Annotated in this window: 58 protein-coding genes, 1 tRNA gene and 1 riboswitch; of the genes, 19 read left to right on the top strand and 40 right to left on the bottom strand. The window is 48.0% G+C overall.

Annotation, left to right across the window (positions count from 1 at the left end; all coding sequences use genetic code 11):
- Positions 1-139: 139 nt before the first annotated feature.
- From Q7Q81_RS06805 to Q7Q81_RS06715, 19 genes are all read right to left on the bottom strand, one after another.
- Positions 140-215: transfer RNA gene (locus tag Q7Q81_RS06805), tRNA-Thr, on the bottom strand.
- Positions 216-227: 12 nt separating this feature from the next.
- Positions 228-653 (bottom strand): helix-turn-helix domain-containing protein, encoded by a 426-nt coding sequence (locus Q7Q81_RS06800; protein ID WP_009146428.1) that lies wholly within the window; start codon positions 651-653, stop codon positions 228-230.
- 98 nt (positions 654-751) lie between these two features.
- A complete protein-coding gene (gene larA / locus Q7Q81_RS06795; protein ID WP_304274704.1) occupies positions 752-2,023 on the bottom strand; it encodes a nickel-dependent lactate racemase in 1,272 nt (423 codons plus the stop codon).
- Positions 2,024-2,096: 73 nt separating this feature from the next.
- Positions 2,097-2,969, bottom strand: coding sequence for a DMT family transporter (locus Q7Q81_RS06790; protein ID WP_304274701.1), 873 nt, complete (start codon positions 2,967-2,969; stop codon positions 2,097-2,099).
- A 138-nt stretch (positions 2,970-3,107) separates the two neighbouring features.
- Entirely contained in the window at positions 3,108-4,847 is a 1,740-nt protein-coding gene (locus Q7Q81_RS06785; protein WP_304274699.1) for a Na(+)/H(+) antiporter subunit D, read from the bottom strand.
- Positions 4,840-5,082: a hypothetical protein gene (locus tag Q7Q81_RS06780; RefSeq protein WP_304274697.1), complete on the bottom strand. Its 243-nt coding sequence runs from the start codon at positions 5,080-5,082 to the stop codon at positions 4,840-4,842. The genes Q7Q81_RS06785 and Q7Q81_RS06780 overlap by 8 nt, the downstream gene beginning before the upstream one ends.
- On the bottom strand, positions 5,082-6,587 hold the full coding sequence (locus Q7Q81_RS06775) for a monovalent cation/H+ antiporter subunit D family protein (protein WP_304242407.1): 1,506 nt from the start codon (positions 6,585-6,587) through the stop codon (positions 5,082-5,084). Before Q7Q81_RS06775 ends, Q7Q81_RS06780 begins: the two co-directional genes overlap by 1 nt.
- Positions 6,584-8,077, bottom strand: a complete 1,494-nt coding sequence (locus Q7Q81_RS06770; RefSeq protein WP_293388420.1) for a monovalent cation/H+ antiporter subunit D family protein — start codon at positions 8,075-8,077, stop codon at positions 6,584-6,586. Before Q7Q81_RS06770 ends, Q7Q81_RS06775 begins: the two co-directional genes overlap by 4 nt.
- On the bottom strand, positions 8,074-8,448 hold the full coding sequence (locus Q7Q81_RS06765) for a sodium:proton antiporter (protein WP_009146421.1): 375 nt from the start codon (positions 8,446-8,448) through the stop codon (positions 8,074-8,076). Before Q7Q81_RS06765 ends, Q7Q81_RS06770 begins: the two co-directional genes overlap by 4 nt.
- Complete coding sequence (locus Q7Q81_RS06760; protein ID WP_021720124.1) at positions 8,432-8,884, bottom strand: MnhB domain-containing protein; 453 nt, start codon at positions 8,882-8,884, stop codon at positions 8,432-8,434. The genes Q7Q81_RS06765 and Q7Q81_RS06760 overlap by 17 nt, the downstream gene beginning before the upstream one ends.
- Positions 8,881-9,207: a hydrogen gas-evolving membrane-bound hydrogenase subunit E gene (gene mbhE, locus Q7Q81_RS06755; protein ID WP_304274692.1), complete on the bottom strand. Its 327-nt coding sequence runs from the start codon at positions 9,205-9,207 to the stop codon at positions 8,881-8,883. Before mbhE ends, Q7Q81_RS06760 begins: the two co-directional genes overlap by 4 nt.
- Positions 9,207-9,449, bottom strand: a complete 243-nt coding sequence (locus tag Q7Q81_RS06750; protein ID WP_009146418.1) for a Na(+)/H(+) antiporter subunit B — start codon at positions 9,447-9,449, stop codon at positions 9,207-9,209. The genes mbhE and Q7Q81_RS06750 overlap by 1 nt, the downstream gene beginning before the upstream one ends.
- A gap of 1 nt (position 9,450) precedes the next feature.
- Positions 9,451-9,912: a monovalent cation/H(+) antiporter subunit G gene (gene mnhG / locus Q7Q81_RS06745; protein WP_293829228.1), complete on the bottom strand. Its 462-nt coding sequence runs from the start codon at positions 9,910-9,912 to the stop codon at positions 9,451-9,453.
- A complete protein-coding gene (locus Q7Q81_RS06740) occupies positions 9,909-10,172 on the bottom strand; it encodes a monovalent cation/H+ antiporter complex subunit F (protein ID WP_021720122.1) in 264 nt (87 codons plus the stop codon). The genes mnhG and Q7Q81_RS06740 overlap by 4 nt, the downstream gene beginning before the upstream one ends.
- A 2-nt stretch (positions 10,173-10,174) precedes the next feature.
- Positions 10,175-10,750: a Na+/H+ antiporter subunit E gene (locus Q7Q81_RS06735; protein ID WP_299824268.1), complete on the bottom strand. Its 576-nt coding sequence runs from the start codon at positions 10,748-10,750 to the stop codon at positions 10,175-10,177.
- 265 nt (positions 10,751-11,015) lie between these two features.
- Positions 11,016-11,819: a glutamate racemase gene (gene murI / locus Q7Q81_RS06730; RefSeq protein ID WP_304274689.1), complete on the bottom strand. Its 804-nt coding sequence runs from the start codon at positions 11,817-11,819 to the stop codon at positions 11,016-11,018.
- Between the two features lie 121 nt (positions 11,820-11,940).
- Complete coding sequence (locus Q7Q81_RS06725; RefSeq protein ID WP_304274686.1) at positions 11,941-12,720, bottom strand: SDR family NAD(P)-dependent oxidoreductase; 780 nt, start codon at positions 12,718-12,720, stop codon at positions 11,941-11,943.
- A complete protein-coding gene (locus Q7Q81_RS06720) occupies positions 12,713-14,275 on the bottom strand; it encodes a sensor histidine kinase (RefSeq protein WP_304274684.1) in 1,563 nt (520 codons plus the stop codon). The genes Q7Q81_RS06725 and Q7Q81_RS06720 overlap by 8 nt, the downstream gene beginning before the upstream one ends.
- Positions 14,268-14,966 (bottom strand): response regulator transcription factor, encoded by a 699-nt coding sequence (locus tag Q7Q81_RS06715; protein ID WP_304274682.1) that lies wholly within the window; start codon positions 14,964-14,966, stop codon positions 14,268-14,270. The genes Q7Q81_RS06720 and Q7Q81_RS06715 overlap by 8 nt, the downstream gene beginning before the upstream one ends.
- Positions 14,967-15,194: 228 nt before the next feature.
- Between Q7Q81_RS06715 and Q7Q81_RS06710 the strand changes: the two genes are divergently transcribed.
- Together Q7Q81_RS06710 and Q7Q81_RS06705 are read left to right on the top strand one after the other, a co-directional pair.
- Complete coding sequence (locus Q7Q81_RS06710) at positions 15,195-15,773, top strand: hypothetical protein (RefSeq protein WP_304274680.1); 579 nt, start codon at positions 15,195-15,197, stop codon at positions 15,771-15,773.
- Between the two features lie 417 nt (positions 15,774-16,190).
- Positions 16,191-16,778 carry a TetR/AcrR family transcriptional regulator gene (locus Q7Q81_RS06705; RefSeq protein ID WP_276634396.1) on the top strand — a complete coding sequence of 196 codons (588 nt, stop codon included), beginning with the start codon at positions 16,191-16,193 and terminating at the stop codon, positions 16,776-16,778.
- A gap of 84 nt (positions 16,779-16,862) precedes the next feature.
- On the opposite strand, the gene Q7Q81_RS06700 is transcribed toward Q7Q81_RS06705, so the two are convergent.
- From Q7Q81_RS06700 to Q7Q81_RS06625, 16 genes are all read right to left on the bottom strand, one after another.
- On the bottom strand, positions 16,863-17,531 hold the full coding sequence (locus Q7Q81_RS06700; RefSeq protein WP_304274678.1) for an energy-coupling factor transporter transmembrane component T: 669 nt from the start codon (positions 17,529-17,531) through the stop codon (positions 16,863-16,865).
- Positions 17,528-18,334: an energy-coupling factor ABC transporter ATP-binding protein gene (locus Q7Q81_RS06695; protein ID WP_210685395.1), complete on the bottom strand. Its 807-nt coding sequence runs from the start codon at positions 18,332-18,334 to the stop codon at positions 17,528-17,530. Before Q7Q81_RS06695 ends, Q7Q81_RS06700 begins: the two co-directional genes overlap by 4 nt.
- Entirely contained in the window at positions 18,334-19,203 is an 870-nt protein-coding gene (locus tag Q7Q81_RS06690; RefSeq protein ID WP_277247942.1) for an energy-coupling factor ABC transporter ATP-binding protein, read from the bottom strand. Before Q7Q81_RS06690 ends, Q7Q81_RS06695 begins: the two co-directional genes overlap by 1 nt.
- The gene (locus Q7Q81_RS06685) at positions 19,203-19,778 is read right to left on the bottom strand and encodes a tryptophan transporter (protein ID WP_021719140.1); all 576 of its coding nucleotides are present in this window, start codon (positions 19,776-19,778) and stop codon (positions 19,203-19,205) included. Before Q7Q81_RS06685 ends, Q7Q81_RS06690 begins: the two co-directional genes overlap by 1 nt.
- Positions 19,779-19,983: 205 nt before the next feature.
- The gene (locus Q7Q81_RS06680) at positions 19,984-20,346 is read right to left on the bottom strand and encodes a type II toxin-antitoxin system HicB family antitoxin (RefSeq protein ID WP_304274675.1); all 363 of its coding nucleotides are present in this window, start codon (positions 20,344-20,346) and stop codon (positions 19,984-19,986) included.
- On the bottom strand, positions 20,343-20,585 hold the full coding sequence (locus Q7Q81_RS06675; RefSeq protein ID WP_210685392.1) for a type II toxin-antitoxin system HicA family toxin: 243 nt from the start codon (positions 20,583-20,585) through the stop codon (positions 20,343-20,345). Before Q7Q81_RS06675 ends, Q7Q81_RS06680 begins: the two co-directional genes overlap by 4 nt.
- Before the next feature lie 179 nt (positions 20,586-20,764).
- Positions 20,765-21,397, bottom strand: a complete 633-nt coding sequence (hisIE, locus tag Q7Q81_RS06670; protein ID WP_304274672.1) for a bifunctional phosphoribosyl-AMP cyclohydrolase/phosphoribosyl-ATP diphosphatase HisIE — start codon at positions 21,395-21,397, stop codon at positions 20,765-20,767.
- Positions 21,397-22,155: an imidazole glycerol phosphate synthase subunit HisF gene (gene hisF, locus Q7Q81_RS06665; protein WP_304274670.1), complete on the bottom strand. Its 759-nt coding sequence runs from the start codon at positions 22,153-22,155 to the stop codon at positions 21,397-21,399. The genes hisIE and hisF overlap by 1 nt, the downstream gene beginning before the upstream one ends.
- Position 22,156: 1 nt before the next feature.
- The gene (gene hisA, locus Q7Q81_RS06660) at positions 22,157-22,891 is read right to left on the bottom strand and encodes a 1-(5-phosphoribosyl)-5-[(5-phosphoribosylamino)methylideneamino]imidazole-4-carboxamide isomerase (RefSeq protein ID WP_304274667.1); all 735 of its coding nucleotides are present in this window, start codon (positions 22,889-22,891) and stop codon (positions 22,157-22,159) included.
- A gap of 10 nt (positions 22,892-22,901) precedes the next feature.
- Entirely contained in the window at positions 22,902-23,507 is a 606-nt protein-coding gene (gene hisH, locus Q7Q81_RS06655) for an imidazole glycerol phosphate synthase subunit HisH (RefSeq protein ID WP_304093659.1), read from the bottom strand.
- A gap of 60 nt (positions 23,508-23,567) precedes the next feature.
- The gene (hisB, locus tag Q7Q81_RS06650) at positions 23,568-24,152 is read right to left on the bottom strand and encodes an imidazoleglycerol-phosphate dehydratase HisB (protein WP_304274664.1); all 585 of its coding nucleotides are present in this window, start codon (positions 24,150-24,152) and stop codon (positions 23,568-23,570) included.
- The gene (locus tag Q7Q81_RS06645; RefSeq protein ID WP_304274661.1) at positions 24,149-25,345 is read right to left on the bottom strand and encodes a pyridoxal phosphate-dependent aminotransferase; all 1,197 of its coding nucleotides are present in this window, start codon (positions 25,343-25,345) and stop codon (positions 24,149-24,151) included. The genes hisB and Q7Q81_RS06645 overlap by 4 nt, the downstream gene beginning before the upstream one ends.
- Before the next feature lie 11 nt (positions 25,346-25,356).
- The gene (gene hisD, locus Q7Q81_RS06640; protein WP_304274658.1) at positions 25,357-26,700 is read right to left on the bottom strand and encodes a histidinol dehydrogenase; all 1,344 of its coding nucleotides are present in this window, start codon (positions 26,698-26,700) and stop codon (positions 25,357-25,359) included.
- Position 26,701: 1 nt separating this feature from the next.
- A complete protein-coding gene (gene hisG / locus Q7Q81_RS06635) occupies positions 26,702-27,352 on the bottom strand; it encodes an ATP phosphoribosyltransferase (protein ID WP_304274655.1) in 651 nt (216 codons plus the stop codon).
- Positions 27,353-27,413: 61 nt separating this feature from the next.
- Entirely contained in the window at positions 27,414-28,583 is a 1,170-nt protein-coding gene (hisZ, locus tag Q7Q81_RS06630; protein WP_304274651.1) for an ATP phosphoribosyltransferase regulatory subunit, read from the bottom strand.
- Positions 28,576-28,881: a YerC/YecD family TrpR-related protein gene (locus Q7Q81_RS06625; protein WP_021719150.1), complete on the bottom strand. Its 306-nt coding sequence runs from the start codon at positions 28,879-28,881 to the stop codon at positions 28,576-28,578. The genes hisZ and Q7Q81_RS06625 overlap by 8 nt, the downstream gene beginning before the upstream one ends.
- Before the next feature lie 309 nt (positions 28,882-29,190).
- Positions 29,191-29,290: riboswitch (SAM riboswitch) on the top strand.
- A 190-nt stretch (positions 29,291-29,480) separates the two neighbouring features.
- Between Q7Q81_RS06625 and Q7Q81_RS06620 the strand changes: the two genes are divergently transcribed.
- The 13 genes from Q7Q81_RS06620 (at position 29,481) to Q7Q81_RS06560 (ending at position 44,937) form a co-directional block, all read left to right on the top strand.
- Positions 29,481-30,518 (top strand): methionine ABC transporter ATP-binding protein, encoded by a 1,038-nt coding sequence (locus Q7Q81_RS06620; protein WP_304075337.1) that lies wholly within the window; start codon positions 29,481-29,483, stop codon positions 30,516-30,518.
- A complete protein-coding gene (locus Q7Q81_RS06615; RefSeq protein WP_009146391.1) occupies positions 30,508-31,167 on the top strand; it encodes a methionine ABC transporter permease in 660 nt (219 codons plus the stop codon). Before Q7Q81_RS06620 ends, Q7Q81_RS06615 begins: the two co-directional genes overlap by 11 nt.
- Positions 31,168-31,281: 114 nt before the next feature.
- Positions 31,282-32,112: a MetQ/NlpA family ABC transporter substrate-binding protein gene (locus tag Q7Q81_RS06610; RefSeq protein WP_293813334.1), complete on the top strand. Its 831-nt coding sequence runs from the start codon at positions 31,282-31,284 to the stop codon at positions 32,110-32,112.
- Positions 32,113-32,275: 163 nt separating this feature from the next.
- Positions 32,276-33,052 carry an amino acid ABC transporter substrate-binding protein gene (locus tag Q7Q81_RS06605; RefSeq protein WP_304274648.1) on the top strand — a complete coding sequence of 259 codons (777 nt, stop codon included), beginning with the start codon at positions 32,276-32,278 and terminating at the stop codon, positions 33,050-33,052.
- 70 nt (positions 33,053-33,122) lie between these two features.
- Positions 33,123-33,767 (top strand): amino acid ABC transporter permease, encoded by a 645-nt coding sequence (locus Q7Q81_RS06600; RefSeq protein WP_009146388.1) that lies wholly within the window; start codon positions 33,123-33,125, stop codon positions 33,765-33,767.
- Positions 33,768-33,781: 14 nt separating this feature from the next.
- Positions 33,782-34,543 carry an amino acid ABC transporter ATP-binding protein gene (locus Q7Q81_RS06595; protein WP_304274645.1) on the top strand — a complete coding sequence of 254 codons (762 nt, stop codon included), beginning with the start codon at positions 33,782-33,784 and terminating at the stop codon, positions 34,541-34,543.
- Between the two features lie 123 nt (positions 34,544-34,666).
- On the top strand, positions 34,667-34,906 hold the full coding sequence (locus Q7Q81_RS06590) for a thioredoxin family protein (protein ID WP_021719156.1): 240 nt from the start codon (positions 34,667-34,669) through the stop codon (positions 34,904-34,906).
- Between the two features lie 221 nt (positions 34,907-35,127).
- Positions 35,128-36,735 carry a Na/Pi cotransporter family protein gene (locus Q7Q81_RS06585; protein WP_293807399.1) on the top strand — a complete coding sequence of 536 codons (1,608 nt, stop codon included), beginning with the start codon at positions 35,128-35,130 and terminating at the stop codon, positions 36,733-36,735.
- 662 nt (positions 36,736-37,397) lie between these two features.
- The gene (locus tag Q7Q81_RS06580; RefSeq protein WP_304274641.1) at positions 37,398-40,337 is read left to right on the top strand and encodes an acyl-CoA dehydratase activase-related protein; all 2,940 of its coding nucleotides are present in this window, start codon (positions 37,398-37,400) and stop codon (positions 40,335-40,337) included.
- A 13-nt stretch (positions 40,338-40,350) separates the two neighbouring features.
- Positions 40,351-41,595: a 2-hydroxyacyl-CoA dehydratase gene (locus Q7Q81_RS06575; protein WP_021719159.1), complete on the top strand. Its 1,245-nt coding sequence runs from the start codon at positions 40,351-40,353 to the stop codon at positions 41,593-41,595.
- Between the two features lie 212 nt (positions 41,596-41,807).
- Positions 41,808-42,998 carry an MFS transporter gene (locus tag Q7Q81_RS06570; protein WP_304274638.1) on the top strand — a complete coding sequence of 397 codons (1,191 nt, stop codon included), beginning with the start codon at positions 41,808-41,810 and terminating at the stop codon, positions 42,996-42,998.
- Positions 42,999-43,119: 121 nt separating this feature from the next.
- Positions 43,120-44,250, top strand: coding sequence for an SEC-C metal-binding domain-containing protein (locus Q7Q81_RS06565; RefSeq protein WP_304274635.1), 1,131 nt, complete (start codon positions 43,120-43,122; stop codon positions 44,248-44,250).
- A gap of 36 nt (positions 44,251-44,286) precedes the next feature.
- Positions 44,287-44,937 carry an exonuclease domain-containing protein gene (locus Q7Q81_RS06560; RefSeq protein WP_304274633.1) on the top strand — a complete coding sequence of 217 codons (651 nt, stop codon included), beginning with the start codon at positions 44,287-44,289 and terminating at the stop codon, positions 44,935-44,937.
- A gap of 78 nt (positions 44,938-45,015) precedes the next feature.
- Here the strand turns inward: Q7Q81_RS06560 and Q7Q81_RS06555 are convergent, their stop codons facing one another.
- The 5 genes from Q7Q81_RS06555 to Q7Q81_RS06530 all read right to left on the bottom strand — a co-directional run bounded on the left by Q7Q81_RS06555 (position 45,016) and on the right by Q7Q81_RS06530 (position 51,233).
- A complete protein-coding gene (locus tag Q7Q81_RS06555) occupies positions 45,016-46,059 on the bottom strand; it encodes a type II asparaginase (protein ID WP_304274630.1) in 1,044 nt (347 codons plus the stop codon).
- Between the two features lie 3 nt (positions 46,060-46,062).
- Positions 46,063-46,491: a C-GCAxxG-C-C family (seleno)protein gene (locus Q7Q81_RS06550; protein ID WP_210685372.1), complete on the bottom strand. Its 429-nt coding sequence runs from the start codon at positions 46,489-46,491 to the stop codon at positions 46,063-46,065.
- A 101-nt stretch (positions 46,492-46,592) separates the two neighbouring features.
- Entirely contained in the window at positions 46,593-47,090 is a 498-nt protein-coding gene (locus tag Q7Q81_RS06545) for an HD domain-containing protein (RefSeq protein ID WP_304274628.1), read from the bottom strand.
- Between the two features lie 197 nt (positions 47,091-47,287).
- Entirely contained in the window at positions 47,288-48,964 is a 1,677-nt protein-coding gene (locus Q7Q81_RS06535) for an ammonium transporter (RefSeq protein ID WP_337609117.1), read from the bottom strand.
- A gap of 181 nt (positions 48,965-49,145) precedes the next feature.
- Positions 49,146-51,233 carry a glutamine synthetase III family protein gene (locus tag Q7Q81_RS06530; RefSeq protein WP_304274625.1) on the bottom strand — a complete coding sequence of 696 codons (2,088 nt, stop codon included), beginning with the start codon at positions 51,231-51,233 and terminating at the stop codon, positions 49,146-49,148.
- A gap of 511 nt (positions 51,234-51,744) precedes the next feature.
- On the opposite strand from Q7Q81_RS06530, the gene Q7Q81_RS06525 reads away from it, so the two are divergent.
- From Q7Q81_RS06525 to Q7Q81_RS06510, 4 genes are all read left to right on the top strand, one after another.
- Positions 51,745-52,956: an ATP-binding protein gene (locus Q7Q81_RS06525; protein ID WP_368502117.1), complete on the top strand. Its 1,212-nt coding sequence runs from the start codon at positions 51,745-51,747 to the stop codon at positions 52,954-52,956.
- Positions 52,957-53,099: 143 nt separating this feature from the next.
- A complete protein-coding gene (locus tag Q7Q81_RS06520) occupies positions 53,100-54,557 on the top strand; it encodes a monomeric [FeFe] hydrogenase (RefSeq protein WP_304274619.1) in 1,458 nt (485 codons plus the stop codon).
- Between the two features lie 126 nt (positions 54,558-54,683).
- On the top strand, positions 54,684-55,574 hold the full coding sequence (locus Q7Q81_RS06515; protein ID WP_304274615.1) for a DMT family transporter: 891 nt from the start codon (positions 54,684-54,686) through the stop codon (positions 55,572-55,574).
- A gap of 75 nt (positions 55,575-55,649) precedes the next feature.
- Positions 55,650-57,020, top strand: coding sequence for an MmgE/PrpD family protein (locus Q7Q81_RS06510; RefSeq protein WP_304274612.1), 1,371 nt, complete (start codon positions 55,650-55,652; stop codon positions 57,018-57,020).
- Positions 57,021-57,242 lie beyond the last annotated feature (222 nt).

Raw genomic sequence — 57,242 nt, 5'->3', positions numbered from 1 at the left:
GTCTTTCTCCCCATACTTTCGCACCAATATTTTACAATGTTTGCAGAAAGGGAGACAAAAAGGTAGACAAATCCCCTATTTTTTCGCACGAAAAAAGCACCCTACGGCTTAAAAACCGCATGGGTGCTTGATTTTTTAATGGAGCTACTGACGGGATTTGAACCTGCGACCTACTGATTACGAATCAGTTGCTCTACCAGCTGAGCTACAGTAGCACATAAGCTATATTAAATTTCCATCTGCATTGCAGCTTCTTCAGCTGCCTTAGCTGCTGCCATCTCTGCCTTAGTACGGCGCTTTCTGACCTTCTTGGCACTGTTAATACCGGCCTTCTTGATGACCTTTGCTAATTCAGAAATAATATGCAGTTCATCTACGGAACAATCCTTAACCAGGTCAGCCAGCTCATTGCAGTAAATCTGCTCACTATGATGAATGTTGTCACACAGCAGCTCGTCCACAGAAACATCCAGTACATTAGCCAGATGAATAATTGTAGGCAGGCCAAGCTTAGTATTACCGGTTTCTATATTGCTGATATGCGGAGTTGACAGACCAGTTAGATTAGCTATATTTCCCTGAGTTAATCCTTTTCTGGCACGAGCGGCCTTTATCCTCAGTCCTATAGCCTTATAATCAATATCTAACTTCACAAACGTTCTCCCCTTCTACTTAATCACATACTAATAACATTACAATTATATATGATATCATCGTAAAAGGCAAGAGTCATTTATTTTTTTATAAAATTTTATTTTTTCAACACAGGCACTGTCAGACTGCCCTGCGGCATCAGTAAAACCTTATAATCTTTGCCGACATATTTTTCTGCCAGCTTCATAGCCGCATCTACATCATCCACAGATTCAAACAGCAATTTTTTGGCAAGCTCTTTATCCAAAGCGGAAACAAGTATAAAATGTGCCTTCTTCATCAGGCGGGTGATAGCAAAAGCCTTATGCGCACCGATGACAAAATTCTTTTCCAGCTCCGCCTTAATAGCATCTGGAGAAGGATTTTCTTCCAATGCCTTTTCCAGAGCGGCACTGCCGCTGCCCTCCTCGCATTCACCGAGAATAATGATTACGCCGTCATCCTTAACAGCACACCAGGCATTATCCATCGTCTTTTGCAGCTGATAAATATTGATATCCTTAGGATAACCGCCGCAGCTGGCAATAACTACATCCGCAGGCTCGCTAATAGGTACGCCGTAAACCTGCTCAACAAATTTGCAGGCCTCAAGATGTGCTTCATACCAGTCACCGGCAAAAATCTTCAGAAATTGCTTTTGCGCATCCAAAATAGAATGGAACAGGAACATCTTATGCTCCTTGGCAAAAAGACGCACGCCCTCTACCTGATCATCGTATACAGGATTGCCATGCAGCTTGCCTAATTTTGCCTCCGGACTCATCATAAGGCTATGGTTCTTGCGAACTGTTTCCATAGCGGCAACACCGGGCAGCACAGCCTTGCGTCCGCCGCCAAAGCCGCTGAAGAAGTGATAAACAACGGTACCAGTCAAAATAACCAGGTCAGCATCGCAAACATGCTTATTGAGCCATACAGGAGTACCATGCTCTGTTTCGCCGAAATACTCAAAGTCGTCCTGCACATGACAGTCACTGTTATACATTTTCAGACGTTTGGCAACATCCTCGCCAACCTGCTCCACCATTTCCTCGTGGCTCATGCAGCGATGTGTACCCAAAGCAAAAACAATATGCATATCCTCATCCTTAACGCCCAGTTTATTCATTTCGTTAACCAAAATGGGCATAAAGGAATGCGTGTTGGCAACACGTGTTGAATCGTTACAGATAAAGGCAATTTTCATTCCGGGCTGCACCAGCTCATCAATCGGTGCGCTGGCGATAGGATGATACAAAGCATCCAGAACAGCTGCTTTTAAATTCTCCAACGGCGGCATCTGCTTCATTTTCAGTTCGCCCAGAACATGCTTCTCCGGCAGAGAAAACTCCTTGTAGCCATGACCATATTTGTACTTATAATCAGTCATCTCCGTACCTCCTCCTGCTTAGCTTAAGCTATTTTACTTAATTCTATTCTATCATATCTGCTATGAAAAATGTTTATTTTTTTGGCAGTGAAAGTAATAAAACCGTAAAAATAATGCACGCCATACCAATATAATCAGCCATTGCCAATTTTGTGTTCAGCAGCAAAACTACGGAGATAATAGAAGCCAAAGGCTCGGCGCAGGAAATCAGGCTCGCCTTGGTAGGGCCGACAATTTTCAAACCTGCCAGATAAAATGCATAGCTCGCAATAGTCGCACCCAACAGCAGATACGCAAAAGCCAAATAACCGCTCATATCCCAATGACCTGCAGGCGTAAAGGGATTACGCCAGATAATCAATGCCACGCCGCTGATAAGCTGGCCCCAGCCGATAAGCGTTGCCGCAGTATATTTTTTGAGCATTTCTCCGGGCTTAATGCTGTAATATGCATATGAAATTGCAGACAGTGTGCCGATTGTCAATGCCAAAGGCGAAATTGCCAGGCTGTCCAGACTGCCGTGCGTTGCGATAAGAAATACGCCTACAAGTGCACCGACAATACCTATCAGCTCGCGTCCATCTGGCATTTTACGGGACTTATAGCTCATCCACAGCATAACGTAGACCGGTGCCATATACTGCAAAACCGTCGCAGTCGCAGCGTTGCACAGGCTGATTGTATAATAAAAGCCCAGCTGCGCACCTAAAATAGCTAAAAACGAAAACTCGATAATATCCAGAGGCTTATCCTTGATAATTGTAAAGATATTTTGCTTTTGCACCGTTGCCGCAAAAAGCAGGAACATACAGCCTGCCAGAATCTGACGTACCATACAAAGCCAGACCATATCCGCATCGTGATACTGATACAAATACTGTCCTGCTACGCCGCCCATGCCCCAGCAGGTTGCAGCACCTATAATTAAAAATATACCCTTAAGCATACCGATAACCTCTTTCATATATGATGATTATCAATAATATAACACCTGATAAGAATATTTACAAGACAAATAAATTATACTTTAAAAAACTACATAAAAGAGCTGCCGCACCTGCGTGCGACAGCTCTTAAAAGCATTTTATAATGTTGCAATGAAGTAAGCAATGCTGCTTACCAGCACCGTTAAGGTAATCATCATCGGGTCAGCGATAGATGTACGGTAGTTTTCCGGGTTATAATGCGTGCGTTTACGGAACGGTTTGGCATCGAGGAAATCCATCGGATTGCTCGTAAGGTCCATAAACTTTTCGTACAGTACGCCCCAAGCACTGCCTAGGCCGCCGCTGATTGCACACAGCAGCATGCTGATGCGGACGATGACAAAATCAATCGGCTTACGGTAGAACCAGTCTGTATCGATGCTGAGTGCTGTATGAGGCTCCATACGCGGCAGGAACATCATAAACGGCACCATTGTTACGACAAGAATTTCTACGTAGCTCAGCATATGTGCTGCAGTGAACGGCTGATAATCGGGATAACCGAACGGCAGATAACGATACAGCAAGTCCGGATATACGCCGTACAGGAAGCAGAGCGCTGCGCCGAAGCCCATGCCGAGATACATATTCTTCGGCAGAGGATTTTTAATTTCTACATTCTTGTCGGCATCACGCAGGAAGATGAAGTAACCCATCTTCAAGGTAATGGACAGGAAGGTACCTATGCTAGCAAGCTCAAGCAGTGTATATACCCAATCATAACCGGCAGCGGATGCAGCGGCAATCGTAATCGTTTTGCTGATGAAGCCGTTGAAGAACGGTACACCGGAAATGGAGAACGCCGCTACGAAGAAGCATACAGCCACGAACGGCATCTTTTTCGCCATACCGCTGAGCTGGTTAATCTTGCGGATACCGGTTGCATAGATAATAGCACCGGCACACATGAAAAGCAGGGATTTATACAGGATGTGCGAGAAGGCATGGGCCGCAGCACCATTCAGTGCCATCGCCGTGCCGACGCCTACACCGGCAACCATGAAGCCGACCTGGCTGATAATATGGTAACCGAGCAGACGGCGCATATCGTTTTCCATAATCGCATAGGCAGCACCGTAAAGCGCCATGAAGCAGCCAAAGCCCATCAGGAAATCTGTTCCGGCAAAGATACGGATTAAAGCGTAAACAGCGACCTTCGTAGTAAAGGAGCTTAAGAATACGCTGCCTGTAATCGTGCCTTCGGGATAAGCATCAACCAGCCAGGCATTAACCGGCGGAATTGCCGCATTGACAGCAACACCGATTAAAATTGCCCAGAAAGCAAGGTCATGCGGAGCCTTAGACAGATTAGCAATCAGAGAATCACCGCTGCCAACCTTCAGGAAGATACCGAGCAGCAGCAGATTGCCGCCGAGCATGTGCACCAAAAGATAACGCAGGCCTGCGCGACGGGACTGAGGAGTATTGCGGCACCAGATCAAGAACAGAGAGGTTACGGCAAGTGCTTCCCAGAAGAAAATCAGTGTCAGCCAATCCTTAGCCAAGGTTACACCAAGAGCGCAGCCGGCGTAGGACATGGAGCAAAATGCTTCCATGCGGTTCTCGTTATGACAGGAATAAATGCCGCCGATGCAAGCCATCAGCGCAAAAATCATGCAGAATACATAGCTGAGCTTATCTACAAACATGTAACCCAAGTGATAGCCTGTACCAAAAAACTCAATGCTCAAATCTGTGCCAACCGGCATAGAAAGTGCAGCAAAGAGGGCAAAGAACGGACCTATAGCCAAAATAAACTTACGCAGCATTTTCGGCACAAGTACCGCAAGAACGCCCACGGCAATGAGGATCAGACCGGGATGAAGCAGATTACTCATCGTCCTCACCTCCCTTAGGATCATCATAGTAGGTTTCATCACGCTGCAGCAGCGGCGTCATGATAATTTTTGCCAGAATAATCAGCAGCCAGCAACCGAAAAAGCCGAAGAAAATATCATAGCCAAACGGCAGCGGCCACCACGCAGGACTGTGCAGATGTACACTGCAAAGCTCTCCGATTGCGGAAAGCACGAGCACGGCAGCAGCTATCATGTAAACAGTTTTCTTGCTCATTACATCCAACCTCCGTTCCAGCCTGCGCAAATAGCGTTGGAGGCCATTGTTGCCAGCTCATAGAAGTGCGGATAAATATCCGGCACGATACCGAGGACAACAGCGATAATAGTTGTAACGCAGATAGGTATCAGCATCGAGTAGCTGATATCGCCATATTCACGGAACTCCTCCTGCGGATCCTTGCGGAAGTATGCCATCTGTACAACAGGCATCAGATAGCCGGCAGCCAGAAGCGCACTGGCAACCCAGACGAGAATGTACAGAGGCTTGCCTGCCTGCAAAGCGCCAAGTGCCAGATTCCATTTGCTGACAAAGCCAACGAGGAACGGCGTACCGGCGATACCAAGAGAAGCAATCGTGAAGCAGGCCATTGTTACCGGCAGCTTCTTGCCTATGCCATACAGCTCACTGATATTGTTTCTGTGTGTACGCGCGATAATCAGACCAGCGCACATAAAGAGGGTAATCTTCATAACAGCATGAGCTACCAGATGCAGGTAAGCACCCTTGATGCTCAGCGGAGAAATAAGCGCAGCACCTAACACGATGTAGGAAAGCTGGCCGATAGTGGAGAACGCCAGACGACGTTTCAGATGATCCTGACGCAGAGCGATAAGCGAGGAAATAATAATGCTCGCCGCAGCAGCCCACGCCAATACATCAACGACACCGATTTCCGCCAGCAGCTTCGGGCCAAAGACGAAGCCGATGATACGCAGTACGGCAAAAACACCGGTTTTAACAACGGCAACGGCATGCAGTAATGCAGATACCGGAGTCGGCGCAATCATTGCTGCCGGCAGCCAGCCATGCAGCGGCATAACAGCAGCCTTTACGGAGCCTGCCAAAATCATCAGTACGAAGATAGCCTGTAGCACCCATCTCGGAGCCATGTCCGTAGTCAGGAAGCCGCCGGGAGTAAAGTCCATCGTACCGCTGATGCAGTAAACGGCGATAACGCCGGCCAGGAAAAGCTGACCGGAAATCAAGGTATAAATCAAATACTTACGGCTGGCCATCAAAGCTTCCTGGTTACGCTTATGCAGTACCAACGGATAGCTTGCCAGAGTCAGCAGCTCGTAAAAGATGAAGAAGGTCAACAGGTTTTCGGCCATCGCAATGCCCATTACGGCACTCATGCAGATAGCAAAAGCGGCAAAATAACCGGTCTGCTCGCTTTCGTTATTGCAGCGCATATAGCCTATGGAATAGAAGTTCATCGGTACCCACAGCATCGAAGCGAGCACCGCAAAAATCATGCCGGCCGGATCGGTACGCAGCGTCAGTCCCACGGTATCGGTAATCTGGCACAGCGTCCACTGATACTGATTGCCATCGAGAACAGCGGGCAACATCGACAGAATGATACCGAATTTAAGTACGGAAGCGATAACGCTCCAGGTTTCACGCAGGTTAGGCCAGCGTCTGCTGAACGCGATAAGTACAGCAGCTATAAAAGATACACCAACCGCCAGAAATGGTCTGCAATCTATAATAGTCATCTCAGAAACACCTCCGGCAACCCTAACTTAACAACATCGGTAACGATGTCAACACTGTAGAAGCCAAGTACCAGAATCATGATACCGCCGACGAGAATCGGGATAACCATGGAAAGCGGTAAGCCCAGCTTGCCCTTATGCGGATGTACCTCAGTCAGTGAAGCTTCACGCTGTATAAACATCTGCTCAATAATACGGAAGAAATAAATTGCATTCAGCAGAGAGCTGATAACAAGTACAGCGATGTAGAAGTACTGCGCGCCGGTGTAGGCACCAAGCATAAGATACCATTTACTGAAGAAGCCGCAAGTCGGAGGCAGACCGATCATAGACAAAGAAGCCAGCAGCACGGTAATCGTACTGATAGTCATCTTTTTGTTCATGCCGCCTAAGCGGTACAGATTGACCTCACCGAAGCGATACTCAATACCGCCGATAACCAGGAAGAGGCTGCTCTTCATAAAAGCATGGTTGATAGCGTGCAGTACAGCGCCGATGAAGCCGTACATATTGCCCATTGCCAGACCGATAGCGATATAACCGATCTGTGCCACAGAGGAATATGCCAGCATACGGCGGAAGTCATACTGAGCCATCGCCATAATAGAACCGATAAGAATACCTGCTACACCGAGAATGCCCAAAACGTTGAGCGCACTCTGAACTACAGGGTTATCAACCTTAAAGATATAATATACAAAACGAATTAAAGCATATGCCGGAGCCTTACTCATGCAGCCTGCAATAAAAGCAGCAGCGCCCGGATGAGCGAAGGTGTAGGCATCAGGCTGCCAGCCATGCAGCGGGAACAGCGCCATCTTGATACCGAAGCCGATGATAAAGCAGGCTACAGCAATCGCAAACAGCGGCGAATTCAGGTGCGGCACTACGCGTGCAGCAAGGTCAGCCATGTTCAGAGTACCGGTCATAGCGTACAGATAACCGACACCGAGCAGATACAGAGAAGCACCGATGGTACCGATTAACAGGTAACGGAAGGCTGCCAGCATGGATTTTCTGCCGCCGAGGGCAATCAGGCCGTAACCGGACAGTGACATAATCTCCAGATATACATAGAGGTTAAAAACGTCACCGGTGATAATCATACCGGAAAGACCAACCGTTAACAAACCGAACAGTGTATAATAGCCGCCTACATGCAGCCAATCCTCATCCTTGACGAACGGACGGCTGTAAAGCGAAACCATCAGGGAAATAAATGTTACCACAACAGCCAGAATACTGTTTAAGGGGTCAAGAGCAAATTCAATACCGATTGGCGGTTCCCAGCCACCCATCCAGTAATGCCAGGTTTTGCCGCCGGATTCCAACACTCTTTGCAGTACGATGCAGGCATTGGCAAAAGCACCGGCGATAGAAGCCATAACTATCCAGGAGCCTAAATTTTTACTGATACGGGAAAATAACATACACAGCAACGATGCTGTCAGAGGTAAAAGTACAATTAGGACGGGAGCATGTTGTGTCATTTACTAGCCCTCCTCAATACCTCTACTTCTTCAACAGAACCGTAGATTTCTTTAATACGCATGAGGAGTGCAATTGCTACGCCTGTAGTACCAAGGCTTACAACGATTGCTGTCAGCATCAGGCCATGCGGCAGAGGGTTAATGTAAGCATTAGGATCTGTTGTCAGGCCGTTTTGGATAGGAATCATTGCGCCATCCTTCTGTGCAAAACACAGATAAAAATAGATTACGGCAACCTGCATAACGTTCATCGCCATCAGCTTCTTCATATAGTTTTTGCTGAGGACCATGCCATACACACCCAGGAAGAAAAGAATCATGACCAGGGAATAAATGCCTTTTGTTTTCAAAAACTCATTGAGCACTTCCATCTTCGTCACCCCTTTTCACGATTGCATCAAGCAGATTAATAATTGTCATCATTACGCAGATGGCAACACCGATTTCAATAAGGAAAATGCCCATAGCATGCATTTCATGCTGCGGCTCCATATGAATCGGCATATAATTGTAGTTCAGGAAAAAGTCTGCGCCGCCGAACAATGTCAACCAACCGGTAAAAGCATACAGGAAGGTGCCCACGCCGGCAAGGACAACAGAGGTTTTGCCTAAGACATTGAACTTTGTATCAAAGCCCAGGATAAGACGTGCAAGCAGCACGCCTACAGAAAGCAATGCGCCTGCCTGGAAGCCGCCGCCCGGAGAAAACTCACCCAGGCAGAGAACGTAAATGCCGTAGGTAATCGTGAACGGCACCAACATTCTGAAGGCCACATTCAGGATAAGACCGCCAAATGGTTCTTTCATTTGATAATCTCTCCTTCCTCCGGATCCTCCGGCTCTTCCTCAGGTCTGCGTCCTAGCGGATTGCTGGTCAGCACCAGCACCGTTGTCAGACCGGCGAGGAACATTACCGAGGTTTCCCACATAGTATCGAAGCCACGATAGTCGATGATGACGCCCGTTACGATATTGGGCGAGCCTGTATCCTCCGCACTACGGGAGATATAGGTCGGAGTAACATGCTGGTTAGGCGCAGTGTTCGCGTCACCAATTTCGGGCAGGTAGGTTACGACAGAGCAAAACATGCCTGTCATAATCGCCAGGATAACAGCAACTAATCCACGCATTATTTACACCACCTATCAATTTTTTTCAACGACGCTACGAAGAAGATGGTAGAAATCGTACCGATAACAGCCTCCGTAAAGGCTACGTCGGGGGAGCCCATCATCAGATACAGCAGCACAGCACAGAAGCTGAACGCACTGTAGATAATCGCAGCACTTAAAATATCCTTGCAGAAAATAACTGCACAGGTAATGAGAATCAGGAAGACAAGTAAAAGAGCTTCAATAGTATAAATCTCCATTTTATTTATCTCCTTTCTTCTTATGATATTTATGTACCTGATTACGATTTGTTTTTACAGTCTTCTTGCGGATATGACCGACAGGCTCGTCAGCACTGTGGTCAGCCTTTTCCAGACCGACAAGCTTTTTGGCGCCCTTGCTTTGCAGTGTCCAGACAGGATGTCCGGATTTATAGGCTGCCTTGCTCAGAATATGCGAGCCGATCGGATTCGCCATAAAAACAAGTAAAAATACAAAAGCCATCTTTGCCGCTGTCAGTGTAGGTCCTTCATAAATCATCAGACCGATAAAGGAAAGCGTACAGCCAAGAGTTTCACTGTTACCGGAGGCATGAATTCTGGAATAAAAATCCGGCAGGCGCAGCATACCGATAGCTGAGCCGACGAAGAATACCAGACCGCTTAGCAGGAACAGTGCAGCGATAACTTCGCGCAGGGAGGTAAAACCGAATTGCTCAATCATATCCTTTTACCTCCTATAAATTTAGCTACAATCAGCGAGCCGATAAAGCCTAAAATTGCATAAGAAATCGCTATATCAACATACATATCCGGACGTTTGTCAATATAGCCGAAAAGCACCAATAATAAGATTGTATCGGCACCGATAACGCCCAAGGCGTTCATTCTGTCAAAAATTGTCGGCCCGTTGAACAAGCGCTGCAGCATCGTACCAATGATCAGAAGAATGGCTACCATCATAATATAAAATATAATCTGCATAATCATTCCTCACTCTCTACTACTGCAAAATCAAATTTTTCGCCGTATAAATCAGCAACCTTTTTCTGCATGCCGCCGTCGAGCACACCTGCAGCCGCACCAACGGTCAGTGCATGAATCTCATACACACCGTCGTCGGTAACATTCATTGTTACCGTACCGGGTGTCAGCGTAATTGAGTTCGCCAAAATAACAGATGCCATCGGATTATCGGCCTTGAAGCGGAAGCGGACAACCTTAGGATCAATGTTCAGCTCCTGACCTGTAGTTGCCAGCAGCACGTCAATATTGGCGAGCACCAGTTGCCACATCAGCCAGAAAAAGTACATAATCATTTTCGGAATTGAAAAACCGAAAACATAATACTTTTTACTGCCGTCCTTATTCGGAACCAGCAGAAGCGGGTATGTAACCCAAGTCGTCACTACAGCTGTGAGGATACCGTATATGACAAATTTTGTTTCTGTTCTGCCTGACAAAACCATCCAGAATGCAAACAGCACCAGAGCAAGACATGTCATATGCACCATAGGCGAGCCTACAATTTTTTTATCGTTTAATACTCCCTGCTTTTCCACAGCTACCACCTTTCTTTATATTATTTTTGAATATAATAGCATTTGCGTAACCAGTCATCCGTCAATACAGATGACATAGCTGCGAAAATATAAATAACGCTTTCACAGTATCATGAAACCGGCATTTAGTAACATAAACACCTGTTAGGCAGCTCTCATAGCAAGCCACCAAAAAAGCAATCCTTTTCTCGCTCTTAATTACTATAAATTAGACATTAAAAAGAAAATTCCTGCTTCTTTTTTGAAAGGAATAAAAGTTATGCAATCAATTCTTCTTTAAATCGATTAAAGAAAAATCGCACTCGTCTACAGGCAACATTCTGCCGGCCAAGCGCTCAACTCTTGCCAGATCAGCTGTGCAGCAAACCTGCAGACGTCCCTTGCCTTCTGTACGCAGCAGGCCTTCCTCCTTAAGTGCTACAATAGCGTCGGCACTGGTGGCAGCCGCCGGGTCAAGCACCTTTACCTTCGGTCCTAAATCTGCTTCTATTTGTTCTTTGATAAAAGGATAATGCGTACAGGACAAAATCACTGCTTCAACGCCCGCTTTTTTAAAAGGCTCGGTATACTCGGCGATAGCCTGCTGCAGCTCCGGGCTGTCAAACTGTTCGCCCTCAATCAGCGGCACAAACTTCGGGCAAGCCACCGGATAAACCTGCGCTTGCGGGTCTGCAGCAAGAATAGCTTTTTTATGCAAACCGCTGGAAATAGTAAACTGCGTTGCCAGCACGCCGATTTTTTTATGAGGACTTGCCGAAAGCAGCTGCTGCGCCCCCTTGGACATACCGACAACCCTGAACGGATGCGTCCCCCGCAGACTGTCTACACCGAGCATCGTCAGCGTATTGCAGGCTATAACTACCTGCTTAACGTTTTTGGCTGTCAGCCAATCGATTATTTCTCCCACAAAGCCGCGGATTTCTTTTTCAGTACGGGTGCCGTAAGGCGTACGCGCAGTATCACCCACATAAATAAAATCCTCGTGCGGCAGCATCTGATGCAGGCATTTCAAAACCGACAGACCGCCGACTCCCGAATCAAGTACTCCGATTGGCTGCATTTTATCCATAAAAATACCCTCCCGTATTTTTTATACTTTAATACATTAATTATATCACTTATATACGTTTGCGTATATCAAAAAACAGGCAAAGAAAACTTTCTTTACCTGTTTTACTGCTATATATTATTTATCCGGCTGTCAGACCGCCGTCGACAGTTACGATACTGCCCGTCATAAAGCTGTTGGCAGGAGCTGCCAGGCTGCAGATTACATGAGCAATTTCACCCGCTGCGGCAATCCGCTGCAGCGGATAGGCTGCAGCCACATCTGCCAGTGTATAACCGCCGTTCGCGTCAGCAAGCTGCCGCGCCAGAAGCGGCGTATCCACATCTGCCGGGCAAACGCAGTTTACGCGCACCGACGGTGCCAAATCCAGCGCCAGCGCTCTGGTAAACGCCACCACCGCACCTTTAGTCGCACAATAAAGCGCACAGCCGTAATTGCCGCTGACAGCAGCATCGGAGGCAATATTCACCACGCTGCTTTTACTGCGCAGATAAGGCAATGCTGCCTGCGTCAAAAACATCATACCCTTAACATTGACATTCATCATCGCATCAAAATCAGCTTCAGTAAGCTGCTCCAGACGCTGCTCGCGGTAAAAGCCGGCGCTGTTGACCAAAATATCCAGTTGCCAGTCAGGCTTAGCTTCCTGCTCGGCAATCTTCGCCACTGCAGCCTTGCATTCAGCCTGCTTCGTTACATCACAGGAAATATACACTGCCTGCTTTCCTGTCTGTTCATCCAGATAACACAATGCCTGCGCACCACGCTCCTCGGAACGTCCCAAAATATATACACGCGCACCGTCTGCCAAAAAGCGCAACGCCGCCGCCAGGCCGATACCTGACGTGCCCCCGCTGATAACAACGCATAATCCCTCACAGCCGTAATTCATCTTATTCATCTGCATACTCCTTTTCCTTCAGCTCAGGCGGCAGAGTAATAATTATTGTCGTACCCTCGCCCAGCTTGCTCTGCAGCTGAAGCTGCATATCATGACGTTGGGCAATCTGCTTGGCAATCGCCAGTCCCAGGCCGCTGCCGCTCTTATTATGCTCATTGCGCGCCTTATAAAAACGGTCGAAGGCATGCGGAATGTCCTCTTCCTTAATACCGCAGCCATGATCAATCAGCTTCAGCCTGTTACCGGTCAGCTCCAGCTTAATTTTACTGCCCTCGGGCGAAAACTTGATGCTGTTATGCAAAAAGATCATCAGCATCTGACGCAGGCGTCCGTAATCACCGTTCAGCATGTAAATATCCTTATCCGCACTGCCTGTAATCTGCAGCTTTTTATCAGCACCGAGCTGCCTGCCGCTGCGCACTGCGTCATGCATAACATCGACAAAGTTCAATGGAGCCTTTTCAATCGGAAAATCTGTATTCTGCAAACGTGATAAATCCAGCAGGTCATTTATCAGACGTTGCAAAAACAGGCTTTCCTTATACATCTGCTCATGAAATTCCTCAACATCGGCCTTTTCCGTAACCACACCATCACGCAAGGCCTCCAAGCTGCCGCGGATAACCGTCACAGGCGTACGCAGCTCGTGCGAAATGTTGGCAATAAACTCGCGGCGCAGCTTTTCCAGCTTTTGGCTTTCGGCATCTGCCAGCTCCAGACGTTCCGCCAGAATATCCAGCGTACGCGCCAGCTCGCCGATTTCGTCATTCTGCTTAATGTCGGTGCGGGCGGTGTAATCACGTTCCGCCAAGCGCTCGGCAATATTTTTCATCTTCTCAATCGTTCCGGTAAAACGCCAGCTGAGCACTACCGAAAGCAGCATACCCAAAACCATCGCCACCAGCAGACTGATAAGCAGAATACGCAGACCTGACCAGATAGCGTCTTGCAGGCCTGCTACAGGAGAATGCAGCAAAAGCACAGCCTTTACCTGCCCTTGGCTGTCATAAATCGGTCTGCCGACAATCAGCATAATGCCGTCAAGCATCGGGTTATATTCTTCGATAATAAACTCTTTGCCGTTAAAACCCTCCTCAACCTTTTCCTTAACCTGAACCGGCAGTCTTTCGTAGGCCTCCTTAGGAGTCTTAGGCGGTTCCTTCCAAGAAATCGGCGGCATCTGACGTTTGAAAAGGCCAAAACCGCTATGCTCATGATGCTTCTGCACCTCTCTGCGCTGACGCTGCACCCTGTCCTTATTGATACTCAGTTGACGGTTGCTATCCACCACCCAGACTATTTCCTGCGTCACATTATCCAGATAGCTGATAAATTTGCTGTTGGCAATACCGTCACCATGGCGGCTTTCCATCCGCGCCATATTATCACCAAGCACTTCCGCAATCTTTTCCGCGCGCAGACGCATTTCCTTTTCCTTGATTTCAACCGTCTGCTGCTTAAAGAACTGGTAAAAGACACCGCCGATAATCAGCGCAAATACAAGCAGTACTGCCGAAAAATACAGCGTCAGCTTTAAAGCAATCTTATTATTCATCCTTGTGTCCCTCAAAGCGGTAGCCTACGCCCCAGATAGTTTTGATTTCCCATAGCTGATGCTCGTACTTATCCAGCTTGGCCCGCAGGCGCTTGATATGCGAATCAACCGTACGGCTGTCACCGAAATAATCATAGCCCCAGATGCTGTCCAGCAGATTATCGCGGCTGAACACCTTCGTGGAATTTTTGGCCAGCGTCCACAAAAGCTCGATTTCCTTTTTCGTCAACGGCACCTCTTCGCCGTTAATCTGCACCATATACTTTTCCAAATTAATATACAGATTTGCGTAAGCCAGTGTCTGAGCATTCGCCGGCTCCTGCGCTCCCAGGCGGCGCAGAACAGCGCGCACGCGGGCCATCACCTCCGGTGCGCTGAACGGCTTAATCACATAATCGTCCGCACCGATATCCAAACCCATAATCTTATCATAATCCTCACCACGCGCCGTTATCATAATAATTGGCACCATGGATTCCTTGCGCAGACGGCGGCAAACCTCAAAGCCATCTATTTCCGGCATCATTACATCCAGCAGCACGACAGCAATTTCATTTTCATACTGCAGATATTTATCCAGTGCCTCTGCTCCGTCCAACGCAATAACCGGCTCAAAGCCTTCCTTTTTGGCATAGCCGGATAAAATTGTCGTAATCTGTTTATTATCATCAGCGATAAGTATCTTTTTCATCGCAAAGCCTCCTTATGTCACCTTTCTTTCATTATATTACATTTTAACGTCTATGTGTGTTAAAAGTATGACGCAAAAAAAGATATTTTTCAGCTTAAATTAAGTCAAAAAACATAAAAAAGTCATAATATGCCTGTACAATGTAAGCAAAGTTAAGGAACAACCAAAAGCAATTCCTTAACTGCTGTATAAGATTAATAAGCAATAAAAATATAAGGAGTGATTCTAATGTTGAACATGAAAAAAATTCTCGTTACCGGTACAGTTTTGACGGCTTTCTGCGCCAGCGCTTTTGCTGCCTCTGCAGATTCCCAGCCGCAGCCTTCTATGAGCGAGCGCGTAAACGCTATTCTGCATGAAAACGACGCAGACCGTCCCTGCCCGCCGCCGGCTCACAGAATGCACCGTCAAGGCCACAAGCTCACCCCGGAGCAGTGTGCCAAATTCCAAAAAATGCGCGAGGAATGGAAAAGCATGACACCCGAACAGAGTGAAAAGGCTATAGAAAAAATGCGCAAGGAGCGCAAGGAAGCTCACGAAAAGCACGCCAAGGAAACCATGGCTAAGCTCACTCCCGGTCAGAAAGCGGAAGTACAGCAGTTCATTAAGGACGATATGGCGCAGCGCAAGGCACGCCATGAGCGTTTGCAGCATATGACTCCCGAGCAGCGCGAGGCTGTAAGAGCCAACAGACCGCTGCCGCAAAGACACCACAAGGGTGAATTTCGCGGCTACAAGCATAACCGTGGCGACTTCCACGGCTACAGACATCACAACGGCGAATTCCCACAACCGCCTCAGGATTAACACAAGGCAAAAATAGTAAAAATTAATTAATCATCTTTCCCTTCAATATAACAGCAATAAAGCATCATCCCCTTGCAGCTTTTTGCTATATACTCTGCAGCCTGTGCGGCAACACAAGCTGCAGCTCAACCCTTTTTTCTACTCAATACTCATCAAATACAAAACCCCCGCAGTCTGTCAGACCGCGGGGCTTTGTATTTTTGCGCACAACGTAAAAAGCGTCCGTTTGCCGCCGGACGCCTTTTACGTTTTTTGATGAGTATGAGTATATCATGAAGCGAAGTCAAGTTCTTGACTAAACTCTATGTATATGATAATCTAATTTTGGCGAAAAATCTATCTACAAAAATCGAGATTCGTACTTTAATGAACACTTTTCATAAATTGTACATTATCGGGAGAGGAGCAAGGCATACTATGGACAGAAGACAAAAAAAGACCAGACAGGCAATTATCGATGCCTTTGTCAAATTGCTTACTAAAACAAGCTATGAAAAAGTCAGCGTTAAGGATATTATTGATGCAGCTGACGTCGGACGCAGCACCTTTTACAGCCACTTCGAAACCAAAGATGATCTGGCACGCCAAATCTGCTTTGAGCTTTTCGACCATATCTTCAGTCCGGTTATCCCTCCCTGCTCCACACATAATTTTTCCGAAATGCCGCAAAACACGGAAACTCGTATCACACACATCCTTTATCACCTGCGCGACAAACGCGAATACTACCTGGGCATCATCAATTACGATGACGGTACGCTGTTCTTAGGCTTCTTCCGCGATTACATGCTGCAGAACGTCAGCATCAAGATGAGCGGGTCCTACGACGAATACTCACAAAGAGTGCCGGAGGACTTCTTAATCAACAGCCTCACTAGCAGCTTTGTCGGCATGATTCGCTGGTGGCTCAAAAACAAAATGAATCCCGGTCCAGAGGTTGTCGCCGGTTATTATATGGCATTGATTAATCCTGCCATTGCCGAATTCCAGACCAAGGGAGAATAAAAATTGTTTACGTAACAAAAAAGAACTGCTAAAGCTTTGTACAGCAATACACTGCACAGAGCTTTCGCAGTTCTTTATTTTTTATTAGAGATATTTAATCCACAGCGGATAAGTACTCAGCACTACTACCAAAAGAAGTACGAAAATATCGCCGAAGCGCAGCGGTGCCGGCGGCATATTCTTGTATGTGTTGCCGCCAAAGCCCTTCAGCTCCATGGAAAGCGCCAGTGTTTCCGATTTGGCTACCGCACGCATAACCAACGGACGAATAACAACCAGATAAGCGAAGAAGCGCTTGAACATATTGGCACGATTGGAATAACCGCGACAGCTTTGTGCATCCAACGTAATACCGCTGTCGGTCAGGAAGTTAGGCACAAAGCGCAGTGCCGTAGTCAGCATGAAGGCATATTCGCAGGGCATATGGAAGCGGTCTACCAAGGCCTTGGCAATGTCCTGAATACGGCTCGCTGCCAGCAGGCACAAAAATGCCATCGTCATAACCAGCATGCGCAGACCGCCAATCAAAGATACATCTAGCGGAGAGCCGAAAAGCAGCTGCAGTAAAATCATCATACCGGTGAAAACTGCCAGGCCGCCGATAGCAGCCATCGTCATTTTGTCATGCTTAATGTATAACAGCAGCGCCAGCTCCAGAACAAGAATCGTGGCTACTGCTTCTACCGGCAGAATGAACACCCAGGCGGTAACCGCCAGAGTAACTATAATCTGTGTAAAGGCTGTCAGCTTCATCTGCTTCCCTCCTTACAAATAACTTGCTTGCAAAATTCTTCGGCAGTTGCGGCCTCAATGCCCAGTGACGCAGCTAAGGCTGCTACCGTAGGACGGCACAAGCCCCAGCGCTCTACAGGCTGGCTGCCGTCAAACAGCTTCGCCGGCGTACCGTCGTAAACCAGCTTGCCGTAATGCAGTACAATCGCACGCTTAGCGTAACGACGGACAATATCCATGTCATGCGAAATCAGTACAATCGTAATACCGCGCTTTTCGTTGATTGCCTGCAGGTAGCTCATCATGGCTTCCTTTTCCAGCGCATCCTGACCATTAGTAATTTCGTCCAGAATCAACGTGCGCGGATTAAGCGCCAATGCCGCAGCTACACCAAGGCGTCGCTTCTGGCCGAAGGACAGAAGGCGCGGATATTCGTCCTTCAGCTCTGTCAGGCCCATAGCCTCCAGCGCTTCGTTCACCTGACGCTCGATGGTTGCTTCTGTCAGCTTTTTGGCACGCGGGCCGTAAGCGACCTCATCAAATACAGTATCCTCTAAAATCTGCAGGTCCGGGTTTTGGAATACATAACCGATTTTGTCGGCCAAATCTGCCGGCTCACGCTTAACGATATCCTCACCGTCAACAAAAACCTGTCCGCTGCGCGGATGGCACAATGCCATAAACAGACGGCTCAAGGTTGTTTTGCCGCTGCCGTTATGTCCCAACAGCGCCACAAACTCTCCGTCCTCTATCTTGCAATCCATATCCTTGATTACAGGCTGTCCACGCATATAAGCGAAATTGACATCCTTTGCTTCTAACATCAGTCAGCTCTCCCTTCTGCCGCAACAATCCCATAGGTGCGAAAATCAGCCAGCGCATCCTCTTCGCTGCGCCAGTCGCCCAAATCCACGCCAAGCTTTTCCTCCAAGCCCAGCTTAATCTGCCACAGTGACGGCAGCAGCGGACGCAATGCGGGATTTTCGTACATTTTAGGAGCAGCAGCCTCAAAGGCATCAGCCGCCACCAGCTCGCCCTCGTTCAGTACAATCATATCCGTTACGTAAGGCAGCACATAATCCACGCGATGCTCAACGGCAATAATCGTTGTACCATACTGCTTATGGATTTTGTCTACCAGCTTATACAGGGAACGTGCACCGTCCGGGTCCATTGCGGATACAGGCTCATCCAGCACAATAATCTCCGGATGCACTGCAAGCGTTGCCGCTAGCAGCAGACGCTGACGCTGACCACCGCTGAGCTCGTCCAGCTGATAGCTTTCGCGCCCCGGCAGGCCTACATCCTCAAGCGCCTGTCTGGTACGCTCTTCAACCTCATGCGGTGCGAAGCCGTGGTTCAGCAGGCTGAAAGCAATTTCCTCGCCGGCAGTTAAGGAAACAAGCTGGCTTTCGTAGTCTTCCATAATAAAGCCCACGCGCATGGCTATATCGCTGACACGCTTGCCCTTAGTGCTTTCGCCGTTAATTTTAACATCGCCGCTGTATCGTCCGCCCATGTAATAGGGGACGATACCGGTCATAGCCTTGCACAGCGTTGTCTTGCCGGCACCGCTCGGTCCGGTGATAACAGTGAAGCTGCCTTTTTTTATTTCAAAGTTGATATCACGCAGCACCAGATCCGATTTTTTATAGGCAAAGTAAAAATTCTCTACGTTGATTACGCTTTCCATTATTTTTCATCCTCCTGAAAGTAAAACAGCTTCCGCACGGGAGCGTACAGGAAGAAGGTTATCAGACCATTGAGCAGGCCTACAATCGCAACAACCGGCAGCATAGCGTAAATCCATACGTGCAGCGGCAAGCCCAAAATAAGCTTCAAGATAAAAGTAAACAGCCCGCCGCTGGTCATCGTGGCAACAAAGCCGGTGATAAAAGGACGCAGCTTCCATTCGCTGATACCTGCTTTGAACATAGCCTCAACCAAAAGGCAGCAGACAGTCGCACCGGCCAGCTCGCTGGCAACGTTGCCCAGCGGGAAAGCCGATTTGGAGGACGGAACCAGCGTCAGGCCGGCGATAAAACCGATACCGATAGCCTGCGACAGCTTGGGACGCGTCAGATTGATAACAATAGAATACATAGCAATTGTCCAGTTAGGCGTTACACCGCCGACATTAGGACTTACAGTGTGCAGAATAATACCGATTGCCAACAGCATCGCCGTAATTGCGACCCAGCGGTAGCCATCCTGCATTGGCTCAACCTCTATCAGTTGCGGCACAGGCTTATTATTTCTTTCATCCATGAGTAATTACACCTCTCCCTAAAATAGTGCCAGAAAATAATATGTTATCATTATACTATATTTAAATGCTTTTGTAATGCTTTAGCGAAAAAAAGTATCCTGCGTTATAGCAGGAGAAGAAAATTGTTACAAAGGTAATAAAAAAATCTGCTACGCTTGCACATAGCAGATTTTATGTTTTATGACGGATTACGCGCCGATATATTTATTTGGCATTCAACGCATCATTGCGCGTAAGCAGATACACACAATACTGATTCATACTGATACCTTCCTGCTTAGCATGCTGACTCAACAGCTTATGTAAAGCCCTGGGCACACGTAATTTAAACTGACCGGAATATTTGTCCTTTTTCTCCGGCAGAGGAATTCCCATTTCATTTTCCAAGGCAGCTTCCAGCCATGTACGCTTAGCATCAACTGCATTTGCCGCTGCCTCTTCAATAGTATCCCCCACAGTAATACAGCCTGGAAGCTCAGGAAAATAAGCAACATAACCGCCTTCATCTTCATCAGGTTCAAACTCAAGGCGATAATTCAACTTCATGTAATCTTCTAAAGTTTTCATTTTTCTTCCTCGCTTTCCACAATATTTTTCACTAACTTAATATACACCTTTTTGATTGGTTTATGCTTAGGAATAGTAATAACAGCTCTGCCCTTTTTACGAAACGAAAAATGGCTGCTGCCACTTCGCGGAGATTGCATTTCATAGCCGTAGCTTTCAAGTATTTTCTGCAATTCCTCAAACCGCATATCAGGCGATAATTTCTTCAGCTTGTACATTAGCTTTTCCCATTGTGACATAGCTTCTTTCTACCTCCATTATACTTGGTGTCATATGTGGTGTCAACAAAAAAGGCATCTGCCAAAAGCTCGACAGATGCCACTGACTCACACAGTCAGGCACGACATTTTCGCTAAACGAAGATAATCATGCAACTGCTTATAGTCTAACATATATATTTTATATTGTAAAATTTTCTTTACGCTCTCTTGCCCCCAAGCTCACGCAGAAACTCCTCCGGCGTAATATTGTGATAAGCCAGAAGCACCAGACAGTGATACCACAAATCTGCCATTTCGTGCAGCACCTTATCCTTTTCGCCGTTTTTGGACGCTATAATCGTTTCCGTAATTTCGTTGCCCAGCTTTTGCAACAGCTTATCCTGACTGCCGCTCATGAGGAATTTCATCTCCGCATCATCAGCCTGACGCTTGTACAAAATCATGCGGTACAGCTCGCTGATAACCTTCGGCAGGCCTTCTACCTCAGGCACCGGCAGATTGGACGTATGCCACAGCGGATTATGGAAGCAGGAATATTCACCTGTATGGCAGGCCACCCCCTGCTGCTCTACCTTTACGAGCAGCGCGTCACCGTCGCAGTCGTAGAACAGCTCCACAACCTTCTGCAGATTACCGCTAGTCGCACCCTTGTTCCACAGCTCATGACGGCTGCGGCTCCAGAACCAGGTATAACCTGTTTCTAATGTTTTGAGCAATGACTCCTCATTCATGTACGCCAGCATAACAACATCGTTCGTGCGTACATCTACAACAACAGCAGGCACAAGACCTCTGCTGTCAAATTTGATTTTAGAAATATCTATCTGCATTATAACCTCACCTCTATACCTCGAGAACGCAGATACTCCTTCACCTGCTTAATGGTGAAGGTTTTATAGTGAAAAACAGAGGCCGCCAGCACAGCGTCAGCGCCACCTTCTGTCAGCACATCATAGAAATCCTCCAGCTTACCTGCACCGCCGCTGGCGATAACAGGCACATTTACGGCACTGCTCACGGCCTTCGTCAGAGCAATGTCATAGCCGTTTTTCGTGCCGTCGGCATCCATACTTGTCAGCAGGATTTCTCCGGCACCGAGCGCTACGCCTTTTTTTGCCCATTCTACGACATCAAGGCCCGTCGGCTTACGCCCGCCCTGCACATAAACCTCCCACTTGTTCTCACCGCATTTACGTGCATCAATTGCGAGAACAATGCACTGATTGCCAAACAGTTTGGCGCCGTCGGCAATCAGCTGCGGATTTTTTACCGCTGCGGAATTCAGCGAGGTTTTGTCAGCACCGGCACGCAGAGCATTTTTGATATCCTCCACACTGCTGATACCGCCGCCGACTGTCAGCGGCATAAAAACCTTGGCCGCAGTTCTGCTGATAACATCCAGCATCGCCTTGCGCTCCTCAAAGGTCGCAGTAATATCAAGGAAAACAAGCTCATCGGCACCCTCGGCATCATAAGCCGCCGCACGCTCCACAGGGTCACCGGCATCACGCAGACCGACAAAGTTCGTGCCCTTGACCACACGTCCTTCCTTAACATCAAGACAAGGAATAATTCTCTTCGTAAGCATCTTATTCCTCCTTTGCCGCAGCAATTTTTAAAGCGTCCGGCAGATTAACGGCACCGGTATAAATTGCCTTACCGATAATACAGCCAGCTACGCCATCCTTTTCGTATTTTTTTACATTGCGGATATCATCGAGCGAAGCTACACCGCCGCTGGCAATAATCGGTACGCCGCAGGTACGCGCCAGCGCCGCTGTCGCTTCGGCGTTTACACCGCTGAGCATGCCGTCACGGCTGATATCGGTAAAGATAATCGTTGCCACGCCGTAGTCTGCCATGCGCTTGGCCAGCTCGGTTGCGGCAACGCCGCTGCCCTCGCCCCAGCCTTCGATAGCTACATCGCCGTTCTTCGCATCAATACCGACAGCGATATGTCCGGGATATTTGGCGCAGGCCTCTTTGACAAGCTCAGGATTCTTTACGGCAGCGCTACCCAAAATCAGGCGCTCCACACCCAGCTCCAAAAGCTTTTCTACTGCCTGCAGATTGCGGATACCGCCGCCAAGCTCGACAGGAATTTTTACAGTTTTAAGAATGCGTTCAATCACAGGCAGGTTTTTACCCTCGCCGGCAAGCGCACCGTCAAGATCAACAAGATGCAGCCATTCTGCACCGCAGGCCGCCCACTTGACAGCCATCTCCGCCGGGTCATCGGAAAAAACAGTTTCCGCATCAAAGCGTCCCTCCGTCAGACGCACGCAGCGTCCGCCGCGGATATCTATTGCAGGATATATAATCATAATTTTCCCCTCATAATTCAACAAAATTTTTCAGCAGGCGCATGCCGACTCTGCTCGACTTTTCCGGATGGAACTGGAAGGCCTGTACCTTACCGCGTCCTACGGAAGCAGTAACCTCCATGCCATAGTCACAGACCGAGGTAATAATGCTTCTGTCCTCCGGCTCCGCATGAAAGCTGTGCACAAAGTAAACGTATTCACCCTCCGCACCCTCTAAGAGCGGGGACGGACTACGCAACTCCAGCTTATTCCAGCCCATATGCGGAATCTTCAGCTCGGTATGCAGCAAGCGCACCTGACCTTTGAAAAAGCCCAGGCCCTTAACTCCCGGCGCTTCGTCACTGCCCTCAAATAAAAGCTGCATGCCCAGGCAGATGCCGAGAAAAGGCTTGCCGCTGTGCAGGCTGTCCATAATCACGGGAATCAGGCCTGACTTTTCCAGGTTTGCCATGCAATCGCCAAAGGCTCCCACACCCGGAAGCAGAATCTTTTCAGCCTGCGCAATCACAGCAGCATCGCTTGTCACCACAGGCTCCGCGCCGATAGAACGCAGCGCATTCTGTACGCTGTAAAGATTGCCCATGCCATAATCTATAATCGTTATTTTTTTACTCATATATTTTCCCTCATGCTAACTCAAAACACGTGTGATGCAGCCGGTACTTTATAACACGCATTAAAGTATCCCCTTGCTGCTCATAACACCATGCACACGGCTGTCAAAGGCTACTGCCTCTGCCAACGCTCTGGCAAAGCCCTTGAAAATCGCTTCGATGATATGATGCGTATTCTTGCCGTAAAGCACGCGGATGTGCAGCGTGAGGCCTGCTTGCATTGCCAAAGCACGGAAGAATTCCTCCGTCATTTCGGCATCGTAAATGCCAAGCTGTACCTTAGGAATATCCGCATCAAAAACAAGATACGGACGGCCGCTGAAATCAAGGCACACCTGCACCAGCGCCTCATCCATCGGCAAAAAGCAGTTGCCGTAACGGTGAATGCCTGCCTTATCGCCCACAGCCTCCTTCAGTGTCTGACCAAGTACAATACCGCAGTCCTCCACCGTATGATGGCTGTCAACATCCAAATCACCAACAGCATGCACCACCAGATCACTGAAGCTGTGCTTTGCCAAAAGCGTCAGCATATGGTCAAAAAAGCCGATGCCTGTATTAATTTCGCAGCTGCCGCTGCCATCAAGACACCATTCGGCGCTGATGCCTGTTTCCAGTGTTTTTCTTTCTACATTACCGCTTCTCATGCTTTTACCTCCGCACACAGCTCGGTGATTTTAGCAATAATCTGCTTGTTTTCTTCAGGTAAGCCGATGGTGATACGCAGGCAGCCCTGCAGCACCGGATGCGTGCTGAAATCACGCACCAGAATACTGTTGGCCAGCAGATACTTAAATATCAGCTTACCTCCGGCAGCCTGCTCCGACAATTTTTCGCTAAATTTCGCCGCATAAGCCTTGGCAAGCTGCTGCATCAGTTCTCCCTCCGCACGGAAGGTAACAAAATTAGTTGCCGTCGGCCATACCTTAAAGCCTAAGGCTTTCAGGCAGTCCGCAAATTTATCGCGTTCCTCACGGATTGTTTTGATGCGCTCCTTATACAATTCCTTGTTTTCGTAAACAGTTTTGGCTGCCATCAGCGTAAAGGCATTTACGTGATAAGGCAACAGCGCCTTGCCCAGCTGACGCACCAGCCCCAGCGCACCCACTGCATAACCGCAACGCAGACCTGCCAGCCCATAGGCCTTGGAAAAGGTGCGGAAAACCATCAGATTGCTGTAGCGTCCGACCAAGCTCAAAGTAGAGCCTGCTACCAGCCACAGCTTGTGCATCGGACGCAAATCATTCGGTGCCAGCTCCTTGCCATCGGCAAATTCCATATAGGCCTCGTCCATGATAACAGGGCAATCTACATTAGCGAGAATTTTTTCCATAGCTGCCAGGCTGTTATAGTTGCCTGTCGGGTTGTTCGGATTGCAGACAATCAACAGCGAAGGCTGCTGCTCCTTACAAAAGCTGATAACGCTGTCAGCATCAACAAAGCCTTCCGCAGTCAGTGGATAGCGTACCTCCGCGCTGTCGGAAAGGGAAGCGTACTCGCCGTACATGGAAAACGACGGCCAGGGTACGGCAATCTTTTTACCGGGTCCGCCAAAAACATAGCAGGCCTTTTCCAGCAGCTCGCTGGAGCCGTTGCCGATTTTTACACAGTCAATATCCACATCCAGCTCTTTGGCAATCACTTCGCACAGATTTTCCGATTTAATCGGCGGATAACGGTTAAAAGGAAAGCGCGCGGTGCGTTGGGTAATTTTTTCCGCAATCTCCTGCGGCAGCGGGTAATTGCTTTCGTTGGCGTTAACAATAATATCCGCCGCCACGCTTTCTACGGCATATTCCTCCATCGCCTCAATACTTTGGCGAACAGTAAAGCTACTCATCTTCTGCCTCCTTATTTACCCACACGTTTACGAATAGCGTTGGCATGAGCCTGCAGGCCCTCTGCTTCAGCCAAGGTAATAATATCGTCAGCAGCAGCCATCAATGCCGGAGCAGTGTAGGCAATGATGCTTGTTTTCTTCATAAAGGTTTCTACGTTCAGTACGGAATAGAACTTCGCCGTACCGCCTGTCGGCAGAACGTGGTTCGGTCCTGCATAGTAATCGCCCAGCGGTTCCGGTGAATAAGCACCTAGGAACATCGCACCGGCATTACGGATATACGGCATAATTTCAAACGGTGCCTTAGTCATGATTTCCAGGTGCTCAGGTGCAGAAAGGTTAGCCATTTCGATAACGGTAGGCATATCCTTGGCAAGGATAATCTTGCCTGCCTGCTGCAGTGAGGTACCGGCGATTTCCTTACGCGGCAGCTGTGCCAGCTGTACTTCGATTTCCTCGCCCACAGCATTAGCTACACGCTCGCTGTCGGTAATCAGGATAGCGCAGGCCAGCGGATCATGCTCTGCCTGGCTCAGAAGGTCTGCTGCCAGATAGGTCGGGTTAGCGCTGTCATCTGCTACAATCAGGATTTCGCTCGGGCCGGCAAGCATATCAATATCAACGTGACCAATGACGGCTTTTTTAGCCAAAGTTACGAAGATATTGCCGGGGCCGGTAATTTTTTCTACCTTCGGTACGGTTGCGGTGCCAAAGGCCAGCGCAGCAATCGCCTGTGCGCCGCCCATTTTATAAATTTCGGTAACGCCGATTAATTTTGCCGTTACCAGTACGTTCGGATTAACCTTGCCGTCCTTTCCGGGCGGTACGGCCATCACAATGCGGGGAACGCCTGCTACCTTTGCCGGGCAGGCATTCATCATTACAGACGAAGGATAAGCAGCAGTGCCGCCGGGAACATAAATACCGACGGAATCAACCGGGGTAACCTTTTGGCCCAGCAGTGAACCGTAAGGACGGTTCGTAAGCCAGGTTTTCGGCATCTGCTCCTCATGGAACTTCATAACATTGGCGATGGCACGCTCCAAAGCAGCCTTCACTTCCGGTTTGACAATAACTTCCGCTTCCGCAAATTCTTCCTCGGTTACACGGATATTTTCCGGTGTCAGCTCTACGCGGTCAATCAGCTTAGTATAGTAAAAAAGGCTTTCATCACCGTTTTTGCGCACATCAGCAACAATCTGGTCAACAACCTGTGCTGCCGTCATGTGTCTGCCGAACATAGTATCCGTGCCTGCCTGAATACGCGGAGATAATTCCACCTCGTCAAAAGCCTTCTTCTTCATTAAAGCAGCAATCTCTGCTGCGCTCATCCTTCTTGCGTCTGTAACCTGCATTTTATTTATCCTCCTCATTTAAAACAATACGTAAATCCTCAATCAGCTTGTGCAAGCGCGCAAATTTCAGCTTGAAGCTGGCGCGGTTGGCAATCAGTCTGGCAGTAGCGGTAAAAATAGAATCAACCTCCGCAAGTTTATTTTCTTTCAGTGTGCGCCCTGTTTCTACTATATCTACAATCATTTCGCTCAGGCCCACGATAGGTCCAAGCTCAATCGAGCCGTTGAGCTTCACAATTTCTGTCTGAATGCCCAGTTTATTGAAATAAGCCTTGGCGCAGTTAGGATACTTAGTTGCTACCCGCAGGTGAGCGTAATCCGTCAGCTTGGCGCGTCGCTTGGCCTCAGGCACCGCCATCATCAGGCGGCAGCGGCCAAAGCCCAAATCCAAAAGCTCCACCACGTCCTTATCCTGCTCCAGCAGCACATCCTTGCCGATGATGCCGATATCTGCCGCACCGTATTCAACATACGTCGGCACATCAACAGTCTTGGCAATAATGAAGCGCACCTTGGTTTCCTCATTGCTGATTACCAGCTTGCGCGAATCCTCGGTAACGTTTTCGGCGCTGTAGCCTACCTTAGCCAGCAGGCGTACAGACTTATCGAACAGCTTGCCCTTCGGCAATGCTATAGTAATGTATTCGTCCATAAAAATACCCCTCTATATTTTCTAGCCATAAGCTTAATGCGTCTAATTTTTTCCTTTAAGCTTATTCTACATATACTAACGATTTACAGCCATATTCCTTTACGGCAAGCGCTGCTCCCTGCAGGTCCGCAGCCTCGGTCAGCAGCTTAACGCTGCGGCCTTCACGGCGCAATGCTGTCGCTTTGGCAATCGCCTCCGGCAGCTTGCCTTCGCTCCAAGCTACCAGTACATCCCAGGTGCGGTTATTGGTAATAACGCCGTTGCGTTCCAAAGCCAGCAGTACGCGGTCCACGCCGACGGCAAAGCCTGTTGCCGGGCATTCCAGCCCGAAGCGCTGCATCATCTTATCGTAGCGTCCGCCGCCTGCCACCGGATAACCCATTTCCGGCAGGTAGACTTCAAAAAGCATGCCCGTGTAATAGTCAAGCGAACGATATAAGCCAAGATCAAAGCTCAAATAGCCTGCGGCGCCGTAAGCATCCACCAGCTTGTAGATTTTGCGCAAATCATTCAGAGCGCCTTGGCACTTAGCGTTAGTTACTATTGCAGCAACTTTGTCCAAAAGCTCTATGCCACCCTGCAGGAAGAGGAAATCGGCAAAAAGCTGCTTGATTTCCGGACGGATATTTTCCATCGCATCTGCCATCTGCTGCATACCCACAGCATCATGACGGCGCAGGCAATCCTTCAGCTGCTGCAGCTGAGCAGCATCAAAGCCTGCTTCCTCCGCCAGCCCGTTGATAAAATCAACGTGGCCCAGGCTGATAGCAAACTTCTGCAAGCCTGCAGCCTGCAATGCTTCGGCTGCCAGCACGATAACCTCGGCATCGGCAGCAGCGCCGCTGGCACCCAGCATTTCTACACCGGCCTGCTCAAATTCGCATTGCCGTCCTGCCTGAATTTCTTCATAACGGTAAAGATTTGCCAGATAGCAAAGACGTTTGATCTTTTCGCCGCCCTGCAGGCGCGTCGCTGTCAGGCGGGCAATCGGTGCCGTCATATCATTGCGCAGCACCAGCAGATTATTGCTGCGGTCAAAAAAACGGAAGTCCCCTTTGGCACCGGCAGCGCCGAAGGTATCAACATATTCAAAATCGGGTGTTTTTACCTCATCATAGCCCCATTTGTCAAAAACATTGATAATCGCATTTTCAATTCCGCGGCGTGTCTTCATCTCTCCAGGCAGAATATCCTTGGTTCCGTAGGGAACCTGATATACCTTATTAGTCATCTTCTTTCTTCCCCTCTTTTATAACTTGCATAACAGAATTATAACCATCCGCGCCGTAAACAAGACAACGCTTAACACGTGAAATGGTTGCGGTGCTGGCACCGGTTTTCTCTACGATAGTTTCGTAAATACAGCCCTCATCCAGCATGCGCGCTACCTCTAATCGCTGTGCCATTGCCTTAAGCTCGCTGATAGTACAGATATCCTCAAAAAATTTATAGCATTGCTCCTCATCCTTTAAGCTGAGAATAGCTTTGAATAACTGGTCTGTTAAATGATCATGAATATTTGCTGCCATTTTTTAGTTTCCTCCTGTGCGTTACGTGCATATAACGATAGTACTTTAACTCACTAACTCGTAAAAATACTTTAATACTTTATCTTGTGAAAGTCAAGAAAAATTTACAAAAAATCTTTTTTCCGCAGGTTTTGTAAAAAATTTCGCATTTCCCTTTACAATTACCTAGTATTTTGATATAATTTGAGCAATTCCTGAAATCCATTGGACGCAGCTTTACAGCTTTACAGTTTTTTAGTAAATTTTACGCAAAACTGTTGACAATATCCTAAAATAGATGTATGATTATTTCATTCAAACTTAACAGAGATTTCATCAAGAGTAGCTGAGGGACTGGCCCGATGAAGCTACGGCAACCACACATCAGTGAACGGTGCCAATTCCAACGGATAATTCCGGCAGATGAAGATTACAGATGCAAAGTATCCTTCGCCGTGCCGGTGAAGGATTTTTTTACGTCGGCCGTCGATTCCGACAGCTGACGTACACCGGAGAATGCGACTCTCAAGCAGCATCCGCTGACTTCTATTGGAAAATAATCTCTCACACTAAAATAAGGACTGCTGAAACTTGCGGTCACATTAGAAAGGAACACAAGAATGATAGAACTAGTTAATGTAGAAAAAACCTACTACAGCAAAGCTGGCGACATCCATGCTCTGCACAAAACAAGCCTGAGCATCAAGGCTGGCGAAATTTTCGGTATCATCGGTCTTTCCGGTGCCGGCAAATCCACATTGGTGCGCTGCATCAACATGCTGGAAAAACCGACTGCAGGCCAGGTATTCGTTGACGGCCAGGAGCTGACCGCCATGAGCGAAGCACAGCTGCGTAAAGCACGTCAAAGCATCGGCATGATTTTCCAGCACTTCAACCTGCTGGCAAGCCGTACTGTTTATGATAACATCGCTTTTCCGCTGGAAATCCAAGGTCTGAGCAAGAGCGAAATCGACAAGCGCGTACGTCCTCTGCTGGAGCTGGTACAGTTGGAAAGCCGTGCCAACTACTATCCCAGCCAGTTGTCCGGCGGCCAGAAACAGCGTGTAGGCATTGCCCGCGCCCTGGCAAGCAATCCTAAGGTACTTCTGTGCGACGAAGCAACTAGCGCCCTCGACCCGCAGACTACCAAATCTATTCTGCATCTGCTGCAGGACATCAACAAAAAGATGAATCTGACCATCGTGCTAATTACACACCAGATGGAGGTTGTAAAAACTATCTGTGACCGCGTTGCTGTTATCGAAAGCGGCGACATCATTGAAGAAGGCCCGATGATTGACGTTTTCACCAATCCGCAGCACCCCACTACCAAGGAATTTACCAAGAGCGTTATCAACGCCGAGCTGCCTGATATCGTTAAACAGATGAAATTAAGCGATACCTATACAGAAGGCAGCAAGCTGCTGGTACGTATCTCCTTCATCGGTGACAGTGCCAGCGAGCCTATTATTTCCGGCATGGTAAAACATTTTGATGTTGACGTAAGCATTATTTCCGGTAACACCGACCAGCTGAAGGATGTCCTCTTCGGCACCCTGCTGATTGAGATTTCCGGCGACCGCGAGCGCATTAAAAATGCATTGGAATATCTGCATCAACAGCATCTGAAAACGGAGGTAATTGGCTATGAGTCCTGATATGATTGACCTTTTAATAAAATCCTTTTGGGAAACCTGCTACATGGTTTTCGCTTCTACCGCACTTTCCACTTTAATCGGCATTCCGCTGGGCGTAATCCTTACCGTAACCCGCAAGGACCACATTCTGCCGAACCAACCGCTTAACACTATTCTGGGCGCGATTGTCAACGCAACACGTTCCACTCCTTTCATTATATTAATGGTAGCAATTATTCCGCTGACACGTATGATTGTCGGCTCTTCCATCGGTACTACCGCAGCAATCGTGCCGCTGACTATTTCCGCAGCACCGTTCATTGCACGTATCATTGAATCTTCTCTGCTGGAAATCAACCCCGGCATTATCGAAGCAGCACAGGCTATGGGTGCAAGCCCGATGCAGATTATCACTAAGGTACTGCTTCCCGAAGCAATGCATTCTATCGTACTTGGTGTAACGCTTGCCATCATCAGCTTAATCGGCTATTCCGCAATGGCCGGCACCTTAGGCGGCGGCGGTCTTGGTGACTTGGCAATTCGCTACGGCTACCAGCGCTTCCAGATGGACGTTATGATTGCCACCGTTGTCGTGCTCATTGTCATGGTACAGGCAATGCAGTCCTTAGGCGACTACGCATCCAAAAAGCTTAACAAAAACAAACTGTAATCTACAGGCCGAATGAGGGTTTACAACGATGAAGCGAGTTTCATCGACGTAATAAAGAAAAAAAGCCGCTGCTGTCTGACAGCAGACCACCATTATTTTAGGGAGGAACAACTTATGAAGAAGATTACCAAACTTTTACTCACCGCTGCGCTCTGCGCACTGACCATCATCGCCGCAGGCTGCGGTGGTGACAACAAGGCAGCCGACAAAAAGGCTGACCCGAACGCACCTGTTAAAATCGGCGTAACCGCAGGTCCGCACGCTGAAATCATGGACAACGTTAAAAAGCTGGCTGAAAAACAAGGCCTGAAAATCGAAGTTGTCGAATTCTCCGACTATGTAACCCCGAACGTATCCCTGGCACAGGGCGAGCTGTTTGCCAACTCCATGCAGCATGCTCCGTATCTGGCAGCAACTCTGAAAAAAGAGCCTAAATTCGAGCTGGTTGAAGCTTTCAAAACCGTAAACTTCCCGATGGCTATCTATTCCACCAAATACAAAAAGGTTGAGGATATCCCGGCAGGTGCAACCATCGGCATTCCTAACGATCCGTCCAACGGTGCTCGCGCACTTCTGGTTCTGGCTGACAAAGGCTTCATCGAAGTTAAGGATAAAAACGATGTTTCCACCTCTGTAGCAAGCATCACCAAAAATCCGAAAAACTATAAAATCCAAGAGTTGGACGCCGCTTCTATTCCTAAAGCAATGGGCGACCTTGATATTGCCGTAATCAATGCCAACTATGCACTGGTTGCCAAGTTGAATCCGTCTAAGGACAGTCTGCTGGTTGAACGCGCCGATAACCCGTTTGTTAACATCTTCGTAACCACCAAGGCTAACGAAAAGGATCCGCGTATGGAACAGCTGAAGAAGATTTACACCTCCGCTGAAAACAAAAAATTCATCGAGGATCACTTCAAAGGTTCCATTACTCCGGCATTCTGATTTATCAAAGCATAGCACAAAAGCTCCCGCAGACTTCTGTGGGAGCTTTTCTTACACTAATAGAATTTCTAAAAAATTTTCGCGTTTAGTACTTTACAAATTTAGCATACTAAAGTATAATGGGTACATAGTTAAATGCTAATTAACAAATGAGGTGTGAAAAATGAAAAAAATAGTTGCTTTAGTAATGGGCCTGATGATGATGCTCATGATGGTTGCCGGCTGCGGCAGCGACGGCCCGAAAAAAATGGTAATCGGTCTGGACGATAACTTCGCTCCTATGGGTTACCGCAATGAAAAGAACGAAATCGTCGGCATGGATATCGACCTTGCACGAGAAGCCTGCAAGCGTGCCGGCATGGAAGTAGAATTTAAACCAATCGACTGGGGTGCAAAGGAAGCAGAGCTCAAATCCAAACGCATTGATGCTATCTGGAACTGCTTCACCGTTAACCCGGAGCGTGAAAAGGTATATGGCATGTCCAAGCCTTACATCAACAACTCCCAGCTGGTTGTTGTTCCTAAGGATTCTCCGATTAAAACCCTCGAAGATTTAAAAGGTAAAGTCGTAGCAGTGCAGGATGACAGCACAGGCTCCTACCTGCTCGAGCAGCCTGCACACAAAGAGCTGGCAGCTTCCATGAAGGAAGTTCGCAAATATCCCGACTTCGCAGCTATTTACATGGAAATAGACAACAAACGTGTTGATGCTGCTATCGTAGATGCAGTTCTTGCTCGCGGCTATTATGACAAAAAGAAACCCGGTGCCTACAGAATTCTTGAGCAGACCATGGGCGATGAGGTTGTAGCAATTGCCTTCCGTAAGGACGACAAAGACTTCAAAGACCGCATCGACAAAGCTATGGATGAAATGAAAAAAGACGGTACCTGCAAAAAGATTTCCGAAAAATGGATGGGCGCAGATATCACAAAATATTAATTTGTTATCACTTGAGGGCTGTCGCATTTAGCGGCAGCCCATATTATAATTATATGGAGAGAAATAATTTATGGATTACGTTTTAAATATCATCCCTCAGATGATGGATGGCTGCCTGGTATCATTTCAAGTTTTTATTATCACCATCGTACTGAGCATTCCGTTGGGCATTCTGCTCAGCCTCGGCCGTGTTTCCGGCATTAAACCCCTGCAGGCCCTCATCGGCGGCTACGTTTGGATTCTGCGCGGCTCCCCGCTGATGCTGCAGATTTTCTTCGTTTACTTCGTACTGCCGTCCGTCGGCATCCGCCTGCCGGACTTTGAATCGGCCATCGTAGCCTTTGTCTTAAACTACGCTGCCTACTTCTGCGAAATCTTCCGTGCCGGCATTCAGGCAATTCCTGCAGGCCAATATGAAGCAGCGCACACTCTGGGCATGAACTACGTGCAGACCATGCGCCGCATTATCCTGCCGCAGGTTATCCGCATCATCCTGCCGCCTATCAGCAACGAAACTATTACTCTGGTAAAGGATACCTCCTTGGTATACGTTCTGGCGATGAACGATCTGATGCGTACCGCACGTAATCTGGTACAGCGCGACTTTTCTATTACCCCCTTCATCGTTGCAGCTGTCTTCTACCTGCTGGCAACTCTGATTTTAACCCTTGTTTTTGAACGTCTGGAAAAACGCTTCTCCAGATATGACCAATAGGAGGAGTAACCACTATGACTACTAAAATCAAAGCAACCAATATCTGGAAAAAATTCAATAACCTCGAAGTACTAAAGGGCATTGACCTTGAAGTAAATGAGGGCGAAGTTGTTGCCGTTATCGGCCCTTCCGGCGGCGGCAAAAGCACCCTGCTGCGCTGCCTCAACAAGCTGGAAACAATCGATAAAGGCAGCATCACCATCGACGGCGAGGAGCTGTGCCGTGAAACCTCCAGTGGCACGGAATACGTCAAGAACAACGATGTCCGCCGCATTGCCTGCAAAATGGGCATGGTATTCCAGCAGTTCAACCTTTTCCCGCATATGACTGTTCTGGAAAATCTGATTGAAGCGCCTGTCAACGTACAAAAGCGCGATAAAGCAGAAGTTATCAAGGAAGCAGAGGTTCTGCTGGCAAAGGTCGGCCTTTCCGAAAAGCGTGATGTTTATCCGCGCAAGCTCAGCGGCGGCCAGCAGCAGCGTGTAGCTATCGCCCGTGCTTTAGCCATGAAGCCCGCCATTATGCTTTTTGACGAGCCTACCTCTTCTCTGGACCCGGAGCTGACCGGTGAGGTTTTGCGCACTATGCGCGAGCTGGCAGACGAAAAAATGACCATGGTAGTCGTAACGCACGAAATGGGCTTTGCCCGTGAGGTTGCCACCAAGGTTGTTTTCATGGCTGACGGCCATGTGCAGGAGCAGGGCCGTCCGGAGGAAATTTTCGTTAACCCCAAAAACGAACGTCTGAAATCCTTCTTAAAAGTAATTTTAAAGTAATCAGACAAAGGTTTCTAAATTAATTCACAGATTACACCTACCTTTGTCATATATGTTTGTTACAATAATACTCGAGGATGAAAGGAACCTATTGAACAAGGCAAGCAAAGAAAGGTGATTTCAATGCACGTTAAAATTCTTGGCCCCATGACTAAGCAGGCAGAGCTGCTGCTGCAGAATACTGCTATTGCGTTAAAGAAGCTCAAGGTTAAGGCTGAGTTTGAAAAAGTTTCCGAATTCCAAAAGGTAGTGGCCTATGGAGTGATGGTCTTCCCCGCTTTAGTCATCGACGAAAAATTAGTTGCTGTCGGCAGCACGCTTTCGGTAGATGAAGCCATGACTCTTATAAAGCAACTCTCCTAAACATATCTTTTCATCATACACCTCTCCTTAAAATACACCGCACCGTGCGAAATGTGCGGTGTATTTTTTTGCTTTGAAAACATTTTGATTAATGTTAAATTTATGTAAAGTTCCTTACGCACTTTTAACATCATAAAATTTCGAGTATAATAAGTATAGGTATATGCTGTTTTTACAGCAATCATGGATGCATACAAATTAAAAAAGGGGACTTATTTTTTATGCTTGCTTATTTCTTGGCATTTTTAGGCGGTATCGCCTTATTTATGTATGGTATGCAGCTGATGGGTGACGGTCTGCAAAAGGCTGCCGGCGCTAAGCTGCAAAAGATTCTTGAAGCCATGACAGGCGTGCTCGCTATGGGCATTCTGTTGGGCGCAGTTGTTACTGCAGTGCTGCAGGCCAGCGGTGCTACCACCGTTATGACCGTAGGCCTGGTAAATGCGGGCCTGCTTACGCTGAAGCAGGGCTTCGGTATTATCATGGGTGCCAACATCGGTACCACTATGACGGCACAGCTCATCGCCTTCAAGCTTTCCGATTATATCACGATTTTAATCTTCATCGGCTTTTTGATGCAGCTGCTGGCGAGAAAAAGCCGCACAAAATATCTTGGCCAGGTAATGCTAGGCTTCGGTATTCTGATGCTGGGCATGGATATGATGGGCAAGGCGGTTATGCCTCTGCGTAACTATCCCGGCTTTGTGCATTTCATCGAGGTTTTCTCCAGCAATCCGTTGCTTGGCATCGGTATCGGTATGATTATGACTGTGCTGATTCAGTCCAGCAGTGCTACCATCGGTATTCTTATCGCCATGGCCGGTCAGGGACTTATTCCGCTGGAGGGTGCGATTCCTGTACTGCTCGGCGACAATATCGGTACCTGTATTACTGCCGTACTCGCTTCACTGCGTGCTAACCTTACGGCCAAGCGTGTAGCTGCAGCTCACGTAATGTTCAACGTCATCGGCAGTATAATTTTTGTAGTCTTTATGCCGTTCTTCATTAAATTCGTGCTGCTTGTATCGCCTGACGGCGACATAGCGCGTCAGATTGCGAATGCGCACTCGGCGTTCAACATTTTGAACACGCTGCTCTTTATGCCCTTTGTTAACCCTTTCATCAAGCTGGTAGAAAAGATTGTGCCCGGCAAGGCAGAAATCATCTCCATGCGCCCTGTTTATCTTGACAAAAACATGCTGAACACTCCCTCTATCGCTATCAGCCTTGCTGTCAAAGAGGTTGTACGTATGGGCGAGCTGGCACGCAAGGACGTGCGTCTTGGCATGGAGGCTATTCAAAGCTTTGATGCCGACAAAGTAAAATACGTTTTGGAGCACGAGCCTGTTGTCGATGCGTTGGAGCGAGATATTACCGACTATCTGACGCAGATGAGCTCCTCTGAAATGAGCGAAAGCCTGACGACACGCCACACCGGTCTTTTGCACGCCTGCACGGATATCGAACGTATCGGTGACCATGGTGAAACATTGGCTAAACGCGCACGCAAGCTTGTTGAGGATGACGTGGTTTTCTCTGACGAGGCTAAGGCCGAGCTGCTGCAGCTCAGCGAAATGGTACTGCGTGCCTCAGGACGTTCATTGGAAGCACTGGAGAAAAATGATAAGGTTATTGCGGAGGACGCTGTGCGTCTGTGCCGTGAGGTTAAGCAATACCAGAAGGAAATCCGTAAGAATCATATCACGCGCCTTAACGAACATATCTGCAATCCTACTGCAGGCTTTGTTATGATGGAGCTGCTGATTAACATGAAGCGTGTATCCGATCATTCCAAAAACATTGCCCAGCTGGTGCAGGGAACATTCTAAAGCTTATAAAGCAACAGCAAGCATACAGACTACTGCTCAACATAGTCTGTATGCTTTTCTTTTGCATAAAAGCATTGCTAAGCTAACAGAGTACGTACATAATTAATCCGCACTTTCTCATATGCGCTTATGAATTTACTCAAGTATACTTTAGTAAATCGTACTTGAGTAAATTTACTCGAAATACTGCAACCCTTGCTTGCCTAAAACAGCAGTACAATCACCATAGTCTTATCCTTACATACCTATTTTGCTGTACTTATAAAATCACAGCTTTTTCACAAAATCTTTGCTATAATTTAAGTAAGCAAGGACTGCGTTTCCGACTGCTACAGTCTTAGCGCAGTCCTTTTTGGTTACGCGTAGAGCCTCAAACGGCTTTACGGTTTTTTATTATACCTATTGCGACAGAGATTTTTATAATATATAAGTTTATAAAATATATCATATATATTGAGTACAACATTACTCCGCTGCAAAACGATAAAACGCTGCAGCGTTTCACACTTTTTTTACTTTAATTATTGATGACACCTTTTACTAATTACAGGTAAAGTATTACAATATAAGATGAGTATTTATCAGCTTAGATTCAGATTATAAAAAAAGAATATGAACATGCTTCGGATATCGCCCTGAGCTTCATATTCCAGGAGGTTACTATGCAGATAGGATTGGATATTGGCAGTACCACAATTAAAATCGCCGTAATGGACGATGCAGGCAATCTGCTATTCCATAAATACGAAAGACATTACAGCCAGATTGCAGAGAAAATTCTGGCCCTACATAAAGAATTGATGACTAAATTCCCTACACTGCATAGCGCACGTCTGGCCATCAGCGGCAGCGGTGGTATCGGTATAGCGGACAGCTGCGGCCTGCAATTCGTGCAGGAGGTTTTTGCGGAAAAAATCTGCGCCGAAAAGCTCAATCCAGGAACCGACGCCGTTATCGAATTAGGTGGCGAGGATGCCAAAATCCTCTTCTTAGGCCGCCATTTTGACGCACGTATGAACGACAGCTGCGCCGGAGGCACCGGTGCCTTTATCGACCAGATGGCTTCCCTGCTGAATGTAGAAACACCCCAAATGAACGAGCTGGCACAGCAGGCACAGAACACCTACACCATCGCCAGCCGCTGCGGTGTTTTCGCCAAAAGCGATATCCAGCCGCTGCTCAACCAGGGTGCGGAAAAAAGCGACTTGGCAGCCAGCATCTTCCACGCTGTAGCAAGCCAGGCTATCACAGGTCTTGCCAAAGGCCGTCCCATCAGCGGCAATGTGTTGTATCTTGGCGGTCCGCTCACCTTTATGAGCTGTCTGCGCGATGCCTTTGACAGTGTTCTGAATATCAAAGGCGTCTGCCCGGAAAACAGCCTGCTTTATGTAGCAATGGGTGCAGCCTTCTGTGCCGAGCACGAGGTGAACCTTACCACGCTGCCAGAAAAGCTGCAGGCAGCAGCAGCGCAGCACAGCTTTGAACATCTGCCGCCGCTGTTTAAAAACGAAGGCGAATATACGGTTTTTAAGAAGCGTCACTCTAAGGAAAGTGTCGCTATCGGTACCCCTGCGGAGGCCAGCGAAGCCTTTATCGGTATTGATTCCGGCAGCACGACCATTAAAATCGCTGTTATGAGTCCAGACGGCAAATTGCTTGACTCCTTCTACCAAAGCAATAAGGGTAATCCTGTTGTTGCCGTCCGCAATTATCTTACCGATTTCTATACAAAATATCCCCACTGCCGCCTGTTGGCAGGTGCAGTCACCGGTTACGGCGAGGAGCTGATTCGCCACGGCTTTGGTGTTGACTATGGTATCGTAGAAACCATGGCACACTTTTATGCTGCCCAATATCTGGAGCCGGAGGTAGATTTCATTCTTGATATCGGCGGTCAGGATATGAAGTGCCTAAAAATCCATAACGGTGCCATCGATAATATCTTTCTGAACGAAGCCTGCTCCAGCGGCTGCGGCAGCTTTTTGCAGACCTTTGCCGAAATTCTGGGCTACACAGCCGAGCAGTTCGCACAAATCGGTCTTAAAGCAGATATGCCGGTAGATTTAGGCAGCCGTTGCACCGTATTTATGAACAGCAGCGTTAAGCAGGCACAGAAGGACGGTGCCTCCGTTGCCAACATCAGCGCCGGCCTGTCCATCAGTATTGTTAAAAACGCTTTATATAAGGTTATCCGTCCGGCCAGCAAGGAGGCCATCGGCAAGCACATCGTAGTTCAGGGAGGCACCTTCCTCAATGACTGCGTACTGCGCGCCTTTGAGCAGGAAATGGATTTGAACGTTATCCGCCCCAATATTGCCGGCCTTATGGGAGCATACGGCGCCGCTCTGTACGCACAACGCCGCTACAAGGATGCACCGCATCAGACTACGCTGCTCAACCTGCAGCAGCTGGGTGAATTCGTTCACACCGTCAAGGGTATGACCTGCGGCCTGTGCAATAATCATTGCCACCTCACCGTCAACACCTTTGCCGGCGGCAAACGCTTTATCAGCGGCAACCGCTGTGAACGCCCCATCACCCACATGGCACCCAAGGATGAGCTGAACCTGTACCGTCAGAAGCTGCAGCTGCTCAAGGAATTGCCGGTTAATGAAACGCCTAAACGCGGCATTATGGGTATACCTATGGGCCTGAATATGTATGAGCTGCTCCCCTTCTGGAATGCCTTACTCTCCAGCCTGGGCTTCAAGGTTGTCCACAGTCCGATTGAAGACAAAACTATTTACCGTCTTGGTCAGGGAACCATCCCCAGCGACACCGTCTGCTATCCGGCGAAGCTGATGCACGGCCATATCAAATGGCTCCTGCAGCAGGGAATCACCAATATCTTCTATCCCTGCATGACCTACAATATAGATGAGCAGGGCACGGAAAACTGCTATAACTGCCCTGTTGTAGCCTATTATCCCGAAGTGCTGCACGCCAATATCCGTGATCTGAATAAGCCCGAGATACATTTCTTCTATGATTATCTTGGCCTGCTGCATAAAAAGAAGCTGGTCAAAAAGCTGCAGGAAATGTTTGCCAAGGCTTATCCGGATATCACTAAGGATGAAATCAGCAAGGCTGTTGATGCTGCCTTCACTGCCTTTTATGACTATGAAGCGCAAGTAAAAGCTAAAGGGCAGGAAATCATCAGCAAGGCACGCGAAGAGCATAAGCCTATCGTTGTACTGGCAGGCCGTCCCTATCACATCGACCCTAAGGTCAACCACAGTATCGACCGCCTGATTACCAACATGGGCGCTGCCCTCGTCAGTGAGGATGCCGTAAGCAGTCATATTAAGACCAAGGAACTCAACCGCGATTTGCAGGTGCTCAACCAGTGGACCTACCACGGCCGCCTGTATGCGGCAGCCGAATATGTTGCCCAAAATCCTGATATGCATCTGATTCAACTTGTAAGCTTCGGCTGCGGCTGCGATGCGATTACGGCCGATGAATGCCGCCGCCTCCTCGAAGAACGCGGACGCATCTATACACAAATAAAAATAGACGATATCGACAACCTTGGTGCTGCCAAAATCCGCATCCGCAGTCTGTTCTCCGCAGCCCAGCTTTTCGATATAGATAATAATTAAAGGAGATTTGCATATGCTACCAGCAGCTAACGTTAAGTTTACCCCCTTCACGGAGGATATGAAAAAAACGCATACTATACTTATACCCGGCATGCTGCCTATGCATTTTTCACTGCTGCAGGCAGCACTCGTAAGCTGTGGCTACAAAGCCGAGGTTCTGCACAACACCGGGCGCGAGGTAATCGAAACCGGTCTGAAATACGTCAATAATGATATCTGCTATCCGGCACTGCTGGTTATCGGCCAGCTGATAAACGCTCTGGAAAGCGGCAAATATGATTTGGAGCACACCGCGCTGATTATCACTCAAACAGGCGGCGGCTGCCGTGCCTCCAACTATATCTATCTGCTGCGCAAGGCTTTGGAAAAAGCCGGCCTTACGCACATCCCTGTCATCAGCCTCAACGTCAACGGTCTGGAGCAGCAGCCCGGCTTCCATCTGGACGCATCCATGGTGCATAAGTTCTTGGCTGCCGTTGTTTACGGCGATACCCTGATGTACCTGACGAATAAAACACGTCCCTACGAAGTTGTACACGGCGCTGCCGACAGACTGGCGCAAAAATGGCTGGCACGCTTAAGCGAAGCCTTCAAGAGTGGCAAGGCGCAGGCTTTAGGTACCATCAAGCAGCTTACTAAGGCTATTGCGCACGAATTTGCGGATTTGCCTATCACCAACAAGGAGAAAACTAAGGTCGGTATTGTCGGTGAAATCTACATCAAATATGCCGCTTTAGGCAACAACAATCTGGAAGCCTTCCTGCAGCGTCAGAACTGCGAATATATGCTGCCCGGTCTGATGAATTTCATCATGTACTGTGTTGATACTTATCTTACAGACTATAAGCTTTACGGCGGCAGTCTGCTCAAATACAGCGTCAACAAGGGCGCTATGTGGTATTTAAAATATATGGAAGGCATCCTGCACCAGGCTCTCAGTATCGCTCCCTTCAGCGCCCCCGCCACCTATGAGGAAACCAAGGCTATGGCCAAGGGCGTTATCGGCTACGGCAACAATATGGGCGAAGGCTGGCTGCTGACTGCCGAAATGCTGGAGCTGGTGCACAGCGGCTACACCAATATCATCTGCGCTCAGCCCTTCGGTTGCCTGCCTAACCACATCGCAGGCCGAGGCATGATTAACAAAATCAAGGAGATTGCCGAAGAGGCCAATATTCTGGCACTGGACTACGATGCCAGCGCTGCCCGCGTCAATCAGGAAAACCGCATTAAGCTGATGCTGGCGACAGCAAAGTAAAAGAAGCATAAAAGATTTCCAAGGCGTTCTACCGTACTTAAGTAGAACGCCTTTACTGTTTTTGCCCCTTAACGACAGCCCTTTTCAAAAAAAAAACTCCGCAACATCCCCCACGCCAATAATTTACAATCTTTTTGCTTGTAGCACACAAATATGCTGTGCTATAATATACACCGCAATTTTATAGAATGAAAGTCAGGTGCTTTATATATATGGAAAACAAAATAACTACCCGCGAATGGCTGCCGTTAATCGGCATGACCATTTCCGCCTTTATTTTTAACACTTCGGAATTTATGCCCATAGGCCTTTTAACGGATATCGCCTCAGATTTCCGCATGACGGAAGCGCAGGCAGGCATGCTGATTACCATTTATGCCTACGTCGTAATGCTCATGAGCCTGCCGCTGATGATTGCCGCTTCCCGCTATCCGCTGCGCAAGCTTTTGCTGGCAACCATCAGCCTGTTCGCCGTATCGCATGTAGCCTCTGCCTTTGCCACCGGCTTTTGGACGCTGCTGCTTTCGCGTATCGGCGTAGCCTTCGCCCACTCCATTTTCTGGTCAGTCGCCTCGCCTATCGCCGTGCGTCTTGTCAAAGATCCCTTTAAAGCACTGGCTATGAGTATGATTGTCACCGGTACGGCCATCGCCATCATCGTCGGCCTGCCATTAGGACGTATCATCGGCCTTTACGTAGGCTGGCGCATGGCCTTTATGTGCATCGCCGTTTTGGCCTTCATCGTATTGGCCTATATGTTCTTCGTCTTCCCCAAGCTAGAAAAAAGCGAACCGTTTACGCTTTCGCAGTTGCCGGTAATGCTGAAAAATCCTGTGCTCATCGGCCTCTATATGATGTCCTTTTTGCTCCCCACCGGCTATTATACCGCCTACAGCTATATCGAGCCTTACCTGAAGCAGATTGCGCTGATGGATGATGCCTGGATAACCATCACCTTGGTTATTTTCGGTGCTGCCGGACTTTTGGGCAGCGCAGCCTTTTCCAAATGGTACGATAAATGCCGCTATCACTTCTTCCGCATCACCGTACTTGGCGTTGCAGTTGTTTTGCTGCTGCTCTACCCCGTAAGCTTCAATCATTATCTGCTGGTGCTGCTCTGTGCAATCTGGGGCATCTTCGTTACGGCTTTCAACGTTGTAGGCCAGGCAGAGCTTTTGCGCACAACTACTATGAGCACCTCCGCTGTAGCTATGTCTATTTACTCCGGCATTTATAATCTTGGTATCGGCAGCGGCAGCTATCTGGGCGGACTTATCTGCACGCATGCTTCCATCGCTTATATAGGCTTCGGTGGCGGCGCGCTTGTGCTGCTTTCCTTTATTTACTGTGCCTTTTTCCTTATTCCCGCTATGCGTCGCCAGCAAGTAGAGGCTGAAAAATAAATTTAACCGCCGAAAAGCGTATAATAAACTGTATAGTGAATTTCCTCACTTGCTATATTTCCTGTTTTTATTTATAATTAAGAGATACGTAAGATTACAAAGAAGGAGATTTTCTATCAATATGTCTGCAAGTACAACCAAAACCAAGAATCAACCATCCCGTAAACCTGTATTGCTGGATTACTTAAAAGCCTTCACTAAGGATAAATTAATTTTTGCAGCGCGTCAGCTCTGCATCACCTACAGCAAGCTCAAAAAGGACGAGCTGGCAGAAAAAATCTGCACAGAAATGCAAAAGCCGGAAATTGCAGCAAAACGCTTTGCTATTATGCCGGACGAAAACATTCAGGCCTTCGAAGCAGCCATGGAGAAAAAATGCTTCCATCCTACCTACAGTGAATATGCACTGCTGTTGCCCTTTATTTCTATGGGCTACATTGTTTCCTATCCCGACGACTGCTTTGAAGCAGTAAAGGAAGCACGCACCGTCTACAAAAAAATCAACACCGCAGATTTTCAGGCTCACCGCCAACAGCTGGCATGGCTTTTGGACTGCATCACCGCTATGTCCAGCCTGCACCTTATCCTGCCGGTGGAATTTTTCTGCGAAATGTATAATCAAAAAGCAGGCTTTGAGCTTACTCCGGAAACTCTGCCGCAGCTGCTGGCCGAGGTTCCGAGCAACTTTAACCCCTGCGCAATTAAAGATGGCCGCATCCTGCTCAAGAAAAATGACAGCGATGACTTCTACACCAGACTGGAGCAAGGCAGAAAGCCCTTCGGCCTGTACCTGCCTACCGTAAAGGAAATCACCATGCTTTCCCACTACGGTTATATGCAATCTACTACCGCATATCAGGATCTGCATGACTTCTTCACTCAAGAGCTGAATGTTGCGGCACTGGATGCACATTACTGGTGCCAGTACATCTATGAATTTGAAAACTCCAATACTGATGGTAACACCTCTGAGCTGATTCAGAAGCTGCAGGCTAATATTCCCGCCTGGAACAATTACAGCCATCTCGGCAGACTTTCCGTACTGCTGCAGAACGCCCGCAACAATGCTACCCGTATGTTCTGCCTCGGTGGCCACACTCCTAACGAAACTATCAAGCTGCTGCGTGACGCACAGCAGGCAGCTCAGCAAAATACCCGTGTAGGTGCCAAAGCGAAAAAGGTTTATCCTAACGATCCCTGTCCCTGCGGCAGCGGCAAAAAGTATAAAAAATGCTGCGGTAAAAAGCACTGAGCAGCAGGCTATGCTTTAGTGTAAGAAGGAATTGCAATGAAGAAATTTTTAGTCGTTGATTTTGAATTTACTACCTACGAGCGCCCTGTCGGCCGTCCGCGCGGCTTCTTTTCCGAGATTATCGAAATCGGCGCAGTGAAGCTGGACGGCGAACCGCTCACCGACTGCGGACGCATCCAGAGCTTTGTTAAACCACATTTTTATCCTAAGCAGGCCAAGGATTCTATGGATTTTTGCATGATTACCGCTAAGGATATGCAGCAGGCCATTGAATTTCCTGCCATGGTGCAGGAGCTGGCAGCGCTGTATGAAATCGGCGAAACCTACTTTGTAGCTTGGGGAACCGAGGATTACAAGGTACTGCAGACAGGCTGCGAGCGTCATAAAATCGAAAACCCCGTAAAATACGAGGACTATCTTGATTTGGCGCTGGCCTACCGCCTGTGGAAGGGTGATGATTACACCACCGGTCTGAAAAAGGCCACCGAGGAACAGGAGGTCAACACCGCCGGCCTGTGGCACACCGCCTTTGACGATGCCAACAACACCGGCAAGCTGCTGATTGAAATGTTTAACCGTGGCTGGAAGCTGGAGGATTTCTTCGCTGCCCGCGAGGTTTACGAAGCAGAGCGCGCTGCCCGTCAGGCAGAGCGTGCCAAACACCATAACGGTTACAGAAGATGGTAAAATTTTAAAGCGCATAAAAAAAGCTATCACCGGGCTTTGCCCGCTGATAGCTTTTTTGCTTTTTATGCTGTTTATCTTTTAATAACGGCTGAAAATCTCCTGCACCTCGCTGCGCTCCTGCGTCCGCAAAAGTGCCAGCTGCAGCAAAAGGCGTGCCTTTTGCGGATTAAGGTTATCCGCATACAGGAAGCCCTGCTCCTGCCAACGTTCCAAGCCGGCGGCAACAATGCCGCTGCCGGTGCGGCTGCTGCGCACAACGACAACGCCGCGGCCGACAGCCTCCGCCAGCGCCGCTTCCACAGCCTCATGAATACTGCCCATGCCACTGCCGGCGTAGATAAGGCCACGCGCGCCTGCTGCCAGTGCTGCATCCACAAATACGCAGTCCTCGCCGATATGCGTGTAAATGATATCCACGCGCGGCAAAGCAGTAACACCGCTTACGTCAAATTCGCTCTGCAGTGTGTGCGGACGCACGCTGCGGTAGTAGTAATGCACCTCACCGCCAACGATAAAGCCTAAAGGACCACCGTTCGTTGCCTTGAAGGTTGCCACATTCGCCGTGTTTGTCTTGGTCACGTCACGCCCGCTGTAGATTTCATCGTTCATCATCACCAGCACGCCCTGTCCGGCGCTTGCAGCATCCACAGCTACCTTAACAGCGTTGATAATATTCAAAGGTCCGTCGGCACTGACTGCGGTGGCAGGACGCATTGCGCCCACGAGTACCACCGGCTTAGCACTCTTTACCGTCAGGTTCAAGAAGAAGGCCGTTTCTTCCATAGTATCGGTACCATGGGTAATAACAACACCGTCGACATCATTCTGCGCCAGCAGCTCATTGCAACGCTGCGCCAGACGCAGCAGCAACGCATCGGTAATACTGCTGCTGTCGATATTGCACAGCTGCTCGCCGCTGATATGAGCCAGCTCGCCCAGTTCAGGCACACCTGCCAGCAAATCGGCAACGCTGTAGGCACCGGCAGTATAGCCAGTCATCTGGGTACCGGAAGCAGCCTTGCCGGCAATAGTGCCGCCGGTTGCTAAAATTACAATGTTCTTCAACTCAGTTTTTTCCATCAGCCTGACCTCCATCAGTCCTTCTGTCAGCTTCGCAGCCAATGCTTATTTTACCAGTCCCTTTTCCTGCAGATAATCGGATACCATGTCTGCCGCTTCGGCAGTAATCTTAATACATTTAGTTCTGTATTCCGGTGTGCCGAAGCTCAGACGGTTCAGCGCTCTGCAGCAGGAAGCACCGAAATGCTTGGTAAAGCGCTCATAAAACTCATGCGTATATTTATAGACCTCTGTCTGATGTTTTTCAGACGGGTCCAATCTGCCCACGATAGAGCTGATAACCAGGCAGGAACCGCTCAGCGCGCCGCACACGCAGCCGCTGCGTCCGATACCACCGCCCATGCCGGACACCATGCGGATTGCTACATCCGGCAGGCCCAGCTTTAAGCCGTCATTGCACGCCTTAACTACGGATTCTACGCAGTTATTGCCCTCGTTATGATATTGTTCTGCTAAATCATAAATTTCCTTCATATTCTATGCCTCCAAAAAATAACCTAATCCTGTTTATTTTAGCAAGCATGAGGCAAAATAGCAAGAAAAATGCTGTGACCAGCAAGCCACAGCATTGTATATCAAAGACCGAACATAGTCTTTACCAGCTTTATTCCGCTCTCTGTTTTAAAAATCCGCTCCACAGCCTTGGCAATATTCTCCTTCGACGTACCGTCCTCATAAAAATTTACTATAAAATCAGCTTCCACAAGCAACTGATAATCAAGACCGTCAATGATATTATACGTATGGTGATGACCGACAAGATAGCAGATGCGTTCAATTTTTTCAGGGGCATAGCCAACCTTTTGCAAAAGTTTGCGTGCTACCGCAGGTCCTTCCTGCTCCTGAATTTTGCCTGTGCAGTGACCGGCACCATACTTGGCCTCGCCGGGTTTAATACCGCAGTCATGCACAAGACCGGCCGCCTCCACAAGCTCTGTCAGCTCTGCATCAGCAGCCTCGCTCTCAGCCAGCTGCTTGGCCAGGCTGGCAACCTTGATAAAATGCTGGCAGCGGCGTGCATCTCCGGCAAAAAAAGCTATCATCTCATTATATAAAGCAACGTTTTTATTCATAGCATTCACTCCAATCCGACTAAAATACGATTCAATCTTATTTTGGCCTAAACAATGCAGTTTTGCAAGTTTTTTCGCCATAATAAGATTATAAAAGCATTCTCCCCCAACACACAGAAAAGCGCTCTTAGCCTGCATTACGCAAGACATCGAGCGCCTTCCTGTTTTATTAGGGAGTTTGATTAGGGAGAAGCAAATTATTTTTCCTCAATAGGATAATCCTGCAGAGCATCATAGCCTGTTTCACCGGTACGAATCTTAACAACATCCTCAACATCATAGATGAAGATTTTGCCATCGCCGTATTTGCCGGTATACAGAACCTGCTTAGCAACATTGACTACTGCTGCAACAGGAATTGCGGAAACAATCATTTCAACCTTTACCTTCGGCAGCAGGTGTGCAGCAACCTCAGCACCACGATACATTTCCGTGGAGCCCTTCTGAATGCCATAGCCCAGAACCTTGGTAACAGTCATGCCGGTAATTCCCAGCTTATCCAAAGCATTCTTCAATGCTTCGAAACGATTTTGCGAGGTGATAATAACAACCTTGCTCATCTTTACTGCACCTGCAGGCTTAGCTGCAGTTTCCTTGACCGGAGTAACATAAGTAGTAGTAACAGAGGTCTGTGCCTCCAACGGAGTTTGCATAAAGTCGGCATAGCTGCTGAGCAGACCATGCTCTTCCATATCCAGGCCTTTGATTTCTTCGGATTCCTTAACACGCAGGCCGAAGAGCTTATCAAGAACTTTAAAGATAATCGTCATCGTAATCGCAACATAGATTGCTACAACTACAACGCCGAGAATTTGTTTTACCAGAAAGTCAGTACCGCCGCCATAGAAGAGGCCGCCGTCAAGAGCGAAGAGACCGGTTGCGATAGTACCGAAGGCACCGCAGACACCGTGAACAGAAATTGCACCGACAGGATCATCAATCTTCAGCTTCTGGTCGAAGAATTCAACAGCAGCAACTACCAGCACACCGGCAATCAGGCCGATGATTAAAGCGCCGGCCGGGCTTACCATATCGCAGCCTGCGGTAATTGCTACCAAACCTGCAAGCACGCCGTTCAGTGTCATGGAAACATCAGGCTTGCCGTAACGAATCCAGGTGTAAATCATAGTTGCGGTAGCAGCAGCTGCTGCAGCCATGTTAGTAGTAATAAAGATGGCACCCATGGAAACCAAGGCGTCATCACCGGTTGCGCAGACGGTGGAAGCACCGTTGAAACCGAACCAGCCGAACCAGAGAAGGAAAACGCCCAAGGCACCAAGCGGAATGCTGTGACCGGGAATAGCGTTTACCGTACCGTCGGCATTGTATTTGCCGATACGCGCGCCAATCATCTTGGCACCGACAAGAGAAGCAACACCGCCTACCATATGAACGGCAGTAGAACCGGCAAAATCATGGAAGCCCATCTGTGCGAGCCAGCCGCCGCCCCAAATCCAGTGACCGCTAATCGGGTAAATAATAGCGCTGATTAATACGCTGTAAATGCAATAAACCAGAAAGTTGGTACGTTCTGCCATAGCACCGGAAACAATGGTTGCTGCGGTAGCACAGAACATCGTCTGGAAGATAAAGTACGCAGTGCTTGGATAGCTGGCACCGTAATCACCTTTTACAAAGAAGTCCGGCGTGCCGATGAAGCCGCCGATATCGGTACCAAACATCAGGCCAAAGCCCAGAACCCAGAAAACGATGGAGCCGAGGCACATATCCATGACATTTTTCATGACGATGTTGCCGGCATTTTTAGCTCTGGTAAAGCCTGTTTCAACCATTGCGAAGCCCGGCTGCATAGAAAATACCAAGAAGGCACCTATCAGCACCCATATAGTATCGGCAGATACATATTTGTCCATTTGTAAACACCCCTCAAATTATAATATTTTTTAACGTGTCATTGAGCAGCGCTCACATGGCATTAGCTAAAGAAAAAGGGGCGTACCCGATTTTTCGGATACACCCCATTGTGTATGAGTTTATATATATTATTTTATCTTAACACACCTTACTCAAGGCTGTCGAGAAGGCAACTGCAGCTTACTCATTTACACCAAACAACAACTCACCATAAGTCGGATAGTCGAGATACTTACCACCGGTCAAAGCTTCGGCAGCATCAACAGCACTTCTCAGCTTGCCCATTTCTTCAAGAACGGTATCGTGATAGTACAGAGCCTGCTTCTCGCTATCGCCGATTTCTGCTGCTTCCTTCAAGCCATCTTCCAGCTTCAGGGAGGATGCATACATTTCTCCGCCCAGCTTGCTCAGCTTATCGGCAAGTGCGCCTTCAAAGCCTGCGCTGACACCGACAGCCTTTTTATCCAGTACTGCTTTGGTCAAATCTTCGGTATAAGCGGTAACTGCTGGGAGGATGTCCTTATGGAACATATCCAGCATGGTTGCTGCTTCGATAGAAATCGTGGTGCTGTAGTTCTCCAGCAGGATTTCTACACGGGATTCAACCTCGGCTTTTGTGAAGATGTTATGTTTTTCGAACAGCTCGATGTTCTTTGCATGTCCCAGATACGGCAAAGCCTCCGGAGTAGATTTAAGGTTCAGCAGACCGCGTTTGGCTGCTTCCTCAACCCATGCATCGGTATAACCGTTGCCATTGAAGACAATGCGTTTATGAGCTTTATAGGTTTCTTTAACCAAATCATATACTGCTGCTTCCAGATCAGGAGCATCTGCCAGCTTATCAGCAAATTCATCCAGCTCTTCGGCAACGATGGTGTTCAGTACGATGTTGGGGCCGGCGATGGAGAACATGCTGCCCAGCATACGGAATTCAAATTTATTGCCGGTGAAGGCGAAGGGAGAGGTTCTGTTTCTGTCGGTGTTATCCTTAACAAGAGCAGGAATGGTATCGTCGCTTACTTTAATGTAGCTTTCCGGGTTGCCGTTGTAAACCTTGTCAGCTGCAATAGCTTCGAGAACTGCAGTCAGCTCAGTGCCAAGGAACATGGATACGATAGCCGGAGGAGCTTCGTTAGCGCCCAGACGATGGTCATTGCCGGCGCTGGCAACAGATACACGCAGCAGATCCTGATATTCATCAACAGCCTTGATAATTGCTGCCAGGAAGGTCAGGAAGCGCAGGTTTTTGTACGGCTCCTTGCCGGGATCCAGCAGGTTAAGACCTTCTTCCGTAGATAAGGACCAGTTGTTATGCTTACCGCTGCCGTTTACACCATCAAAAGGTTTTTCATGCAGCAGGCAAACAAGACCATGGCGCAAAGCAACACGTTTCATGAACTCCATCATCAGCTGGTTATGGTCAGATGCTACGTTGGTAGTTGTGAAGATAGGTGCCAGCTCGTGCTGTGCCGGAGCAACCTCGTTATGCTCGGTTTTAGCAAGTACGCCCAGTTTCCACAGTTCCTCGTCTAAATCCTTCATGAAGGAAAGTACTCTTTGTTTGATAATGCCGAAGTAGTGGTCGTCCAGTTCCTGGCCACGCGGAGATTTCGCACCGAAAAGGGTACGGCCGGTGTAAACCAGGTCTTTACGTTTTTCCCACATTTTTTTATCTACGAGGAAATATTCCTGTTCCGGACCAACAGTACTGTTGACGCGGATAGTATCAATGCCGAACAGCTTCAGCAGCTTGCAGGCTGCTTTGCTGGCTGCATTCATGGAACGCAGCAGCGGAGTCTTTTTATCCAGCACTTCGCCGGTGTAGGAGCAGAAGGCTGTAGGAATGCACAGGCAGTTATCTTTGATAAATGCATAGGAGGTCGGGTCCCATGCTGTATAGCCGCGGGCTTCGAAGGTTGCACGCAAGCCGCCGGACGGGAAGCTGGAAGCATCAGGCTCGCCCTGAATCAGCTCTTTGCCGGAGAAGTCCATGATTACACGGCCTTCAGCAGTAGGAGAAATGAAGCTTTCATGCTTTTCAGCGGTGATGCCGGTCATCGGTTGGAACCAATGGGTGAAATGAGTGCAGCCATGCTCCAGAGCCCAGTCCTTCATAGCATTGGCGATGATATTAGCAATTTCCAGATTCAGCGGAGTGCCTGCCAGCACTGCTGCCTTATATGCCTTATAGGTTGCAGTCGGCAGACGGTCCTTCATAACGCTTTCGTTAAAAACTAAGCTGCCAAACAGTTTCGGTACATCATTCATTTTAAAACCTCCCTAATTTCTCTCTGAGAATTTCCTTGGGTTTACGAAGTGTAAGCCCCTCATTTGAATTACATTTTTTGTGCTTTACAGATTTTCTTCTCTCTGGCTCTGTAAATAAGAAAGCACCGTCAGCTGCGCCCTGCGCTGCTACGGTGCTTCGTTGCACTTATCATAGGTAAGATATAAATTATAATTCTCACCGCTGATATAAAAGAAAAAGCAACCACGAAGTTTGGACCTTTCGACCCAACAACCACGTTGTTGCTTTATGCGCTTATTATAATACTAGGATTTGAATTTGTAAAGGGGGTAAGAGGAAAATTTTTTATTTTTTTCTGCGTATACTAAAAAAGTATGCTTATTTTCGACTACAACAGCAAGAATTTTTATCAGATATAACTGATAAAAATCTAAAATCACAAAAAAATTCAGTTATATCTGATAGAAATTTGATTTTCGTCTTGAATTTCAGATATAACTGATATATTATATAGATAGTGAGGTGATTTACATGATCCAAAGAGAATCTTACATGAAAAAAATCCGCCCATTCATTAACAGTGATTTAGTAAAAGTACTTACAGGTATCCGACGTTGCGGTAAATCTGTTATGTTAGATCTTATAAAACAAGAGCTGTTACAACAAGGAGTTACTCCCCAACAGCTTATTTCCTATAATTTTGAAAATATGAGCTTTGCCAGGCTTTGCAATGCCCAGTCTCTTCATGATGAAATAATAAGCCAAACCCAAGCTTTAACAGGAAAAATTTATCTTTTCTTTGATGAAATCCAAGAGGTAAAAGATTGGGAAAAATGTATTAATTCCTTACGTATAGAGCTTAATTGTGATATTTATATCACCGGTTCCAATGCCAAGCTCCTATCCGGTGAATTAGCCACTTATTTAGCAGGACGCTATGTAGAATTTGTTATTTATCCTTTTTCATTTTCTGAATTTATTGAGCTATATAATACTATACAGCCTAATACAAGTGAAGCAGACTGCTTCAAGAAATACCTGCACTTCGGAGGAATGCCATATTTGGCAGCCCTGCAATATAACGAAGCTGCCTGCAAACAATATTTACAGGATGTATATACATCAGTAGAACTGAAAGATATTGTACGCCGCAACAATATACGTGATGTTGACATGCTTGAACGCATACTTACCTACATAACTGCAAATATCGGTACCATTTTTTCTGCAAATGTCCTTTCTAAATATTTGAAAAGCGAAGGACGCAGTATGGCAACAGAAACCATTATCAACTACGTTAAAGCCTGCACCGATGCTTTTCTGTTTTATCAGGTAAAACGTCAGGATATACAAGGTAAAAAGCTGCTTGCTATCAACGAAAAATATTATGTCGCTGACCATGGCATCCGCGAAGCAGTCTTCGGCGGCAACATGAAGGATATCAATCTCATTTTGGAAAATATCGTTTATCTGGAGCTTTTACGCCGTGGTTATAAGGTGAGCATCGGCAAGGTAGATACCAAAGAAATTGATTTTATCTGTGAAAAACAGGATAAAAAAATTTATATTCAAGTTACGTACTTATTGGCTGCAGAAGAAACTATTCAACGTGAGTTCGGTGTTTACAATGAAATTACCGATAATTATCCGAAATATGTGCTTTCACTCGACGAATTCGATATGAGCCGTAATGGTATTATCCATAAAAATATCAGAGATTTTTTGACAGATGCATCTATATAACTGTTTAGAAAAATACCAAATTTAACATTATTAAAACCGTTACGTATACTCTTCAGCAGGATTTTTGCGTTCTGTAAAGAATTGTACAGTATAGAGTATGCAATACAAACCGCAATATAACTAATTGCCAAGGAGGAACCCTTATGGAATTAACCGCTGTTGCGCAGCTGCGCCGCATGGTGCTGGAGCATTTATCCCGCTACACCTGGAATAACGAGTTGGCTGACCACGTCTACGATATTCTGCAGGAGGTACGCGAGGATACTCCGCGCTACCGCTGCTGTGTTTATAAAGAAAGAGCCGTACTGAAAAACCGTATTGATATGGCGCTGGGCCAGGAGTGCTCCAGCAATATCATCGAGGCTGCCAAGCTGACGCTGAACGAGCCGGAGCGCACGGATTTGCCGATTATCGACGTGCTCCCCGCAGCCTGCGACCAATGCCCGATTGATGCTTATTACGTTACCGATATGTGCCGTCACTGCATTACCCACAAATGCATGAATAACTGCCCGAAAAAGGCTATCAGTATTATTCAGGACCGCGCCTTTATCGATAAAACAAAATGTATCGAATGCGGACGCTGCAAGCAGATGTGCCCCTACGGTGCGATTATCGAAATCCATCGTCCCTGCGTGCGTGCCTGCGCCATCGGTGCCATCAGCATCGGTGAAAACCGCAAGGCTGTCATTGACCACGAAAAGTGTGTTTCCTGCGGTGCCTGCCGCAATGCCTGCCCCTTCGGCGCCATTGACGAGCGCAGCAATATTATCCGCGTTATCCGCGAAATCCAGCAGGGCAAGCAGGTTATCGCCCTTGTGGCACCTTCTATCGTAGGCCAATACGGTTTGAAGATTACCATGGCGCAAATTTACGAGGCACTGCAAAAAGCAGGCTTCGCCGAGGTTGTAGAGGTTGGCGTTGGCGCCGATATCACCAGCGTTAAGGAGGCAGAGGAATATCTGGAGAAGGTTCCTGCCAAGCAGGGCTTTATGACCAGCTCCTGCTGCCCTGCCTTCGTTAAGCTGATTAAAACGCAGGTGCCGGAGGCTGCGGACAAGATTTCCGACACTCCCTCCCCCATGCTCACCTGCGCTGAGCTGATTAAGGAAAAATATCCTTACGCAGTTACTGTGTTCATCGGTCCCTGCATCGCCAAAAAGGTGGAAGCACGCGAGCACCGCGAAACCATCAACTACGTGCTGACCTTTGAAGAGATTATGTGCATGCTGGAGGGCAAGGATATCAAATTTGCGGAAATGAGCGGTGATACTGCTTATGAACGCGATGCCTCCAAGCTTGGCCTGAGCTTCCCGCTGACGGCCGGCGTAAGCGCAGCCGTACAGGATACGGTTGCCGCTATGGGCGGTGAGGTACATAATGCGCAATACTGCTCCGGACTGGACAAATGCCGTGATACGGTTAAGGCTGCTGCCGCAGGCAAGCTCGACTGTAGCTATATCGAAGGCATGGCCTGCTCCAACGGCTGTATCGACGGCCCCGCTGCCGTAGGTGACTTCCACATCACTAAGGTTGCACTGACGAAATACGCAGCAGCAGCCCCCAATAAGCAGGCTGCCGAAGACAAGCACACAAAATAAAAACTTAAAGCCTATCCCTTCTGTCATACCGGCAGAGGGGATAGTTTGTTCATAGCAGGATTTTAGTCTGCTAAAATCATAGAGTGCGTTTTACTGCGCACTAAAAGAACGGAGATTCCTAAGCAAATGCAAAACACTCGCTACATCGGTCACCTTGCTGCCATCATTACGATTGCTACCTGGGGCACGACCTTTATTTCTACCAAGGTTTTACTTACCGGCTTTCAGCCGCTGGAAATCCTTTTTTTCCGCTTTATTATGGCCTTTTTCGCCCTTTGGCTGGCCTATCCTAAAATGCTGAAAACAGATAAAAAGCAGGAGCCTGTTTTTATGGCCGCAGGCCTTTGCGGCATCTGCCTCTACTACCTTTTGGAAAACATCGCCCTGACCTATACGCAAGCCTCCAACGTTAGCGTAATCGGCAGCACAGCGCCTTTCTTTACTGCGCTGCTGGCGCATTATTTTATGCATTCTGCCGGCAGCTTAAGCAAACAGTTCATCATCGGCTTTTTCATCGTAATGGCAGGCATCGCCTGCATCAGCTTCAACGGTGCAGCCATGCAGCTCAATCCACTGGGTGATTTGCTGGCTATTTCGGCTGCCGTCGTGTGGGCGTTTTATGCTCTGCTGACAAAAAAAATCAGCAGCTATGGTTATCCTGTTATCCTCGCTACACGCAGAACCTTTTTCTACGGCATTCTCTTTATGCTGCCGGCGCTCGGTTTTCTGGATTTTGAACTGAACCTGGCGCGCTTCGCCAATACTACCTATCTTTTCAATATCGTCTTTCTGGGACTGGGTGCTTCCGCACTCTGCTTCGTCACCTGGAATTTGGCAGTTAGGGAGTTGGGGGCAGTAAAGGCCAGCGTTTATATTTATATGGTGCCCGTCATCACCGTAATTACCTCGGCTATTGTCCTGCAGGAAAAAATCACCCTGCTGGTGGCACTCGGCACTATATTGACGATGACTGGTCTGTTTATCTCAGAATACCGCCCGAAGAAAAAAATAAAGTAAGAAGGCAGGTATTCACACTTCATTCAGCGAATACCATGGCAATAGTTAAAATTAAAGCAAAGGCAGGTATTAACAATGACAACTAAAGCATTAGCAAAATTTACCGCAGAATTGTGCTACGAAAAGCTTTCTGCTCACAGCATCGAAATGGCTAAAAAATGTCTGCTGGACTGGCTGGGAATTGCTATCCGCGGTTCGCAGGAAAAACCGGTACGTATTATACATGATGTTATCCTGCAGGGTGATGCACCACAGGCGAATATTTTCGGCAGCCTTCCCGCCAAAAAGGCCAGTGCCCTGAACTCAGCCTTTATCAACAGTGCTGCTTCCCACAGTCTGGACTTCGATGACCTGCATAACCCGTCTATTATCCATCCGGCCTGCGTTGTTGTTTCTCCCGCGCTGGCTGTCTGCGAGGCAGAACACAAAAGCGGTAAGCAGCTCATCGCAGCAATTTGTGCAGGCTACGAAGCAAGCGGGCGCGTAGGCGAAGCGGTTATCCCGGAATCCTACTTCTTTTGGCATACTACCGGTACCGCAGGCACCATCGCCGCCGGTGCTGCTGCCGCCAACGCTCTCGGTCTTGACGCACAGCAGACACTGATGTGTTACGGCAGCGCCGGTACCCAGGCAGCAGGCCTGTGGGAGTTTTTAAAAGAGGGTGCCATGAGCAAGCCGCTGCACACGGGCAAGGCTTCCTACAGCGGTGTTCTCAGCGCTTATCTGTCGCAGAAGGGTTTTACTGCAGCCAGTGAAATTTTAGAAGGCGAAAAGGGCTTCTGCCGTGCCATGGTCAAAGAACCGCATTTGGAAAAGCTTACCGAAAGCATGAGCACCGACAAGCTGAAAATTGACATCAACTCCTTCAAGCCCTACGCCTGCTGCAAGCACGCCCATGCCGCACTTTACGCCATTCAGGAGCTGCGCAAGGCTCATTCCCTGCAGCCCAAGGATATCGCTAAAATTAAGCTGTACGTCAACGATATTACCAACTATCTGATCAACAATCCTCAGCCGCAAACTCCCTACGGCGACAAATTCAGTATTCAATATTGCTCCGCTGCTATGCTGAAGTTCGGTGAAGTAGGCATTGCGCAGTTCAGTGAGGAATGTATCCACAACAAAGAGCTTACGGATTTAATGCAGCGCATCGAGGTTATCCGTGATGAGGCTATGGAACAGCTTCATGCAGCAGATGCTTCCAAGCTGGCTTCCAGAGTAGAAATTCAGCTGCATAATGGACAAACTCTTACAATGCAGGTTGATTATCCTAAGGGAGATCCGGAAAATCCTCTGACTTGGGAGGAGCTCTGCGCTAAGTTTATGAGCCTTGCCGTACCTGTTTACGGTGAAGCAAAGGCATTACGTTTACAAAATTGGATAGCAAGCCTTGAGCAATGCAGTGACGTTGCCCAAGCGCTGGACGCCTGTCTAAAGGACGTATAAAGTATGCTGATGCATTACGTATTCCAATAGCATTTCTTACTGCAAAAGGCGTTCTCCCCTGCGGGAGAACGCCTTTACTGTAAGAAAAAATCTTTATCAAATTCATTCCGCCTTAATTGCTTCAACCTGCTCAATGGAAAGTAAAGTAGCCTTAGCAATATCCTCTACAGATAATCCCATACTTAAAAGACGCTTTGCAGTTGCATTCTTTTCTTCTGCCTT

The organism is Phascolarctobacterium succinatutens (genome assembly GCF_958453765.1).
GTDB lineage: Bacteria > Bacillota > Negativicutes > Acidaminococcales > Acidaminococcaceae > Phascolarctobacterium_A > Phascolarctobacterium_A succinatutens_B.
This window is presented reverse-complemented; position numbering and strand designations above follow the sequence as displayed.

Excerpts from the sequence above, each read along its gene's own strand:
- larA (WP_304274704.1), bottom strand. The coding sequence starts at position 2,023 with ATGACTGATTATAAGTACAAATATGGTCATGGCTACAAGGAGTTTTCT.
- Q7Q81_RS06790 (WP_304274701.1), bottom strand. The coding sequence starts at position 2,969 with ATGCTTAAGGGTATATTTTTAATTATAGGTGCTGCAACCTGCTGGGGC.
- Q7Q81_RS06785 (WP_304274699.1), bottom strand. The coding sequence starts at position 4,847 with ATGAGTAATCTGCTTCATCCCGGTCTGATCCTCATTGCCGTGGGCGTT.
- Q7Q81_RS06780 (WP_304274697.1), bottom strand. The coding sequence starts at position 5,082 with ATGAGCAAGAAAACTGTTTACATGATAGCTGCTGCCGTGCTCGTGCTT.
- Q7Q81_RS06775 (WP_304242407.1), bottom strand. The coding sequence starts at position 6,587 with ATGACTATTATAGATTGCAGACCATTTCTGGCGGTTGGTGTATCTTTT.
- Q7Q81_RS06770 (WP_293388420.1), bottom strand. The coding sequence starts at position 8,077 with ATGACACAACATGCTCCCGTCCTAATTGTACTTTTACCTCTGACAGCA.
- Q7Q81_RS06765 (WP_009146421.1), bottom strand. The coding sequence starts at position 8,448 with ATGGAAGTGCTCAATGAGTTTTTGAAAACAAAAGGCATTTATTCCCTG.
- Q7Q81_RS06760 (WP_021720124.1), bottom strand. The coding sequence starts at position 8,884 with ATGAAAGAACCATTTGGCGGTCTTATCCTGAATGTGGCCTTCAGAATG.
- mbhE (WP_304274692.1), bottom strand. The coding sequence starts at position 9,207 with ATGCGTGGATTAGTTGCTGTTATCCTGGCGATTATGACAGGCATGTTT.
- Q7Q81_RS06750 (WP_009146418.1), bottom strand. The coding sequence starts at position 9,449 with ATGGAGATTTATACTATTGAAGCTCTTTTACTTGTCTTCCTGATTCTC.
- mnhG (WP_293829228.1), bottom strand. The coding sequence starts at position 9,912 with ATGATTGAGCAATTCGGTTTTACCTCCCTGCGCGAAGTTATCGCTGCA.
- Q7Q81_RS06740 (WP_021720122.1), bottom strand. The coding sequence starts at position 10,172 with ATGCAGATTATATTTTATATTATGATGGTAGCCATTCTTCTGATCATT.
- murI (WP_304274689.1), bottom strand. The coding sequence starts at position 11,819 with ATGGATAAAATGCAGCCAATCGGAGTACTTGATTCGGGAGTCGGCGGT.
- Q7Q81_RS06725 (WP_304274686.1), bottom strand. The coding sequence starts at position 12,720 with ATGAATAAGATGAATTACGGCTGTGAGGGATTATGCGTTGTTATCAGC.
- Q7Q81_RS06720 (WP_304274684.1), bottom strand. The coding sequence starts at position 14,275 with ATGAATAATAAGATTGCTTTAAAGCTGACGCTGTATTTTTCGGCAGTA.
- Q7Q81_RS06715 (WP_304274682.1), bottom strand. The coding sequence starts at position 14,966 with ATGAAAAAGATACTTATCGCTGATGATAATAAACAGATTACGACAATT.
- Q7Q81_RS06710 (WP_304274680.1), top strand. The coding sequence starts at position 15,195 with ATGTTGAACATGAAAAAAATTCTCGTTACCGGTACAGTTTTGACGGCT.
- Q7Q81_RS06705 (WP_276634396.1), top strand. The coding sequence starts at position 16,191 with ATGGACAGAAGACAAAAAAAGACCAGACAGGCAATTATCGATGCCTTT.
- Q7Q81_RS06700 (WP_304274678.1), bottom strand. The coding sequence starts at position 17,531 with ATGAAGCTGACAGCCTTTACACAGATTATAGTTACTCTGGCGGTTACC.
- Q7Q81_RS06695 (WP_210685395.1), bottom strand. The coding sequence starts at position 18,334 with ATGTTAGAAGCAAAGGATGTCAATTTCGCTTATATGCGTGGACAGCCT.
- Q7Q81_RS06690 (WP_277247942.1), bottom strand. The coding sequence starts at position 19,203 with ATGGAAAGCGTAATCAACGTAGAGAATTTTTACTTTGCCTATAAAAAA.
- Q7Q81_RS06685 (WP_021719140.1), bottom strand. The coding sequence starts at position 19,778 with ATGGATGAAAGAAATAATAAGCCTGTGCCGCAACTGATAGAGGTTGAG.
- Q7Q81_RS06680 (WP_304274675.1), bottom strand. The coding sequence starts at position 20,346 with ATGAAAACTTTAGAAGATTACATGAAGTTGAATTATCGCCTTGAGTTT.
- Q7Q81_RS06675 (WP_210685392.1), bottom strand. The coding sequence starts at position 20,585 with ATGTCACAATGGGAAAAGCTAATGTACAAGCTGAAGAAATTATCGCCT.
- hisIE (WP_304274672.1), bottom strand. The coding sequence starts at position 21,397 with ATGCAGATAGATATTTCTAAAATCAAATTTGACAGCAGAGGTCTTGTG.
- hisF (WP_304274670.1), bottom strand. The coding sequence starts at position 22,155 with ATGCTTACGAAGAGAATTATTCCTTGTCTTGATGTTAAGGAAGGACGT.
- hisA (WP_304274667.1), bottom strand. The coding sequence starts at position 22,891 with ATGATTATATATCCTGCAATAGATATCCGCGGCGGACGCTGCGTGCGT.
- hisH (WP_304093659.1), bottom strand. The coding sequence starts at position 23,507 with ATGAGTAAAAAAATAACGATTATAGATTATGGCATGGGCAATCTTTAC.
- hisB (WP_304274664.1), bottom strand. The coding sequence starts at position 24,152 with ATGAGAAGCGGTAATGTAGAAAGAAAAACACTGGAAACAGGCATCAGC.
- Q7Q81_RS06645 (WP_304274661.1), bottom strand. The coding sequence starts at position 25,345 with ATGAGTAGCTTTACTGTTCGCCAAAGTATTGAGGCGATGGAGGAATAT.
- hisD (WP_304274658.1), bottom strand. The coding sequence starts at position 26,700 with ATGCAGGTTACAGACGCAAGAAGGATGAGCGCAGCAGAGATTGCTGCT.
- hisG (WP_304274655.1), bottom strand. The coding sequence starts at position 27,352 with ATGGACGAATACATTACTATAGCATTGCCGAAGGGCAAGCTGTTCGAT.
- hisZ (WP_304274651.1), bottom strand. The coding sequence starts at position 28,583 with ATGACTAATAAGGTATATCAGGTTCCCTACGGAACCAAGGATATTCTG.
- Q7Q81_RS06625 (WP_021719150.1), bottom strand. The coding sequence starts at position 28,881 with ATGGCAGCAAATATTCATGATCATTTAACAGACCAGTTATTCAAAGCT.
- Q7Q81_RS06620 (WP_304075337.1), top strand. The coding sequence starts at position 29,481 with ATGATAGAACTAGTTAATGTAGAAAAAACCTACTACAGCAAAGCTGGC.
- Q7Q81_RS06615 (WP_009146391.1), top strand. The coding sequence starts at position 30,508 with ATGAGTCCTGATATGATTGACCTTTTAATAAAATCCTTTTGGGAAACC.
- Q7Q81_RS06610 (WP_293813334.1), top strand. The coding sequence starts at position 31,282 with ATGAAGAAGATTACCAAACTTTTACTCACCGCTGCGCTCTGCGCACTG.
- Q7Q81_RS06605 (WP_304274648.1), top strand. The coding sequence starts at position 32,276 with ATGAAAAAAATAGTTGCTTTAGTAATGGGCCTGATGATGATGCTCATG.
- Q7Q81_RS06600 (WP_009146388.1), top strand. The coding sequence starts at position 33,123 with ATGGATTACGTTTTAAATATCATCCCTCAGATGATGGATGGCTGCCTG.
- Q7Q81_RS06595 (WP_304274645.1), top strand. The coding sequence starts at position 33,782 with ATGACTACTAAAATCAAAGCAACCAATATCTGGAAAAAATTCAATAAC.
- Q7Q81_RS06590 (WP_021719156.1), top strand. The coding sequence starts at position 34,667 with ATGCACGTTAAAATTCTTGGCCCCATGACTAAGCAGGCAGAGCTGCTG.
- Q7Q81_RS06585 (WP_293807399.1), top strand. The coding sequence starts at position 35,128 with ATGCTTGCTTATTTCTTGGCATTTTTAGGCGGTATCGCCTTATTTATG.
- Q7Q81_RS06580 (WP_304274641.1), top strand. The coding sequence starts at position 37,398 with ATGCAGATAGGATTGGATATTGGCAGTACCACAATTAAAATCGCCGTA.
- Q7Q81_RS06575 (WP_021719159.1), top strand. The coding sequence starts at position 40,351 with ATGCTACCAGCAGCTAACGTTAAGTTTACCCCCTTCACGGAGGATATG.
- Q7Q81_RS06570 (WP_304274638.1), top strand. The coding sequence starts at position 41,808 with ATGGAAAACAAAATAACTACCCGCGAATGGCTGCCGTTAATCGGCATG.
- Q7Q81_RS06565 (WP_304274635.1), top strand. The coding sequence starts at position 43,120 with ATGTCTGCAAGTACAACCAAAACCAAGAATCAACCATCCCGTAAACCT.
- Q7Q81_RS06560 (WP_304274633.1), top strand. The coding sequence starts at position 44,287 with ATGAAGAAATTTTTAGTCGTTGATTTTGAATTTACTACCTACGAGCGC.
- Q7Q81_RS06550 (WP_210685372.1), bottom strand. The coding sequence starts at position 46,491 with ATGAAGGAAATTTATGATTTAGCAGAACAATATCATAACGAGGGCAAT.
- Q7Q81_RS06545 (WP_304274628.1), bottom strand. The coding sequence starts at position 47,090 with ATGAATAAAAACGTTGCTTTATATAATGAGATGATAGCTTTTTTTGCC.
- Q7Q81_RS06535 (WP_337609117.1), bottom strand. The coding sequence starts at position 48,964 with ATGGACAAATATGTATCTGCCGATACTATATGGGTGCTGATAGGTGCC.
- Q7Q81_RS06530 (WP_304274625.1), bottom strand. The coding sequence starts at position 51,233 with ATGAATGATGTACCGAAACTGTTTGGCAGCTTAGTTTTTAACGAAAGC.
- Q7Q81_RS06525 (WP_368502117.1), top strand. The coding sequence starts at position 51,745 with ATGATCCAAAGAGAATCTTACATGAAAAAAATCCGCCCATTCATTAAC.
- Q7Q81_RS06520 (WP_304274619.1), top strand. The coding sequence starts at position 53,100 with ATGGAATTAACCGCTGTTGCGCAGCTGCGCCGCATGGTGCTGGAGCAT.
- Q7Q81_RS06515 (WP_304274615.1), top strand. The coding sequence starts at position 54,684 with ATGCAAAACACTCGCTACATCGGTCACCTTGCTGCCATCATTACGATT.
- Q7Q81_RS06510 (WP_304274612.1), top strand. The coding sequence starts at position 55,650 with ATGACAACTAAAGCATTAGCAAAATTTACCGCAGAATTGTGCTACGAA.